The organism is Lysobacter sp. HA18 (assembly GCF_054057595.1).
The window spans coordinates 2280129-2336265 of sequence record NZ_JBSRZL010000001.1 but is presented as its reverse complement, the minus strand read 5'-3'; the positions used below and the strand labels follow the sequence as shown (position 1 = coordinate 2336265).

Here is a 56137-nt window from a genome sequence, read left to right as displayed (position 1 = left end):
GAACCGCGTTTGTCGTAGCCGCGACATCGCGCGGCGCACGCCACAACAACGGATGTCGCGTCACGAAAAGTCCGATCAATGCCGTCGCCGCGCCGCCGGCGATGTCCATCGCGACATGCTGCCCCGTGGTCACCACCGAAGGCAGCAGCGCGACGATCGCGAGCCACGTCGCTGGCGCAAAGCGCGGGTATTGCAGCGAGAAACCTGCCGCGATCACCAGCGGCAACGTCACGTGGCCCGACGGAAAACAGTTGCCCGGCGCGTCGACCGCGAGCAGCAATCGCCATGCGCCCACGGTCGCGGGGTCGAGCCCGTCAGGCAGCGGCATCCGCGGCAATCGCGTCGGAACCGCAAGCCACAGCACCACGTTGAGCGCGAGAGCGACGACGTAGGCACGCATCGTCGCCGCGAACAGGTATCGACCGCGAATCGCGAGCGCCATGGCCGGCGCGAGCAGCAGGAGCAGCCAGTACGGCCAGATCGTCCAGGCGTGCAGGCCGAGCGTCGCGTCCAGCGCGGACGCAGTGACGACATGCGCATCGGCCGGCTGCCGATTGTTGATCGCGAGATAGAGCGCGCTGTTCAACGCCACGGCGACCGCGACGATGCCGGCGCCGCGCCTGAACGGGATGAATGGAGGACCTTCGGCGAGTGCGTGCACCGGCCCAGTCTGCCAGCAGCGTCGCGCGCATACTGGCCGCGACTTCAACCGGCCTCGACCATGAGCCAGCCGTTGCCCGAGATCGCCATCGCCGCACGGCGCGCGTCGCCCGAGCTCGACTGGCGCGTGCGCATCGCTGGCATGGGCACGTACCTGCCGCGGCGACGCGTCGAGAGCGCAGAGATCGAAGCGCGCGTCGGACTGCCCGCGGGATGGGCGCACGAGAACAGCGGCGTGGCAGCACGCCACTGGTCTGCGCCGGATGAGCGCGCGAGCTGGATGGGTGCACAGGCCGCGTTGCGTGCATGCGCGGCGGCGGGTGTCGCACCCGAGTCGCTCGACCTGATCCTCGGCGCATCCGGTTCGGTGGAACGCGCGATTCCCGACGGCGGACCGTTGCTTCAAAATGCGGTGGGGCTCGGACGTTCGGGCATCCCGAGTTTTTCCGTACACGCGACCTGCCTGAGTTTCCTCGCCGCGTTCGAAGTCGCTGCCGAACGCATTCACAGTGGACGCATCGATCGCGCGTTGATCGTCAGCAGCGAAATCGCCTCCGTCGCGCTGGATTTTTCCGCGCCCGAAGCCTGCACGCTGTTCGGCGACGGCGCGGCCGCCTGCGTACTTGAACGCAGCGGCGCGGACGACACCGGCCGCGTGCATCGCGTGCAATGGATCACGCATGGCGCGGACAACGAACTGACGACCGTGCGCGGCTGCGGCACGCATCGCCACCCGAATGCACCCGATGCGGATCCGCTCGACGCGCTGTTCCAGATGCAGGGCAGGGCGACGCTGCGTCGTGCCGCGCGCCTCGCGCCGGAACTGCTGGAGCGTCTCGAACTGGATCGCGATGCACGACGCGAACTGCGATGGGTCGTGCCGCACCAGACCAGCCGCGCGGGCATGGATTACGTCGCAATGATGGGTTTCGGCGACGCGGCGGTCATCGACATCCTCGAAGGGACAGGCAACTGCATCGCAGCATCGATTCCGATGGCGCTCGCACGAGGCATCGGGGACGGCCGCATCCAGCGCGGCGAACGCGGCATGTTGATCGGCACCGGCGCTGGGCTGTCCGCCGCCGGAATCGTGCTGACGTATTGATGAGCGCGATGCGGGCGCAGCGTGTTGTCGTGACCGGCGCGACGGGATTTCTCGGTGGCGCTGTGGCGCGGCGGTTGCGCGCGACGCGACCGGATGTCGAGGTACTCGCGCTTGGACGCGACACTGCGCGCGGCGCGGCGCTCACTGCAGATGGTATTGATTTCTTGAGCGTCGATCTGTGCGATGCGACGACTCTGCGTGGCGCGATCGAAGGCGCCGACGCCGTCGTGCACGCCGCCGCGCTGTCGAGTCCCTGGGGGCCGCGCGCCGCGTTTGTCGCGGCGAACATCGATGTGACTGCAAACGTGGCGCACGCATGTGTCGATGCCGGGGTGCGCCGGCTCGTCCACATCTCGACGCCGGGGATCTATCACGACGGTCGCCCGCATCTCGGCATTCGAGAGGACGACCCGCTGCCGGCACGCGCCGTCAACGATTACGCGTCGACGAAGCGAATCGCCGAGCAGCGCGTGCGGGATCTGACCGAAGGCAGCGGCGTCTCAGCGCTGATCCTGCGGCCGCGCGCGATCTTCGGCCCGGGCGACACCTCGCTTCTGCCGCGTATCGCCGAGGCGTTGCGTCGCCATCGACTGCCGCGCATCGGCGACGGCAAGTGCACTGTCGATCTCACATACATCGACAACGCCGTCGACGCCACGTTGCTCGCCCTCGACGCGCGCGCCACGGAGCACGGTCGCGCCTACAACATCAGCAACGGCGAACCCGTGCGCATCTGGGATGTGATCGATCGGCTGGCTGTTGCACTCGGCGAACCTCTGCCGACACGACGCATTGCTGCCGCGCCGCTACGCGTGTTCGCTGGCGTGCTCGAAACCATCCATCGAATCGCCATGCCGCAACGCGAGCCCGCCTTGCTGCGCTACGGCGTCGATCTTCTGAGTGTCGACATGACGCTCGACATCTCCCGCGCCCGCAGCGAACTCGGCTACGCCCCGCGCATCGGCATCGATGACGCACTTGCGCGCACCTTCGATGCACTTGCTGCGGAGCGCCGCGCGTGAGCGGCGCCACACGCGTCTCGCTCGGCGTATCCGGCCACAGCCACGTCGATTCCCGGCTGGCCGCATTGCCTGAGTGTAGCGACGGTCGCCATGCCTTCCCGGCAGGCTGGGCACTGATCGAACATCCCGTCCACGGCCCGGTGCTGTTCGACTGCGGCTACGGCGAGCCCGCGCGCACGGCGATGCAACGCGGCCTGCGGCGTGTGTATCGCAACGTGCTCGGTGTGTGCTGCCCGGCTGAAGGCGACGCCGTGGCGTTATTGCGTCAGCGCGGGATCGCCCCCGACGACGTGCGCTACGTCGTCATCAGCCATTTCCATCCCGACCACGTCGGCGGCCTGCGCGCGTTTCCATCAGCGCGCTTCGTCGCGCATGCGGATGCGTGGCAGACGATGCAGCGCGGTGCGCTCGCACGGCTCCACGCGCAGGTATGGCGCGAACTGTTGCCGGACGATTTCGAGTCGCGACTGCAGCTCATCCGCGCTAACGCGCTCCTCCCGCTCGATGGCGATCTCGCTGCTCTAGGCGCCGGCGTCGATCTGTTCGACGACGGCACCATCGTGCTCGTCGACCTACCCGGACACGCACGCGGCCAGATCGGCCTGGCGACGCATCACGACGACACGCGTGTCCTGCTCGTTGCCGACGCGTTCTGGCAGCAGGCGCAGCTCGACACGTCGACGCCGCTATCGTGGCTCGCACGTCGCCTGGCGACGGATCATTCCGCCGACTACGCCGCCACGCTTTCGCGCCTGCGCCGCTTTCGCGACGAACAACCGGACGCGTGGATCATCGCGTCGCACTGCGCTCGCACGCTGCAGCAGTGGTCGGATCGTCACCCCGACGCACTGATGCGCGCGCCGGAGTGACGTCGTCGCTTACGCCGGAACCGCTTCGTCCTGCGTCACCACACGCCCGCGCAGCGAATTGCTGAACGCCTCGGTGATCACGACGTCGACGAACTGCCCGACCAGCCGCGCCGGCGCGGCAAAGTTCACCGAGCGCATGTTCTCCGTCTTGCCGGTCAATTCGTTCGGGTCTTTGCGCGACGGCCCTTCGACGAGGATGCGCTGCACGCTGCCGACCATCGACTCCGAAATACGCTTGGAATTCGCAGTGATCGTCGCCTGCAGACGCGACAGCCGCGCGTGCTTGACCTCGCTCGACACGTCGTCCTCGAGGTTCGCCGCGGGCGTGCCCGGGCGACGCGAATAGATGAAAGAGAACGACTGATCGAAGCCGACGTCCTCGATCAGCTTCATCGTCTTCTCGAAATCGGCATCCGTCTCGCCCGGGAAGCCGACGATGAAATCCGACGAGATGGAGATGTCCGGCCGCACCGCGCGCAGCTTGCGGATCTTCTGCTTGAACTCCAACGACGTGTAACCGCGCTTCATCGCTGCGAGGATGCGGTCCGAGCCCGACTGCACGGGCAGGTGCAGGTAGTTCGCGAGCTGCGGCACGTCGCGATACGCCTCGATGAGCGAGTCGGAGAACTCGAGCGGGTGCGACGTGGTGAAACGGATGCGGTCGACGCCGTCGATCTCGGCCATCGTGCGGATCAGCAGCCCGAGATCGGCGATCTGCCCATCCCCGTACGGCCCGCGATACGCATTGACGTTCTGCCCGAGCAGGTTGACCTCACGCACGCCTTGCGAGGCGAGCTTCGCGACCTCGACCAGCACGTCCTCGAACGGGCGGCTGACTTCCTCGCCGCGGGTGTAGGGCACCACGCAGAACGAGCAGTACTTCGAGCAGCCCTCCATGATCGAGACGAACGCGCTCGGCCCGTCCGCGCGCGGCTCGGGCAGGCGGTCGAACTTCTCGATCTCCGGGAAGCTGATGTCGACCTGCGGCTTGCCGGACTCGCGGCGCGCCTCGATCAGCTGGGGCAGGCGATGCAGGGTCTGCGGGCCGAACACCAGGTCGACGTATGGCGCGCGTTTGACGATCGCCTCGCCCTCCTGGCTGGCCACGCAGCCGCCGACGCCGATCAGCACGGGCTTGCCGCCCTGCTTGAGCGCCCGCCAACGGCCGAGCTGGCTGAAGACCTTTTCCTGCGCCTTCTCGCGGATCGAGCAGGTGTTGACCAGAATGACGTCGGCTTCGGCCGGGTCCGTCGTAAGTTCGAGTCCTTCGGACGCCGCGAGAACGTCGGCCATCTTCGCCGAATCGTACTCGTTCATCTGGCAACCGTGGGTTTCGATGAAGAGCTTGCCGCGCGGGGCGGCGGCAGGAAGCGTCGCGGGGTCGGCGACGGGGAGCGTCAGGTCAGTCATGGGATTCCGGGAAGGGCGGCGGTTATTCCGGGCCGGCCGGTCCAGTTTACCGCGGCGCAACACGCCAGGTGACCGCATCCGCAGATCAACAATTCGAGTCCGATCAAGGGCTTGTGAAAGTTCTGCGAACGGGGAATGATGACCCCATGAAGAAGCTCACTGCACTTCTGTTCATTGCCGGCCTCGCTGGCGCCGCTCCCGCGATGGCCGGTACGGTCTATCGCTGCGACGCCAACGGCATCCGCAGCTACTCCAGCAAGCGGCTTTCGGGCGCGCAATGCGAGGTCGTGAGCCGTTACACGAACCGCCGCGCCGCGCGTTCCTATGCGCCTGCGCAGGGTGCGGTGACGCCGGTCAATCTCGTCGCCGGTTCGCCCGCGTCGGGCTCGCTGCCCGCGGTGTCGACGCCTGCCACGTTGACGGTGCCGGTCTCGAGCGCTCCGGCGCCAGCCGCTCCGCCGTCGCGCCTGGTGCAGGGCCAGATCTATTCGTACATGCAGGACGGCGTACGTCATTACTCCAGCCGTCGCCCGGTCGGTGTCGCCAATGCCGGCGCGGTCCGCACGATCAGCTACAGCTATATGGAGACGTGCTTCGCGTGCGCCGCGGCTCCGGGCGTCAACTTCTCCACGCTGCGCCTGAAGCCGGACGCCTACCGCGACGAGATCGCCTCGGCAGCCCAGCAGTACGGCGTCGAGGAGTCGGTCGTCCGCGCGATCATCCATGCGGAGTCGGCGTTCAACCCGAACGCGCTGTCCCGCGTCGGTGCCCAAGGCCTGATGCAGCTGATGCCGGCTACCGCCCGCCGCTTCGGCGTCGGCAACGCCTTCGACCCGGGCCAGAACATCCGTGGCGGCGTGCAGTACCTCGCGTTCCTGCTCAAGCGCTTCAACGGCGACGTCCGCCTTGCCGCAGCCGGCTACAACGCGGGCGAGGGCGCGGTCGACAAGTACGGCGGCGTGCCGCCCTACAGCGAGACCCAGCGCTACGTGCAGCGCGTGGCCCTGCTGGCCGATCGCTACCGCAGCTCGCCGATCCTGCGCTGAGTCGCTGGTCGGACTAAATCGAAAGGCCAGCCGGGCGACCGGTTGGCCTTTCCGCGTTCTGGGCACCGCGATTTGCGCCCGCCGTCATCGTCGGAGCGCGTCTAGCCGATTGTCGGCCCGTTCACCGTTCCGTTACACTTCCGCGTCTTTATCAGTCGTCGCGCGTTTCCCTCGCGCACGACCCACGTCGAATCAGTTTTCGGAGTGCCGGATGGCCAACGAAGGGGTCAACGAGCCCATGCACGAGCCGGTCAACCTCGGCCGCCGCCGGTTCCTTACCGCGACGACCGCAGTCGTCGGCGCGGTGGGTGCGGGCTTTGCCGCAGTGCCGTTCATCAAGTCGTGGAATCCGAGCGCGCGGGCGAAGCTCGCCGGTGCGCCGATCACGGCCGACATCAGCGGCCTGCCGCTGGGCCAGCGCATGATCGTCGAATGGCGCGGCCAGCCGATCTGGATCGTCCGTCGCTCGGAGGACATCCTCAAGGCGCTGCCGACGCTCGACAACCGCCTGCGCGACCCGAAGTCTGAAGACGTCGACCAGCAGCCGAAGTACGTGCTGAAGGGCGACGTGCACTACCGCTCGATCAAGCCGGAGATCTCCGTGCTCGTCGGCCTCTGCACGCATCTAGGTTGCTCGCCCGAGATGAAGGCCGAGATCCGCCCCGAGCCGTTCGATCCGGAATGGAAGGGCGGCTACTTCTGCCCCTGCCACAAGTCGCGTTTCGACATGTCGGGCCGCGTGTTCCAGGGCGTTCCGGCGCCGAAGAACCTCGCCGTGCCGCCGCACTATTTCGCGAACGACAACAGCATCGTGATCGGCGTCGATCCGAAGGGAGCCGCCTGACATGGCGACGAAGAACGACACCAAGCAGGCGCCTAACGACCCGGCGACCGGCATGATCAACGGCCTCGTCAACTGGTTCCACGATCGCGCCCCGGGCGCGAGCGAGGCGTACAAGAAGCACATGTCGGAGTACTTCGCTCCGAAGAACTTCAACGTCTGGTACTACTTCGGTTCGCTGGCGCTGCTGGTGCTGGTCAACCAGATCGTCACCGGCATCTTCCTGACGATGCACTTCAAGACCGACGCCGCGCAGGCGTTCGCGTCGGTCGAGTACATCATGCGGGACGTCGAGTGGGGCTGGCTGATCCGGTACATGCACAGCACCGGCGCCTCGCTGTTCTTCATCGTCGTCTACCTGCACATGTTCCGCGGCCTCATGTATGGCTCGTACAAGAAGCCGCGCGAGTTGGTCTGGGTGCTCGGCATGGTGATCTACCTCGTGCTCATGGCCGAAGCCTTCATGGGCTACGTGCTGCCGTGGGGCCAGATGTCGTTCTGGGGCGCGAAGGTCATCATTTCGCTGTTCGGCGCGATCCCGGTCATCGGCAACGGCCTGACCGAATGGATCATGGGCGACTACCTGCCGTCCGACGCCACGCTCAACCGCTTCTTCGCGCTGCACGTCATCGCGCTTCCGCTGGTGCTTCTCCTGCTCGTCGCGCTGCACCTGGGCGCGCTGCATGAAGTCGGCTCCAACAATCCGGACGGCGTGGAGATCAAGTACGGCCCGAAGGGCAATCGCTGGTCTCCGACGGCGCCCACCGACGGCATCCCGTTCCACCCGTACTACACGGTCAAGGACATGGTCGGCGTCGGGTTCTTCCTGATGATCGCCGCGTTCATCATCTTCTTCGAGCCGACCGTGGGCGGGCTGTTCCTCGAGCACGACAACTTCACCGAGGCGAACCGCCTGGTAACGCCGAGCCACATCAAGCCGACGTGGTACTTCACGCCGTACTACGCGATGCTCCGCGTGGTGCCGAACAAGCTGGCCGGTGTGATGGTGATGTTCGGCGCGATCGTGATGCTGTTCCTCGTGCCGTGGCTCGACAAGAGCCGCGTCAAGTCGATCCGCTATCGCGGCGTGCTCGCCCGGGTCATGCTCGGCCTGTTCGCCTTCAGCTTCCTGTGGCTGGGCAAGATCGGTTCTGGCCCCGGCACGGACATCAACGAGACCTACGTGGGCCGCGTGCTGACGTTCTTCTACTTCATGTTCTTCATCACGATGCCGATCTGGACCCGCATCGACAAGACGAAGCCGGTGCCGGATCGGGTGACGACGCATGACTAAGACGTCCCTTCGCCCGTCCGCCTCCTTCCTGTCTGCTGGATCCAAGAAGATGCGAGTTCTGCGATCGCTTGCGACGCTCGTGCTCGGCCTCGCGGTGTCGATGCCGCTGTTCGCCGAAGAAGAGGGCAACCTCCAGTCGGCCGGCACCGATATCACCGACCAGGCCTCGCTGCAGCGTGGCGCCCAGCTGTTCATGAACTACTGCTCGGGCTGCCACTCGCTGAAGTACCTGCGCTACTCGCGCATGGCCGAAGACCTCGGCTTGACCGAGGCCGAGGTGCAGCAGAACCTCAACTTCACTGGCGCCAAGTTCGGCGAGCAGATCGACGTCGCGATGCCGCCCGAGTCGAAGGACTGGTTCGGCAAGCAGCCGCCGGATCTTTCGCTGATTGCGCGCGTGCGCGGCTCGAACTGGGTCTACACGTATCTCAAGTCCTTCTATCTGGACGAGTCGCGCCCGGTCGGCTGGAACAACACGGTCTTCCCGAACGTGTCGATGCCGAACCCGCTGTGGCAGCTGCAGGGCCTGCAGCATGCGAACCTCGGCAAGCCTGACGCGACGGGTGAGCGCCCGGTGCTCGGCCTGAAGGTGACCGAGCCGGGTACGCTCGACGCCCAGGGTTTCGACCGCGCAGCGCGCGACATCACAACTTTTCTCGAGTACGCCGGCGAACCCGCGGCCATCAAGCGCCAGTCTCTTGGCGTCTGGGTGGTGCTGTTCCTGGCATTGCTGACGTTCCTCGCCTGGCTCCTGAAGAAGGAATACTGGCGCGACGTCGAGCACTGATCGCGGCCGCGGTGTCGGGGACAAGGACACTGCATCGCCGTGACTCGGGACCGTTGGCGACCGCCCGCACGGGGTGGGCGGCGCCGTACGGCCGGCGGTTTCCGGTCGATCGAGGTCGACGATGGCGGCGAGTCCACGTATGCGTAATACCCTGACCCTGTTTTCCTCCACCGACTGCGTCCTCTGCCATCGCGTGCGCCTTGTGCTCGCGGCCAAGGGCGTGACGTACGACCTGATCCCGGTCGATCCGCAGAATCCTCCCGAGGATCTGGTCGACCTCAATCCGTACCAGTCCGTTCCGACGCTGGTCGAGCGCGATCTGGTGCTCTACGCGGCGAGCGTCGTCAGCGAATACCTCGACGAGCGCTATCCGCACCCGCCGCTGATGCCGGTCGATCCGTTGTCGCGTGCGCGACTGCGTCTCGCGATGCTGCGTCTCGAGCACGACTGGGTGCCGCAGGTGCAGGCCATCCAGCTCGGCAACAAGGCCCAGCAGGAAGCCGGCCGCAAGCGTCTGAAGGAACTGCTCACCGCCTCGGTGCCGCTGTTCAAGGCGAGCAAGTTCTTCCTCAACCCCGAGATGAGCCTCGCCGACTGCGCGATGGCGCCGATCATCTGGCGCCTGCCGGCGCTGGGCGTGCCGCTGCCGAAGGATGGCAAGGTCATCGAGGATTACGGCAACCGCATATTCCGCAACCCCGGTTTCACCCGGAGCCTGACGGAACAGGAGCGCAAGCTCCGCGACATGCCGGCCTGACGCCACCTATCGCTGCGAACGAAGCCCGCCAACCGGCGGGCTTCGTCGTTGTGGCGGGCACTGCGTCACGGCCAAGCGCCTCACGCCGTCGCTTACACTTCCCCGATGAGCGACGAATTCGAGATGACGAGCCATCGTCCGTACCTGCTGCGTGCGCTGTACGAGTGGATTGGCGACAACGGCCTGACCCCGCATCTGCTGGTCGACGCGACGCGTCCCGATGTGCACGTTCCGAAACATGCGATCAACGACGGACGCATCGTGCTCAACGTCGCGCAGCGTGCTGTCGCGGGTCTCGAGATGACCAACGACCTCATCCGTTTCAGCGCGCGCTTCGGCGGCGTCAGCCATTCGGTGTCGGTGCCGGTCGGTGCGGTGCTTGCGATCTATGCGCGCGAGAACGGGCAGGGCATGGCGCTCCCGCCGGAATCGGATGAAAACGGCGCGACCGGCCTTCCCGCCGGCGCGCTCGGCGAGGGCGGTCCAACGCTGGAACTCGTGCCCGATAGCGGCGATGAAAACCCGAGCGATCAGGGTGACGACGGCGACCACGAACCGCCGACGCCGCCACGTCGCGGGCATCTGCGAATCGTCAAGTAAGTCGATCGATCAGTTCGTCGGCGTACGCGGCGGGAACGCGAGCGGTTCCGGCGTTGGCGGCCCGGCGAAGCTGACCAGGCGATCGCCGCGCAGCACGAGCCGCCCCTGGTGGCGGTCGGCGCCGTCGAGCGAATAGTCGAAACGGAACGTGCGTTCCCATCCGAGCTTTCCGCTCTCAAGGCGACGCGGACGGATGCCGATGACATGCACGGAATCGTCGAGCCATTGCACGCGCGCAGCGCGGCAGGCATCGCGACCGAGGTCGCGCGCACGCTCGGCTGCGGCGCGCCCGGCGTTCCAGAACGCGAACGCAGCGGCCGTGAAGAGCATCATCACGATCATTGAAGGCATTTTGTTACTGTGGCGGCGGCAGCGGATCTGAGCAAGAGCCGCCAAGGATCGAGGGGGCGATCACGGCATGAAACTCGTATTTCCGGGTGGCGAACACCCGCAGGTCATCCTGCAACCAGGCGTCAACAGCGTGGGTTCTGCGCCCGACGCCAACATCGTGATCGACCGCCCCGGCGTGCAGCCGCGGCACTGCCAGCTGCATGTCACCGCCAACGGCGTGATGCTCGACGTGCCGGTCGATGCCCCGGTTACCGTCAATGGTTCGCCGGTGCGCGGGCTGATCGCGCTGCGCGATGGCGACCGCGTGTCGTTCGACCGTTTCGAAGCGCGCCTCACTGGCATGGAAAACGTCGCTGCGGCGCGTCCGGGCGCGAGCGCGCCATCCGCCAACGACGACCTGTTTGCGACGACGGTGCGCGCCGCGCTCCCGAAGTTCGTGCTGCGCGGCATGTCCGGCCATCTGTTCGGTCGCAGCTTCGCATTGGCGGCGACGAACACCGTCGGCCGCGCCCCGGAATCGACCCTGCGTTTCGATGAGAACGGGATCTCGCGCGCCCATGCGCGCCTGGTGCCGACCGACGACAGCGTGCAGATCGAGGACCTCGGGTCCACGAACGGCACGTTCCTCAACGGCAAGCGCATCCTCAGCGGCGAAGCGAAGGTCGGTGACGAGATCGGTTTCGACACGCTGCGCTTCCGCGTGCTGTCGACGGTGCCGTCGGAGAACGAAACGCACGAGGACGAGCCGTCGGCTCGCATGGACCCGCGGCTGATGTGGGGTCTCGCGATCGGTATGGCGCTGCTTGCCGCGGCGGTCGTCGTCGCGCTTTAACCGCGTTCCGCTCCGGCCGGCTTGCGGCCGAGCTTGAGCGACAGATCGATCGCGCGGACATGCTTGGTCAGTCCGCCGATCGAAATGCAGTCGACGCCGTCCTCGGCGATCGCGCGCAGGCCGGCAAGGTCGACGCCGCCTGAAACTTCCAGCGGAATTCGGCCGTTCGCGATGCGCACCGCTTCGCGACGCATCTCCGCATCGAAGTCGTCGATGAGGATGCGGTCGCAACCTGTCTCGAGTGCTTCGCGCAGCTGATCCAGCGTTTCCACTTCGACGATCACTGGCAGCGACGGCGCGTGGTCGCGTGCATTGCGCACCGCGCCAGCGATCGAACCCGCGGCGCGGATGTGGTTTTCCTTGAGCATCACCACGTCGTACAGGCCCATGCGGTGATTGGTGCCGCCGCCGACGCGAACCGCGTATTTCTGCGCGAGCCGCAGCCCCGGAATCGTCTTGCGCGTATCGAGGATCTTCGCGCGCGTGCCGGCGACTGCATCAACATGCGCGGCGGTCACGGTCGCGGTCGCCGACAGCGTCTGCATGAAGTTCAGCGACGCGCGCTCCGCCGTGACCAGCGCACGGGCGCGTCCCTGCAACGTTGCGAGCAATGTGCCTGCACGCACCCGATCGCCTTCCGCGACGTGCCACGCGATGACGACGTCCGGGTCGATCGCACGATGGCAGGCATCGAACCACGGACGCCCGCACACGACCGCCACTTCCTTGCACAGCAGGTAGGCGGTATCAGCGACGTCGGGCAACAGAGCAGAGGTGACGTCGCCACTGCCGACGTCTTCCTCCAAGGCGCGGCGGACATCGACCTCGATCGCCGCAGCCAGCGGCGCTTCCACGCCGATCATGCGGTGGTGATGCCGCAGGTCGTGAGGTCGAGCGATTCTTCGGCGAGCAGCACTGGGATGCCGTCATCGATGCGATAGGCGAGGCGGCCGTCCGCGGTGACGAGCGCGGCGTCGACCGACGCAGCCTGCGGGCTGCCGTCGCCACGCTTCACGCCGCCACCGGCGATCGCCGCGTTGAGGTCGTGCAGCACGCGGGCATCGGCCGGGCGCAGCGGCTGTCGGGTGGTCGGGCAGGCCAGAAGGTCGAGCAACTTGCGGTCCATGGCAGGGAATCGCGGGTGGGCCGTTTAGAATACGTCTTTGCCTGGAAGGGGACGTATGGCCGCCGTGCAACCGCCCGCCGCCGTGGTCGGCATCGTGATGGGGTCGCGTTCGGACTGGGAAACGATGCAGCACGCGGCCGCGAAGCTCGAGGAGCTGGGCGTGCCGCACGAAGTGCGCGTCGTCTCCGCCCACCGCACGCCCGACGTGCTGTTCGATTACGCCGCGACGGCACGCGACCGCGGCCTGCGCGCGATCATCGCCGGCGCCGGCGGTGCGGCGCATCTGCCGGGCATGCTGGCGTCGAAGACGGCCGTGCCGGTGCTCGGCGTGCCCGTGCAGTCGAAAGCGTTGAACGGCATGGATTCGCTGCTGTCGATCGTGCAGATGCCAGCGGGTATTCCCGTTGCGACGTTCGCGATCGGCAACGCGGGCGCGTCGAATGCCGCTTTGTTCGCGGCAGCGATGCTTGCGTCCGACATGCCGGACGTCGCTGCAAAGCTCGACGCATTCCGTGCGAAGCAGACGGCCGACGTCATGCAGAACGACGACCCGCGCAAATGACGACCGTCGGCATCCTCGGCGGCGGCCAGCTCGCGCGCATGCTCGCGCTTGCTGGCGCGCCGCTCGGCCTGCGTTTCCTGGTGATGGACAACGTCGCCGACGCCTGTGCCGGGCAGTTCGCGCCGATGGTGGTCGGTGACTATCGCGACGAAGCTGCGCTCGCGGAATTCGCATCGCGCGTCGATGTCGCGACGTTCGACTTCGAGAACGTGCCGGCCGAATCAGCGCGTTGGCTGACGAATCGCGTGGACGTGTTTCCGAATCCGCGCGCGCTGTCTATCGCGCAGGACCGGCTCGCCGAAAAGACCTTGTTCAGCGAACTCGGCATTCCGGTGCCACCGTTCGCCCCCGTCGATACGCTGGACGAACTTCGCGCTGCGATCGCCGATATCGGTACGCCGTGCATCCTTAAAACGCGTCGTCTCGGTTACGACGGCAAGGGACAGTTCCGTATCCGCAGCGCGGACGATGTCGACGCCGCGTGGACCGCGCTTGGCGCGCAGGCTTCGAAAGTCGGGCTGATCCTCGAAGGCTTCGTGCATTTCGAGCGCGAGCTGTCTGTGGTCGCCGTGCGTGGTCGCGATGGCGAGTTTCGCGCGTGGCCACTCACGGAGAACTGGCACGTCGACGGCGTGCTGTCGGCAAGCCTTGCGCCTGCAACCGCGGATGACGCAACACAGGCACTCGCCTGCGATCACGCGCGTCGCCTCGCCGAAGCGCTCGATTACGTTGGCGTGTTCGCGCTCGAACTGTTCGCTCAGGGTGGCGTGCTGCTCGCCAACGAACTCGCGCCGCGCGTGCACAACTCGGGGCACTGGACGATCGAGGGCAGCGAGACGTCGCAGTTCCAGAATCATCTGCGTGCGGTGCTGGGTCTGCCGCTCGGCGACACGCGCATGGTCGGCGTCGCCTGCATGCTTAACTGGGTCGGCGAGATGCCGGACGCGGCGCCGGTTCTCGAAGAAGCCGGCGGTCACTGGCACGACTACGGCAAGGAGCCGCGCGAAGGCCGCAAGGTTGGACATGCGACCTTGCGTGCGGATTCGTCTAGCGAGCTTGCCGAAGCGCTTGCACGCGTCGGCAAGAGGTTGCAGCGCGACGCGCAGGTTGCGCCGGTGATCGCGCGGCTTTCGAACGGCTGAGCGGGTCGCTCAGCCGGGGCTCGCGACCGTTTCCGGCATCGCGACAACACGCTTCATGCGCTGCATGAGCCCGATGCCCTGCACCACGTAGAACGTCAGCACGGTCGCCGCGATCGCGAGCGTCAGCGGGCTGGACGTTTGCGGCGTCGTGAAACCACCCGACGCGAAACGCCACGCCATGCGTCCGACCAGCAGGCCGGACAGCGCGGCGCCGATCCACGGATTGGGCGTGTAGCCCGGTTGGCCGCCCTGCATGTCGATCCGCATCAGGCGCAGCGCAACGACGCCAAGCACGCCACCGAAGGCCGCGCCCACCGCGATGCCCCAGTCTTCTGCCGGCCGAAACACGGCGAGCAGGGCGAGCGCTGCGAGGAATATCGAAAGCAGGACGACGCGTGCAATCGTGCGCTTCGGTCGCCAAGGCTGACGTCCGAAATGGCTGCGGATGCGGCGATAGATGCTGAAGCCGACGATGGCGGCGATGAGGTACGGCACGTACCCCGGCATGGCGGGTGTCGCGGTCATTGGAATCTCCCCCTGGAGACGACAAGCCTAGCGCAGACCGCAGAAATGCGAACGGCCGGGTCGCCCCGGCCGTTCTTTGGATCCGCTATGCGCGAATCACTTCATGTTCGACGCCACGAAGTCCCAGTTGACGAGGTTCCAGAACGCCTCGACGAACTTCGGACGCGCGTTGCGGTAGTCGATGTAGTACGCGTGTTCCCACACGTCGCAGGTCAGCAGCGGCGTGTCTTCACCGGTGATCGGCGTGTTCGCGTTCGACGTGCTCACCAGCGCGAGCGAACCATCCGGACGCTGCACCAGCCAGCCCCAGCCCGAACCGAACGTGCCGACGCAGGTCTTGGCGAATTCTTCCTTGAACGTCGCGAAGTCGCCGAACGCGAGGTTGATCGCATCGGCCAGCTTGCCGGTCGGCTCGCCGCCGCCGTTGGGCTTCATGCAGTTCCAGAAGAACGTGTGGTTCCACACCTGCGCGACGTTGTTGAACAACGCGCCCTGCGCACGGCGAATGATGTCGACCAGCGGCATGTCCGCGAACTCGGTGCCTTCGATCATCTTGTTGGCGTTGTCGACATACGCCTTGTGGTGCTTGCCGTAATGGAAGTCGAGCGTTTCGGCCGACATGTGCGGCTCGAGCGCGGCGCGGTCGTAGGGCAGGGGAGGCAGTTCAATGGCCATTCGGCAACTCCTTGTGGGGACGGGAGGCGTACAATTTCCCATTCTATCCCCACGATGCCGTCGCGATCCGTCGCGGCGGTGCAATGCACAGGAGAAAGCCCATGAACATCATGGAGCGCATCCAGGCCGAGATCGACCGCCATCCCGTCGTCCTTTTCATGAAGGGCACGCCGCAATTTCCGATGTGCGGCTTTTCGAGCCAGACGGTGCAGGCGCTGCGCAACGCCGGCGCGACGGGACTGCACACGATCAACGTGCTCGAAGACCCGGAAGTGCGCGCGAACCTGCCGCGTCTTTCCAACTGGCCGACGTTCCCGCAGCTCTTCATCAATGGCGAGCTGATCGGCGGCTGTGACATCACGCTGGAGCTTCTGGAATCCGGCGAGCTCGCGCGCATCGTCAGCGAGACGCAGGCTTCGTGAGCGAGTCGGCGTCCCGCGCGCTCGAAGGGCGCGTCGTCCTCGTCACCGGTGCGCACGGCGGCTTCGGCAGCGCGGTCGCCGTCGCGTGCGCGCAAGCGGGTGCGACGGTGGTGCTGCTCGGTCACAAGGTGCCGCGTCTCAACCGGCTTTATGACCGGATTGCTGCAATGGGCATCGAGCCGGCGATCTATCCGCTGGATCTCGAGGGTGCATCGCCCGACGACTACGCACAGCTGGCGGACTCGCTCGAGTCGGGCGTCGGCCGCCTCGATGGCATCGTCCACTGCGCCGCCGAGTTCCGTGGCCTGACGCCGATCATCCACGCGGATCCCGCTGATTTCGCGCGGTCGCTGCATGTCGGGCTGACCGCGCCGTGGTGGCTGACGCAGGCCCTGCTGCCGCTGCTGGCGAAGTCGGACGATGCGTCCGTCGTGTTCACCCTCGACTCCCCGGAACGCGTCGGCGCGGCGTACTGGGGCGGCTATGGTGTGTCGCAGTTCGGGTTGCAGGGCGTCGTGCAGATCCTCCATGCGGAGCTGGCGAACAGCACCGTGCGGGTCTCGGGCCTGATGCCGGGGCCGATGCGCACGACGTTGCGCGCGCGGGCATGGGTGGAGGAAACGGACCGCCAGGCGGTCGACCCGTCGGCGTATGCGCCGGCGGCAGTCGACCTGTTGTCGGCCGCCGGTATAGCGCGTCGCGGAACAGTCTGGGCGCCCACCGCCGCTGAACTCGCGACCGTATGACGATCGCGTCCGCCGCGCTGCTGCTGTTCCTCATCCTCGATCCGCTCGGGAACATTCCGGTGTTCCTGAGTCTTCTGCGTCCGCTCGCGCCGCACCGGCAGCGCGCGGTGCTCGCCCGCGAGCTGGTCATCGCGCTCGGCGTGCTGTTCGCCTTCCTCTGGGGTGGAAAGTACGGCCTCGAGCTGATGCACCTGCGGCAGGAGTCGGTATCGATCGCAGGCGGCATCGTGCTGTTCCTGATCGGCATTCGCATGATCTTCCCGCCGCCGGAAGGCCTGATGGGCGAGATCCCGGACGGCGAGCCCTTCATCGTGCCGATGGCCATCCCTCTGATCGCTGGCCCGTCCGGCATGGCGGCGGTGATGCTGATGGGCAGCAACGAGCCCGGCCGCCTCAAGGACTGGAGCATCGCGTTGCTGATCGCCTGGGCGGGGACTGCCGCCATCCTGGCTTGCGCCACCGTCCTCTACCGCTTCCTCGGCAAGCGGGTGCTGACCGCGATCGAGCGGCTGATGGGCATGCTGCTCGTCGCGATCTCCGTCCAGATGTTCCTTGACGGACTGTCGGCCTACCTGCGCTGAAGCCTTCAGCCGCCTGTCAGCGGGCGCGACCGGCGTCCCGTCACGTGCCTGTCACGAAAGCCTTCTAGCGTGTTAATCTGATGTTAACCACGATCCGGACGGGGAGTCCGGGGCGTGCCACTCCCGTCTGCCGTGTCCATCGAGGTTTCACGTATGACCCATGCCAGCCGCCTGCGGCTGTCCAAGCTCACGCTTGGCCTGTTCACCGCCCTTGCCGCCGCTAACGCCTTCGCGCAGAGCACGTCCGCCGGTATCGGCGGTGTCGTCACCGATGCTGGCGGCCGCCCCGTCGGTGGTGCCGACGTCACGATCGTGCACGTTGAATCGGGCACGGTGAGCCACGCGACCACGGACGCGAACGGCCGCTACAACGCGCGCGGCCTGCGCGTCGGTGGCCCGTACACGATCACGATCAACAACTCCGGAAACACGGCACACCAGGAAGGCGTTTATCTCGGCCTCGACCAGGTTGCCGATGTGGACCTGCACCTGACGCAGAACGACGTGCAGCTCGGCTCCGTCGTCGTCAAGGGCAAGGCCACGTCGCAGTACTTCGGTGCCGACATGAAGGGCATCAGCACCAATCTGTCGCGTCGTGACCTCGATCGCCTGCCGGCTCCGGATCGCTCGATCCAGAACGTCGTGCGTGCCGATCCCCGCATCGTCGTCACCGACCGCGACCGTGGCGCGTTCTCGGCCGCTGGGCAGAACTTCCGCTACAACAGCATCACGATCGACACCATCCAGGCGGGCGACCCGTTCGGCCTGAACGACAACGGCCTGCCGACCAAGGGCACGCCGATCTCGCAGGACGCGATCGAGAGCTACAACATCTCGACCGCCAACTTCGACGTCGCAACGCGTCGCGGCGTCGGCGCGTGGGTCAATGCCGTCACCAAGAGCGGCACGAACGACTTCCACGGTTCGGTCTACTACGTCTACCAGAACGCCGACAACATGATTGGTGAGAACCAGTCCGGCGCGAAGTGGACCGGTTTCACCAAGGACACGACCATCGGCGCCACCCTCGGCGGCCCGATCGTCAAGGACACGCTGTTCTTCTTCGCGAGCTACGAAGAGAGCAACAAGACGAGCCCGGGCGCACCGTTCGGTCCGTCGGACTCCAATGCCACGCTGAAGGTTCCGGGCATCACGCAGGCGCAGGTCGACCAGATCATCGCGGCGGCTAAGGCCAAGGGCCTGACGCCGGGCGACCTGACCGCGTCGAACGTCGACACCGACAGCAAGCGCGCGCTCGTCAAGTTCGACTGGAACATCAACGAGCAGCACCGCGCCAGCCTGCGTCTGAGCCAGACGAAGGAAATCGAGCCGATCATTACGGCCGCGACCACGACGGGTGCGAACCCGACGCTGCCTCTGTCGAGCAACTGGTACGTGCTGGACAAGAAGAACACCAGCTACGCGCTCAGCCTGTACGACGACTGGACTAGCAACTTCTCGACGGAAGCCTCGGTCGGCTACAACGAGTTCACGCAGAACCGCGAGCCGCTCGTGGGCGGTGCCCAGCCGGAAGTTACCGTTCGCGTCGGTGACGCGGACACCGGTCCGGCAGTCCGTTTCGGCACCGAGTTCTCCTCGCAGGCCAACGTGCTCGCGGTCAAGACCTGGAACGGCTACTTCGCCGGTACCTGGTACGCCGGTGATCACGTGATCAAGGGCGGCGTCGACTATCAGCGCGACGACTTCTACAACCTGTTCCTGCAGGCCGCGAACGGTTCGTACGCGTTCAATTCGATTGCGAAGTTCCAGAGCGGCGTCTACCGCCGTTACCAGCTCAACACGCCGGCGCCGGGCTACACGCTCGATAACGTTGCCGCGCGGTTCGTGATGACGCAGTACGGCCTCTTCCTGCAGGACACGTGGCAGGCAAACGACAAGCTGTCGGTGCAGTACGGCCTGCGTTACGACATCCCGCAGGTCAGCCCGCTGCCGACGTACAACCCGTGCTTCGCGGCACAGCCGGGTGCGCAGGGCCCGCAGGGCTCGCCCGCGGTGTGCGGCCTGCGTCCCGCGGCCGGCGTCAACGGCCAGGGTTCGAGCGGTGGCTACGGTTATTCCAACCAGGGCACGATCGACGGTAACTCGGTGCTCCAGCCGCGAGCGTCGTTCAATTACCAGATCGACGACAACACGCAGCTGCGTGGCGGCGCTGGTGTGTTCGTTTCGAATACGCCGGCCGTTTGGGTAGCTAATCCGTACTCGAACAACGGCGTTGCCGTCGCGAGCTATGACGTCAACCGTGCAGTGCTGCTGCCGGGCGACCCGGCTTTCAGCCCGGATGCCGGCAACCAGCCGATCCCGGGTGGCCGTACGCTGCCGGGCCTTGGTACGTCGCAGATGAGCCTCTCGATCGTCGATCCGAGCTTCCAGATCCCGACGGTTGCGAAGTACACGCTTGGTATCGACCACACGTTCCCGTGGTTCGGTGGCACGGTCGCGACGACCGAGTGGCAGCACCTCGACACGATCAAGGGCATCCTGTACCAGAACATCAACCTGGGCGCGTCGAACGGCGTTCTCCCGGACGGTCGTCTGAACTACTCGCGATCGACGACCCTTGCCCCCGGCGGCGCCAACACGAACCGCGTCAATGCGAACCCGTCGTTCGGTCAGGCCATGATCCTGCTGACCAACACGGATAAGGGCAGCTCGGACAGCGTGACGTTCTCGCTGCGCAAGCCGATGGCGAACGATTGGGCAGCCTCGATCGCGTACACCTGGACGCAGGCGAAGGACGTCAACCCGGGCGCCTCCAGCGTCGCGAACAGCAGCTTCCAGAACCGCGACTGGATCAACCCGAACGACGACTACCTCGGCACGTCGAACTACGAGATCCCGAACCGCGTCCTCGCGCAGGCCACGTGGCAGCACCGCTTCTTCGGTGCGTACAACACCAGCTTCACGGCGTTGTACGACGGTCACAACGGCGCACCGTACAGCTGGATCTTCGGCAACGACGTCAACGGTGACTCGTACTTCCACGATCTCGCGTACGTGCCGTCGGGTCCGGCGGACATCAACTGGGCTCCGACGACCAACAACACGACCACGCCGGCGAATGCGGCGGCGAGCGCCCAGCTGATCAACTCGTTCTGGGCTTATATCGCTGCGCATCCGGAACTCGCCCGCTTCCAGGGTGAGATTTTCCAGCGCAACGAGGCGCGCGCTCCGTGGGTGAACCAGCTCGACCTGTCGTTCTCGCAGGAAATCCCGGGCTTCATGAAGGGCCATAAGGGCGAAGTCCGCCTCGACGTGTTCAATTTCCTCAACATGCTCAACAACAAGTGGGGCGTGGAATACCGTGCCAACTTCCCGCTTGAGCGCGTGCTGGCGGATTCGGCCGGCGTCGGTCCTAACGGCAAGTACGTCTACGACATCTCGAAGTACAAGGATGCCAACGGCAACTACGCGCCGCAGGCCCTTGCTCCGAACGAGAGCTTCACCCCGTCGCAGCGTTGGTCGGTCCTGCTGACCCTGCGTTACAAGTTCTAAGCGACTCCAGCGTCACCGAAAACGGCCGGGCTCGCCCGGCCGTTTTCTTTTGTGGAAACGGCGCGTGCGCTAGAGTCCGCGCACTAATCAGACGAAAAGAACGCAAGCGGAATGAACGCAGTGACCGAAGCACCGAGTACCGTCATCCTCCCGACCGTCGACGCGCGCATCTATCCGCGCAACGGTCTCGACATCCTGTCCCGCACCGAGGTGGCGCGCCTGCGCGATGCCTCCAGCGGTGGCATGCACGAACTGCTGCGTCGTTGCGCGCTGGCCGTGCTCACCAGTGGCAGCACCAGCGATGACCCGCGCGCCGCGCGCGAGCTGTATCCGGATTTCGACATCCACGTGCAGCAGCAGGATCGTGGCGTCCGCATCGACCTGATCAAGGCGCCGGCAATGGCGTTCGTCGAAGGCGAACTCATCCAGGGTGTTGCCGAGTTGCTCGCAGCGGTCGTGCGCGATCTCGCGTACACCGCGATCGAACTCGGCAACGACTGCAACCGCGATCTCGAAAGCAGTGACGGCATCACCGACGCGGTGTTCGGCCTGCTGCGCAATGCACGCGTGCTGCACCCGGGCGACCCGAATCTCGTCGTCTGCTGGGGTGGCCACTCGATCAATCGCGACGAGTACCTCTATACCAAGCAGGTCGGCTACGAGCTCGGCCTGCATGGCATCGACATCTGCACCGGCTGCGGCCCGGGTGCGATGAAAGGCCCGATGAAGGGCGCGACGATCGCGCACGCCAAGCAGCGTCGTCGTCGTATGCGTTACATCGGCATTACCGAGCCGGGCATCATCGCCGCCGAGTCGCCGAATCCGATCGTGAACCACCTCGTGATCATGCCGGACATCGAGAAGCGTCTCGAAGCGTTCGTCCGCATGGCGCACGGCATCATCGTGTTCCCGGGCGGCGTGGGGACGGCGGAGGAGATTCTGTACATCCTCGGCATCCTGCTTCGCGAGGAAAACCAGGGCCTGCCGTTCCCGTTGATCCTGACGGGTCCGACCGCGTCCGCGCCGTACTTCGAGCAGATCGATCAGTTCCTGCGCCTCACGCTGGGCGAGGCGGCGACGTCGCGTTACGAAATCATCGTCGGCGACCCCGCGGAAGTCGGTAAGCGCATGAGCCGCGCGATGCGCAAGGTGCGCGAGCATCGCATCGCGCATCGCGATTCGTTCTTCTTCAACTGGTCGGTCGACATCCCACTCGCGTTCCAGCAACCGTTCGTGCCGACGCACGAAGCGATGGCCGCGCTCGACCTGCACCACGGCCGCAAGCCGCACGAACTCGCTGCCGACCTGCGCCGCGCGTTCTCGGGCATCGTGGCCGGCAACGTCAAGGAAGACGGCATCCGTCGCGTCGAGGAATTCGGCCCGTTCGAGATCCACGGCGACGTCGACATCATGCAGGCGCTCGATGAGCTGCTACGTGGCTTCGTGCAGCAGCACCGCATGAAGATCGCGGGTGACTATCGGCCGTGCTATCGCGTCGTCACCTGATCAACGCGTTGGCGGGGCGAGGGCGGGGCAGGCGGACGGTCGCGACGTAGTGCTCGCCGACCGTCTGCGTCTCGATGCGTCCGGTTCCGTTCGTGAGCGCATCGACGCGCGCCTGCGCGGCGCGCACACCGACGCCGTGCCCCGGCGTCGATCGCTCCTTGCCGAGCACGAGCGGGCTGCGCACACGGATCACGATCCACTCGGGATCCGATTCGAGCGCGATGTCGATCGTCCCGCCGCGTTCAACGCGCTCGACGCTGTGGTGAATCGCGTTCTCCACGAGCGGTTGCAGCGACAACGCGGGCACCTTTACGCGCGGCAGGTCGGGAGGTAGCGACCAGTTGACTCGCAGGCGGTCGCCAAAGCGCAGCGATTCGATGTCGAGGTATGCGCGGGTGACCTCGATCTCGTCGCGCAGCTCGACGACCTGCGGTTTTGCCAATGCCATGCGTATCAGCTCGGAGAGCCCGAGCAGCACCGACTCTGCACGGTCCGGCTGCTGATGCACCAGCGCAACGGCCGTGTTGAGTGCATTGAATAGGAAGTGCGGGTGTACGCGCGCCTTGAGTGACTCCAACTCCGCCTGCTGCGCGCGAACCGCAGCAAGCCTTGCTGTCCAATGGGCGTCATAAACCGACAAGCCGAGAAAGCCGACGATCACGACGATCAAGGTCACGCGCAGGACCAGGGATCCCCACGTCATGCCGGGCCCGAGCCAGTTTTCACCGAGCGACATTCGTGCGACGAGCAGGACGACCAAGCTGTTCCAAACAATGAGCGCGAGAAGCGCCCATGCGATCTGTCGGTGCGTGCGGCCTGCGAGGGGGCGACGCAGCAAATAGACTCCGCCGAGGGAAAGTAGCAGTACCCATTGCGTTGCGAACGACGCGATCGCAAACGCAGTCCATCGTGGGGTGCCACCGCTCCAGGCAAGGGCCAACACGGCGGCGAGCGCCTCCCCGACGAGCGTGACGCGGATCAAGGTTTCCGCGCGCCAAAGGAACGTAAGTGTCGCGGGTGTCGCAAGCTTGCGCGTCATAGTGATGGGCATCTCTTGGGGCAAGCCGGCATTTCTGGGCCGTCTGGGCAGGCACACCGCCCGTCCGTCGGTCGTCGCTGGATACCTTGCTGGACCGTATTTAACCTGCCATCAGAGTAATTGGGGGAAACCAATGCCGGATTCGCGAAATGCGCGTCGACCACATCCGATCCGGTCGGCGCGGGGCTTCACGCTAGTGGAGCTGGTCGTGACGCTCGTAATTCTTGCAGTTGTGTTGAGCATTGGCATCCCGAGCTTCAAGCGACTGATTGCGTCGAACCGGCTTTCGGCCGCAGCGAACGATGTGGTCGCGGTCATGCAAACGGCGCGAGCCGAAGCGATACGGCAAAACCGGCGCGTCATGTTGTGCCCGAGCACGACGGGACGGAATTGTTCGGGCGCGAACTGGAGTCACTTCATCGCGTTCAGCGTCGGCCCGACGGTAAGCACGGCTACTCCGTCTTCCGTTGCGCCGGCCGCCGCGACTGACGTACTGCGTGACGTCGACCTCGGGACTGGGCGCCTCGCAGTGAAAGGCAGCAGCAATGTAACGGCGAGCGATCGCATCTGGTTTTCCTCGGACGGCTATGCACGAATGGGCGCTTCTTCCACCCGCGCGGGCGCTATTTCCGTGTGTTCGACTGATGCCCCTGCGGCAGAAAACACACGTGATGTCGTCGTCGATACCAGCCGGATCGCAGTCGTGCGTCGTGATGGCACCGCGGCGTGTACGCAGCTGACGGACTAGGGACTCATATGGATAACCGCCACACGAAACAACGCGGGAGCAGCCTCCTGGAAGTGCTGATCGCCGTATTGATCCTCGCGATAGGAATGCTCGGCATGGCGGCGTTGCAGGTCGTCACGCTGAGCAACACCGGTAGCGCTTCTCAACGGTCTACGGCAGTTATCCAGTCGTACGCGATGTTTGACCTTATGAGGGCAAATTTGGGTGCGGCCCGATCGGGTCAATACGACACGGGCTGGCTTTGCCAGGCGCCTGCGACGGGTACGCGCATCAGTAACGACGTGAATGCCTGGATCGGGCAGCTTCAGAGCGCGATGGGGGACACGGCCTGCGGGCGCATCACCTGTGGGACCAACACCTGCACCGTCGGGGTTCGGTGGGATGACAGTCGCGGGTCGGGCGGCGACACGCAGCAGAAGATCGAAACCACGAGCAGGCTCTGACATGGCTAGTTTTCGAAATCCTCGTTCCGCACTCACGCATCAGGCGGGCTTCTCGCTAATCGAGCTCATGATCGCGCTCGTGCTTGGTTTGCTGGTGGTTGCGGGAGCCAGTGCCGTCTTTCTATCCAACAAGCGGACGTTCGGAACGAGCGAAACGCTCAATCGCATCCAGGAAAGCCAGCGCGCTTCGTTCGAGCTCATGTCGCGCGACCTCCGGGAGGCGGGCGGCAATCCGTGTTCGATGTCATCCAAGCCGGTGAACATGCTCAACGCGGGCGGCAACACGTGGTGGAGCAGCTACGGCGACGGCATCCGGGGCTATGGCGGCAGCGACGCTGCGGCAGGCACGACGACGGGCGCGGCCACCGGTAACCGCGTCGCGGGTACGGATGCTGTGGACCTGGCGCTGGCGAACGAAGGCGGCGACGTACGAGTGGTGCTGCAGGACACGCCCGGCGCGAACATTCAGGTGTCGTCGACCGCGGGCATTACCGATGGCGAGATCCTGATGATCTGCAATATGGATTACCGCATGATCTTTCAGGTCACCAACCTGACGTCAGCCGCCGGCGGCTTCAGCATCCAGCACAACGGCGGTGGCGGCGGCACGACGGGCAATTGCAGCCAGGTGTTCCAGATTTTCAACAACGTGTCCTCATGCAACCCGGGTGCGTCCGGGTCGGGGTATTGCTTCGCGGTCCCGGATCCGACCCATGTCAATCCGAACTGCAATGACTTCAGCAACTCGCCCGCACGCGTGGCCCACGTGACCATGTCACGTTGGTACATCGGTCGAAATGCGCGCGGCAGCACGTCGCTGTACCGCGCCGTCGTCGTTAACAACAGCGGCACCAACACCCCGAGTGCCGTCAACCCGACGGAAATTGCGGAGGGCGCGACAGCGATGGCGGTCACCTACCTGCGACAAGGGCAGGCGAGCTTCGAAACCCCTGCGGCAATAACGACGGCAAATGCCTGGGGCCAAGTCATAGCGGCGCGCGTCAGCGTGTCGTTCGGCGGTGTCGACGGAGCCCTGACGGGCAACTATCTGCGCGGCACCAACGCCAACGGCTCGGCCGGCGCCGTAATCAACCAGACGATGACGAGCGTGGTGACGCTCCGCAACCGCGCGGGGCTGATCTGATGAGCCGTTCGATGCCTTCGAGGTTCGGGAACGGCGAGCGCGGCATTGCGCTGGTCGTGGTTCTCCTGCTTTTGCTCATCGTCACGTTGATCGGGTTGGCGGCGATGCGCGGCACCCTTCTCCAGGAACAGATGGCCGCCAACACGGCGTCACGTGGCAATGCGTTTCAGCTCGCCGAAGCCGTGCTGCGGGAAGGTGAATCGATCGCCGCGGGCGCCCCAACGATGCCGGCGGCGGGTGGTGCGTGTGTCAATGGGCGCTGCCCGAATCCGGGCCTGTCGAGCGACGGGTATTGGCAGGATTCCGCCAATTACAAATCGTCCGCGCTCGCCACCGCTGGCGTGACCGCGGGCTACGTGATCGAGGATATGGGCACCGGCTCGGATATCTCGTCGAGCTGCACGACTGCGATCGACGCATCGAGCGGCGGATGCTCCACGAACATCAAACGTTACCGCGTTACATCGCGCGTCCACATGGACACCGGGACCGAAGTCGTCCTGCAAACGAACTATCAGGTGGAGTGACCACATGGCCACGACTGATCTCAATCGATCGACTCTGCGACGCGGAATTCTCGCCGGCGCGATTGCCGCGCTGACGCTCGCCGTGGCCTCCGCCGGGGCAACGAGTTTCCCATCGTATCCGCTCGTGTCGGGCTCGCCACTTGCGCCGAACATCCTGTTCATCCTGGACGACTCGGGATCGATGGGCTTTCTGCGCATGCCGGTCGACGACGACGGCGAGATGCCGGATTCGCTGGCGACCAAGGCAAGCGTCAACAATACGGTGTATTACGACCCTAACACCCCCTACCAGCCCTGGATGACGGCGACTGGTGCTCGAATGACAGGGGGCACGTCGTTCAACGCTGTATTCGGCGATTTCGACCTGGCCGCCGGGAACACGATCGACCTTGCGGATAGCGGCAGCTGCCGGACATATTCGCAGAACGGTTCGAATGTACAGGTCTGCGGCGGTCCGACGCAGGCGACCTACTATGTATTGAAGGCCGGGCAGACGCCCAGCACTACAGACAACACGCGGTACTACCGCTATCAGATTCTCAACGTCAGCGGCACGGTGCGCGTGGTTCGCAGTGAATGGCTGACATCGGGCACCACCGACGCCACGATGGGATGCCCGGATCCGGGCGGCCGCAACAGAGCCGCTTGGCGTGCCTGTACATTCGCCACGCCGACAGGGCGTAGCGAAGCCGCCGAAATCACGAACTTCGCGACTTGGTTCTCGTACTCGCGCTCGCGCATGAAAATGGCGAAAGCTGGCGCGACCGAGGCGTTTTCGACGTTGGGCTCCAACGTCCGCGTTGGCTTCCGCACGATCTGGAACCGGAGCAACCTGGATATTCCAGTGCAGGACGGCAACTCCGGTCTGTTCGAGGACGCGACAACCCCGACGACGACGACGGCGCGATCCACCTGGTTCTCGCGGGTGCGCGATGCGACATCGCGTAACGGCACACCGCTCCAGGGCGCGCTTCAGAAGGCCGGCGATTACTACACGCAGACGGGCGCATCAGGGCCCTACGGGCCCGAGTCCGGCACCGCGCAATTCCAGTGCAGGCAGAACTTCAGCATTCTGACCACCGACGGCTACTGGAACGACGGGTCGAATTACACGGCAGTCGGCGAGCAGGACAGCAACAACGGCGTGGCCATCTTCAACCCGATCGATAGCACGAATACAGTCCGTTACACGGCGGGCATCCCGTATAGAGCGGCGGCCAGCGATACGCTGGGCGATATCGCAATGAAGTACTGGAAAAGCGATCTACGTACCGACCTTGCGAACAAAGTGGTTCCGGTTAGTACGGATCCCGCGTTCTGGCAACACATGGTGACGTTCGGTATTTCGATCGGCAACAAGGGCGGTCTCGACCAGGGTTCCGTCGCCGAGATCATTCGTGACGGGTCGCCGCGAATCAATGGCGTCAACGTTGCATGGCCGGTCGCCGCCAGCGGCAAGACCAGCGAAAACATCGACGATCTCCTGCACGCCGCGGTCAACGGCCATGGCGAATTCATCGCAGCGACGAACTCGAAGGATTTCGCGGATGCCCTCGGTGACGTGCTGAGCAAGATCCAGGAACGACTCGCGTCGGGTTCCAATGTCGCTACGAACAGCACGTCGTTCCAGTCCGACACGCGCATGTACCAGGCGAAATTCACCGCTGGCAAGTGGACCGGCGACCTCGAGGCGTACGATGTAACCGCGAGCGGCGGTATCGCGGCCAATGCCGCGTGGAAGACGGCCTCGCGCATCAACGCCAGCCTGACCGATGGTGACAGTAGTAATGACTTCACCGCGCGGACCGTATTGACGTGGGACACGTCGCGCAGTCGCGGTGCAAACTTCCCGACGACCGCGCAGACGTTGTTGCTCGCTCGTGGAACGGGCACGGACGCCGTTTCCGGTGCCACAAATGCCGACTACATCAAGGGCAGCCGAGCGGGGGAGATGTCCAATAACGGCACGCTCCGCAACCGCGCCTTCCTTCTGGGCGATATCGTCGATTCATCGCCGTTCTATCTGAAGGACAACGAGACGATCTTCGTGGGCGCTAACGACGGCATGCTCCATGCCATCAATGCGCTGACGGGCGACGTGCGCTATTCGTACGTCCCGGCCGGCATCGATTTCGCCAAGCTGGCGACTTTCAGCGATCCAGCGTACGCGCATACGTATTTCGTGGATGGCCCAATCGCGGTGAGCGCCCAGAATGCCGTTGGCGACAACTATCTGGTCGGAACGCTCGGCCGTGGCGGCAAGGGTGTGTTCGCGCTCGACGTGAGCAACAACACAAGCCCTTCAGTGATGTGGGACAACACCGCGAACGTCGATGACGACATGGGGTACGTGTTGGGTCTACCACTGATCGCCAAGTCCAATACCGGCGGTACCGTTGCCGTGGTGTCGAACGGCATCGATTCCGTCAACGGCTCGGCAACGCTTTACATCTACAACGTTACGAGTGGCAGCGTTCTGAAGAAGTTCGTGGTCGATACCGGCAGCAATGGGCTCTCGGCGCCCCGCGCCGCCGATGTGGATGGCGACGGAGACATCGACTACATCTACGCCGGCGATCTGAAGGGCAAGCTGTGGAAGTTCGACGTCTCGGGCGCCGCGGCCGCATCTTGGAACGTGGCACTCAACGGGCAGCCGATGTTCCAAACGGCGTCGAATCAGCCTATTACCGGCGGTCTGGCGATCGCTCGCGAGCCTGGTACGCGTCGGATCTTCATCACGTTCGGCACAGGTAAGTTGATCTCGCAAGGGGATCTGACGACGACCTCGACGCAGTCCCTGTACGCCCTGATTGACGATGGATCGATCATCCAGCGCAGTGACTTGACGCAGCGGACGATCGCAGCGACAGGGCAGGTGAATTCAAAGAACGTGCGTGCGTTCGAGACGTATGCGGCGCTGCCGTCAGGCTCGAAGGGTTGGTACATCAATCTGGGTACTCCGACAGCGGGCGAACGAGTAGTGAGCGGCCCGCGTATCAAGGGTCGCGCGGCCTTCTACTCGAGCATCATCCCGGCCTCCGGCGGCGCCAGTTGCGACCCGGGTGGCACGGGCTATCTGAACGTGCTCGATCTGTTTACGGGTACGAGCCCGCAGGCCGACGGTGGCGGGTCGAGCTCGTTCTTCGACCTTAACGGCAACGGCTCCGGCAATGACGACACGCTTACCGTCAACGGGCAGCAGTACCCGATCGGTTCGGTCGACCTCGGCGTGGGCATGCCGACGGAGTCCGCACAGATCGATAACTTCGTTGTGCTCGGTGGATCGACAGGCGGTCACTCCGGGGTTGGCGTCTCGGGCATATCGGGTCAGGCGAAGCGCGTTGGCTGGCGCGAAATATTCAACCGGGACTAATGACCGTGCACAACAAAAGAGAGAACGGCTTCACCCTCATCGAGTTAATGATTGTCGTGGCGATCATTGCCGTGCTGGCAGCCATCGCATATCCGGCGTACACGCAACACGTTTTGAAGGCACGCCGGGTTCAGGCGGCGGGATGCTTGCAGAACATGGCGCAGTTCATGGAGCGATTCCGCACGACTCACAATTTCTCGTACTCGGGCGCCACCGTGGTTGCCGACCAGTTTCAGTGCCAGACCGACCTATCGGCGTTCTACACGATTCTGCCCGTGACCGGCTCAGTGACCGCGACAGCGTATTCGCTTCAGGCCGCCCCGACCGGCGCTCAGCTGAAGGACACCAAATGCGCGACGCTTGGCCTGGACCAGACCGGCCAGAAGACTATTTCTGGCACGGCGAGCGTCGAGCAATGCTGGTGAAGTCTGGCCGCCGCTGTTGACCCCGAGCGACAACTGATTAAAATGCGGGTCCCCGCCCGAATAGCTCAGCCGGTTAGAGCACTTGACTGTTAATCAGGGGGTCGTTGGTTCGAGTCCAACTTCGGGCGCCAGATGAATGACTGAAGGGCTTGCAGCGATGCAGGCCCTTCTTTTTTTAGTCGAACGGGCAGGGCGTTTCTCCAAACCGTTCCGTTCGGGTCCGCCCCGAATTGTTGACGACCACGCTTGCCAGCAATTGATGGTTGCGCGAGGTGCACACCCTGAGTGTGCTGTTGGTGCCCGCAGCCCAGCCGTCCGGCAGGTAGCGCACCAGCCGCCTGCCGTCGGTTGCGGAGACGGCGAGCGCGGTGCCCAAGCCATCCACACGTTCGAGAACGGGTGACGTCGGTTGCCCGGAACCGTTGTCCACGAACACGATCCATCCGTCCTCCCAACGGCGGTCCGTGCGGCAGTTTCGACCGTCGGCGCTCGGACATACGGATACCGGCCGGTTCCGGCGGATCGCTTCGATCCGTGCGGTCGCAAGACTGGTTGTCAGCTGGCTGAGAGCGTTAGCGCACCGCGCGCTGTCGATGACTCGACCGAACGCCGGTCCGCCTACCGAGAACAGGATCGCCGCGATCGCGGTTCCGGCGAGAAATTCCACCAGGGTGAAGCCATTTTGTGACTGCATAGCCGCCTCCGTGCGATCCGGAGATCGTGAGCGGAGTCCATAGCCGAGTCTGTCGGGCTCACTTCCGAGGCGGTGTCGGAAAACTCCTCGAGTCGCAGCTCGTGCGTCGCCAGATTGCTACGCTGATAAATGCCCTTGGCCGACGAGCTCTCGACACGTCATGCGTAGACTCGCCGAGCGCCTATTCATTCAGTCGTGAGAGCCTCTTTGGACCGCTTCCAACTCGTCTCCCCCTATTCCCCCGCCGGTGACCAGCCGCCGGCGATCGAGCGTCTGGCGAACGGTTTCGACGCCGGCATCGCGGCGCAGACGCTGCTGGGCGTGACGGGCTCGGGCAAGACGTACACGATCGCGAACGTCGTGCAGCGCATCCAGAAGCCGACGATCGTGATGGCGCCCAACAAGACGCTCGCGGCGCAGCTTTACGGCGAGTTCAAGGCGTTTTTCCCGCACAACGCGGTCGAGTATTTCGTCAGCTATTACGACTACTACCAGCCGGAAGCCTACGTACCGTCGTCCGACACCTTCATTGAGAAGGACAGTTCGGTGAACGAGCACATCGAGCAGATGCGCCTGTCGGCCACGAAGGCGCTGCTCGAGCGTCGCGACACGCTCATCGTCTGCACCGTGTCCGCGATCTACGGCCTCGGCGACCCGGGCGAATACCACCGGATGGTGCTGCACATGGTGCGCGGCGAGCGCATCGATCAGCGCGAGCTAATCCGCAAGCTTACCGAGATGCAGTACTCACGCAACGACACCGAGCTGCGCCGCGGTACGTATCGCGTGCGTGGCGAAGTGATCGACGTGCATCCGGCCGAGAGCGAGAACGAAGCGCTGCGCGTCGAGTTGTTCGACGGCGAGATCGAGCAGCTGTCCGCGTTCGATCCGCTGACCGGCGAGGTCTTCCGCAAGCTGCCGCGCTACACGATCTATCCGAAGTCGCATTACGTGACGACGCGAAAGACCGTGCTCGAGGCCGTCGACACGATCAAGGACGAGCTGCGCGAGCGGCTTGAGCAGCTGTATGCGCAGAACAAGCTGGTCGAGGCGCAGCGCCTGCAGCAGCGCACGCAGTTCGACCTGGAAATGCTGGCCGAGGTCGGCTTCTGCAACGGCATCGAGAACTACTCGCGGCACATGACCGGCACTTTGCCCGGCGAGCCGCCGCCGTGCCTGTTCGACTACGTGCCGGCCGACGCGTTGATGGTGGTCGACGAATCGCACGTGACCGTTCCGCAGGTTGGCGCGATGTACAAGGGCGACCGCTCGCGCAAGGAAACGCTGGTCGAGTTCGGTTTCCGCCTGCCGTCGGCGCTCGACAACCGGCCGCTGAAGTTCGAGGAATGGGAAGGCCGCGCGCCGCGCGCGATCTATGTCTCGGCGACGCCCAGCAAGTACGAGTTGGAGAAGTCGGCGGGCGAGATCGTGGAACTCGTCGTCCGCCCGACCGGCCTGATCGATCCGGAAGTCGAGGTGCGGCCGGTCGCCACGCAGGTCGATGACGTGCTCGGCGAGATCAACAAGCGCGTCGCGATGGGCGACCGCGTGCTGATCACCACGCTCACAAAGCGGATGGCGGAGAACCTCACCGAGTACCTGACCGAGCACGGTATCAAGGTCCGCTACCTCCACTCGGACATCGACACGGTCGAGCGCGTCGAGATCATCCGCGACCTGCGCCTCGGCAAGTTCGACGTCGTGGTCGGCATCAACCTGCTTCGTGAAGGCCTGGACATGCCGGAGGTGTCGCTGGTCGCCATCCTTGACGCCGATAAGGAGGGCTTTCTGCGATCGGCCGGCTCGCTGATCCAGACCATCGGTCGTGCGGCGCGAAACGTGCGCGGCAAGGCGATCCTGTATGCCGACGTCGTCACGCGGTCGATGAAGATCGCGATCGACGAGACCGACCGCCGCCGGCAGAAGCAGGTCGAATACAACGCGGAGCACCGGATCACGCCGCAGTCGGTGGTGCGGCCGGTGAAGGACATCCTCGAAGGCGCGCGTCGCGACGTCGACGACGGGAAGGGCAAGGGAAAGAAGGCGCGCCGCGTCGCGGAGCCCGAAACCGATTACGCCGCCCTCAGCCCGGCGCAGCTATCGTCACGCATCAAGGCGCTGGAGCAGCAGATGTACCAGCACGCCCGCGACCTCGAGTTCGAGGCCGCCGCAAACGTCCGCGACCAGCTTCGCAAGCTGAAGGAGGCCGGGTTCGCGAGCTGACGTGAACCCGCTAAGATCGGCGTATCAAGGGGATGGGGATGGGGATGCGGCCGATCTGGCTGGGTTTTGTGGTGGGAGCAGGACTTCTGGCTGCCGCCGGCGCGTGGACTTACCTACGCGATACCACGGCGAAAGAAGAGGTGTCGACGCATGCATCTCCATTCGTCGTGGACGCGTCGCGCAGCTCGGGTGAGCTCAGCACGTCGTTCAAGTACGACCGGGCGGAGATCGAGAGAGCGATCGAGTCGGGCGTAGTACGCATCAGGCTGCCGGACGGCACCAGTTATCGTGCATCCGTGACCGGAACGAGGCCGGAAGTCGCAGGCGGGACGACGGTCGTTGGGCGAGTCGACACCAAGTTTGGGCCGCAATCGATGGTCCTTACGATCGGCCGGGACGCCATGTTCGGCGTGATTCCGATGCCCAACGGTCATCAGCTATATGCCACGACGACCCGTGGGGTCGTTAGTGTCGGCGTGGCGGGCGGGCTCATTCCGCCGACCGTGAAAGGCAGTCTCGCCGCCAATCCGGACTATCTGCGCCCGACGCTGCCAGCAGCCGCATCGGCCGGGGGCGGAAGCGCGAGAACGACGGTTGCACCGGCGCCGGCGCCCGCACCCGCACCGGCGATCGCAGTGCTGGCGGCATCCACGTCGCCGGGGGCGGCGCAGGAAATCGCCGTGTTGTTGGTATACAGCGACGATCTTGTTGCGCTTAGAGGCAGTGAGTCCGCAGCGCAGACAGAGGTTGTGAACCTATTGGCCATTGCGAATCAGGTGCATGCGGACAGCGGCACAGGGATCACGTTAAAGCTCGCAGGCGTGCGGCAGGCTCGCGTCGACGCGTCACGCAGTAATTCTCAGATCCTATCCGATGTCACCAGCAACACGCTCAGCGGCATCGATGTCCGGGCTATCCGCGACGAGACCGCAGCAGATCTGGTCGCCTTGATTAGACCGTACTACGACACCAACGGAAGCTGCGGCAATGCTTGGCTGAACGGCTGGAACCTTTCGCCTGGATTGATGTCGCCGGATTTCGGATTCTCCGTGAGCAACGTTTCACCCTGCGGACCGTACGTCCTTGCGCATGAAGTCGGCCACAACCTGGGCTCTGCGCACGACAAGTTCACCCAAACGGACTCGAGCGGAGCTATCGAGTTCGGTGCATATGTGTATTCGTTCGGCTATCGACGTCCCGGAGCGGATGGATTTGCGACGGTCATGGCATATGCGTTCGAGTTGCCCTGGGTCGGGTATTTCTCCAACCCGATGCTGCTGAAGTGCCACGGAATGCCATGTGGGGCCGCAGACGACAGCGATAACGTATCCAGCCTGAAACTGACGGGCCCCGTGGTGGCGGCCTTCCGGGGAGCTCCTGGCAGCTTGTCCGTTATCCCGACCACGGTATTCGAACCCGACGCGAACACCGGCTACGCGATTGTCCGCGTGAGGCTATCCGGCGATGCGCCGAGCGGAGGCATCAGCTTCGATGTCGCTGTCGATCCGGCAACCGCTGACACTTCGGACTTTGGGTTGCCGTACCCGACCCACTACTCAATCCCTGCCGGACAGCGAGAGGTATCCGTGTTCGTGCCCATCAACGCTGATACCAGCGTTGAGCCGGACGAGACGTTCGTCGTACGACTGACCAATGTGATCGGTGCGCCCGTCGAAAACGGGTCGGCCGTCGTCACGATACGGAATGATGACCCTCGGCCCGTGCTTTCGGGAAGGATCCTGTTTCCGTCGGACGGCTCAGCATCCGCCCCTACCGAACCGTTTTGGCTCCAAGTCGGGGTCGCAGATGGCGCCGATCTCCCATCCGTGCAGGTTGCGCCCCCGGAGTTCGCGTATCGCATTGCCGTCGCACCAGGCGCCAATGTGCGACTGACGGCCAACGTGCCGCCACCGTTCGTTCACTCGCCGACCGCCATCTACAACGTCACCCGATCGCTGAAGCGCGATTTGAAGGCGATTCGCGGCGTCCAGGTCTCCGGACGTCTGATCGCGCCCCTTGGAAAAGTACTGCCGCCTGAAGGCGTACCACTCACAATCTCGGCCAACTTGAATGGCCATGGGCAATCACTGTCGTATGCGAACCCTGGCCCGCCGGATTACACGTACTCGGTGTGGATACAGCCGGGCGCGTGGTTCTACCTCAAAGTCGAAGGATCGGCGGACTATGCTCCCTTCCAGACCGTCGATACGTATCTCACGAGCGACTGGCAGTTGGACGTCGCTCTGGCTGCGGAGCCGACTATGAGCGTCTGGTCGCCACCTCTCATCAGCGAAGGTCCGAGCGGCACTCATTCGGTGGGCGGGGTGGTCGTGGAATTGTCTGCGCCTGCGGGCAATGGAGGCGCACATGTCCACTACGAGACCCGCGATGGATCTGCGACCTCAGGAGTTGACTACACCGCTGCTGCGGGCGACATCGACTTTGCAGCGGGCGAGCGTATCCAATTCGTTAACGTGGACGTTGCCGGCGACGACGTGGTCGAAGGCGACGAGACTTTTCGGATCGAGTTCAGTGGTGCGTCGGGTGCCCGCCTCATTCAGCCACGGCAGACCTTGATCATCCACGAGCAACCAGCCACCAAAAGCACGCCATTGCCGCCAACGGCCAGCAATTGAGCTTGCCGGCCGCCAGATTGGCGGCTAGACTGTGCGCCCTTCGCCGAGGCAGCCGCTTCGGCATCGGGCGGTTAGCTCAGCGGTAGAGCACTACCTTGACATGGTAGGGGTCACAGGTTCGAACCCTGTACCGCCCACCACATATGTGGTCAAACGGCGTGATCTTCGGATCGCGCCGTTTGCTTTTGTGGCGACTGTGATCCGCCTTTCGGCACATGTCACCTCCGGCCGCGGCGGTCAGGATCTGACGTTTACTAGGAGATCGTCATGAAGGCCACGTTCGTTGTTGTGCTCGCGCTTGCCGTCGCTGGCGGTGTCCACGCTCAGGAAAGCGCTGCGCCTGCCGCTGGTGTTTCCACTGCGCCGGCTGCCGCGACCGCGATGCCGAACGAATCGTCGGCGGTGCCTGCTGCTGGAGTGGCAGCGGCAGCGCCTGCGCTCGCGCTGAAGAAGATATGCACGCGCGAGCGCTCGATGGGCACCAACATGACCAAGCGAGTGTGCCGTGACGCTGAGGCCGTGCGGGACGCCGGTAACGCGACCCGCGACGCCGTGCAGCGGTCCCAACAAGTCGGAATCAACGCGCCCGCCCGACAGGGCTTGTAAGCGCTTCGAGGCTGTATCGCGTCGCGAGTCTTCGGGCACGGGTTTGAACCGCTCGCGGCGCGCTCTTCCCGCTCTAGAAGAATCGTCTAAATAACAAGGCAAGCGACTGTGCGCCCGTTGCGAGCCTTCCGCCTCGACGTGTTCATCCGGCACGCGGCCGCGATCAATACAGCGGTTAGCACGGCGAGCAGCGCCCCAACGCATCGCGAAGGCGACATAGGCGGGTCATCGTGGTCATCGAAGGTCGTCCGGCCGGTCGCGGCATTTTTGAAGGCTGCGATGACACCCGTGTGAAACCGCGCTGAAACTTCGATGACAGCGCATGTCGGCCGCTGCATCCGCGAGGCGTTAAGCTGCGTTCCTGCTCATGCCGACGGCGCCTGCCCACGGCGGAAGGAGTCCGATGTCCGTCCTGTCCGACCCGTTCGGTCGCACATTTCCGTATCTCAGGCTGTCGCTCACCGAGGCCTGCAACTTCCGGTGCGGCTACTGCCTGCCGGACGGTTACGTCGCGGACGGTCGCCCGGTATTCCTTGCGCGCGATGAAGTGCGTCGCCTGGTCGAGGCATTCGCGAGCGTCGGTATGCGCAAGGTGCGCCTCACCGGCGGCGAGCCCACGCTTCGCAAGGATCTCGACGACATCATCGGCGACATCGCATCGGTTCCCGGCGTGTCGAAGATCGCGCTCACCACCAACGGAACGCGCCTGCCCACGCATGTGCGCGCATGGCGTGAGGCCGGGCTGACCTCGCTCAACGTAAGCGTCGACAGCCTCGATCGCGACGCGTTCCACTCGATCACCGGGCACGATCGGCTTCCGGAAATACTCGAAGGCATCGACGACGCACTGACGCTCGGATTCGATGCGATCAAGCTCAACGCGGTGCTGCTGCGCGGCGTGAACGATGAGTCGCTGCCATCCTGGCTCGACTACCTGCGCGATCGACGCGCGACCGTGCGCTTCATCGAGCTGATGCGCACCAACGACAACGTCGCGCACTTTGAGCGCCATCATGTGCGCGCCGAATCGATCGAACGCGAATTGTTGGAAAGTGGTTGGGTGCGGATGATGCGTGCGTCCGATGCCGGCCCCGCGAACGAATACGTGCATCCGGATTACGCGGGGCGAATCGGTCTGATCACGCCGTATGCGCGTGATTTCTGCAGCGGCTGCAACCGTCTGCGCGTCACCGCGCGTGGTGACCTCCGGCTCTGCCTTTTCGGCGAATTCGGCGTGCCGCTTCGTCCGCTGCTGCAGCGCGACGATGACCGCGACGCGCTCGTCGACCTGATCGCCAACCAGTTGCGATTGAAGGCCGCCGGCCACGGCCTGCACGACGGAAACAGCGGCATCACGCCGCATCTCGCGTCGATCGGAGGCTGAGTGTCAGGCGAGTCCTTCCACATGGCCGACGTGCGCGGCAAGCGACCGACGCGTCGCCGTGCCGTCGCCGTCGGTGAACTGCATGCTGGCGCAGAGGCGTATGCCGCGATCGTCGAACGTCGTCTGCCGAAGGGCGATGCGATGGTGATGGCGGAGATTGCCGGCCTGCAGGGCGCAAAGCAGGCGTCGAACCTGATGCCGTTGTGCCATCCGTTGTTGCTGGAACTCGTGCGCGTGCGTTGCGTGCCCGTGCCGGAACGACATGTGATCCGCGTCTATTGCGAAGTCGCCACGGAAGCGCGTACCGGCGTCGAGATGGAGGCGTTGGCGGGCGCGAGCGCCGCATTGCTGACGCTGTACGACCTGACCAAGCCCGTCGAACCCGCGCTGTCGATCGAAGCGGTGCGCCTGCTGTTCAAAGAAGGTGGGAAGAAGGGCTTGTGGCGGCATCCGGCCGGGATGACCGACGAGGAAGCTGTTCACTACAGGCCGCGCGATGTCGCCCGACTCGATGGTGTCGCGTGCGCGGTGATCACGCTGAGCGATCGCGTGAGCGCGGGCAAAGCGGACGACGTGTCAGGACCCGAGCTCATCAATGCGCTGGGCAAACTGGGCGCCGACGTTCGCGCCGAAGTGCAGCCCGACGGCATCGAGCCACTGCGGTCGCGACTGGTCGCGCTCGCCGACGAAGGCGTGCGTCTCTGCCTGTGCACGGGCGGCACTGGCCTCGGTCCTCGCGATGCGACACCGGAAGCACTGCTGCAGGCGGGCGGTATAGAGGTTGAAGGTCTCGCCGAAATGTTCCGCAGCGAAAGCAGGCACTTCACGCCGCTGGCGTGGTTGAGCCGTGCGCGTGCGGTCCGCATCGGCGCGATGCTGGTGATCGCACTGCCGGGCAGTCCGGGTGCGGCGCGACAGGGTTTCGAGATTCTCGCACCGGTTCTCGCGCATGCACTCGCCATGATCGACGGGGCAGGGCACGCGTGATCGATTACGACGACGCGTTGCGGCTCCTTCTCAGCGTCGCGAAAACTCTGCCGTCGGAGCCTGTCGACGCGCGCGATGCAATCGGTCGCGTGCTGGCATCGCCGCTGGTAAGCGCGGAGTCGCTTCCTCCGTTCGACAACTCGGCGATGGACGGCTTCGCGCTGCGGGCCGGCGTGACGCCGATTGCGGCGGGTACCGAATTCGACGTCGTTGGGGGTCGCGCGGCGGGCGATGGCGTGGCGCAAGCAACGTCCGGCGCGTGGGAAATCATGACCGGCGCGCGCGTGCCTGACGGGCTGGACGCGATCGTTCCCGTGGAGCAGGTCGAAATTCTCGATAGCGACGAAAACGGACAACCGCGCCGTATCCGCGTGCTCGCAACCGTTGCGCCCACGCAGCACCTGCGTCGTGCAGGTGAGGACGTGACCAGCGGCGCCATGTTCGCGTCGGCCGGCACCGTTGTCGATCCCGCACTGCACATGCTCTGCGCGGCGACGGGCATCGCAACGCTCGACGTCGCGCGACGTCCGCGCGTCGCGCTGATCAACACCGGTCGCGAGCTCGTCGACGATGCGCGGCGCGCGCTCGAGCCGGGTCAGATCCACAACTCGAACGGACCATTCCTCGCCGCGCGACTGGCAGCGGCCGGTGCCGAGGTCGTTGCGATGCATACGGTCGGCGACGACATCGATGAGTTCCTCGGTACTCTCCAGTCGCTGCCGGCGCACGATGTAGTTGTCAGCACGGGTGCCGTCTCGATGGGGCGGTTCGACTTCGTGCCTGACGCTCTGTCGCGTATCGGCGCAACGACTTTGTTCCACAAAGTCCGCATCCGGCCGGGCAAGCCGATTCTTGCGGCGACGGTGCCGTCGGGCGCGATGTTCTTCGGTCTGCCGGGCAACCCGGCCTCCACCGCTGTCGGCCTGCGGTTTTTCGTCGAGCCGGTACTGCGCGCGATGCTGGGCATGCCTGACGAAACGCCTGTCTATCTGCCGCTGCGCGCCGCCTATGCGAAACGCGCGCCGCTGCGCATGCACTTGAAAGCGCGCGTCGTGCTGGACGGTGACGCACGTGCCTGCGCGGAGCTGCTCGGCGGTCAGGAATCCTTCCGCATCCGACCGATGCTCGATGCGAACGCGTGGGCGATCGTTGATGCGGATGTGGAAGCGCTCGAAGCCGGCGCGCGCGTGCGCGTTGCAAGTCGCGGCCATCTCGAACCGCTGTCGGTGATGGCATGAGGATGATCGAGATCGCACTATTCGGCGCGCTGCGCGAGGTCGACCCGAGCGCGCATGTGTCGGTCGAGAGCGCAGCGCGCACCGTTCGTGAATTGCGGGTTGACGTCGAAGCTCTGGCTGCGGCGTGGCCGTCGCAGGCGCGTGCGTTGCTGTCGCGTTCGGCATTCGCGAGCACGACCACTATCCTTCGCGACGCAGATGCGCTTCCGGACGACGGTCGTCTGGCGCTGCTGCCGCCGGTGAGTGGGGGCTGACGTGGAACGCACGCATCTCGGCATCGTCGACGCGGCAACGCGCCCACTCGACATCGCCGCCGCGTTCGATTTCGTCGCCGACCCCGGCTTCGGCGGCTACAGCGCGTTCGTTGGCCGCATCCGCGACATGAACCACGGCCGGCGCGTACTCGGCGTCAGCTACGACATGTTCGACGCGCTTGCGATGCAGCGGTTCCGCGAAATCGCGGACGAGGCACTCGCGTCGTTCGGGCCGGGCGTTCGTGTCTGGATCGAGCACGCGAAAGGGCGCCTCGATGTCGGTGGCGTCGCTGTCGTTATCGCCGTCGGCACGCCGCATCGCGACGAAGCATTCCGTGCATGCCGGCAGGTGATCGAAGCGGTGAAGCACACCGTGCCGATCTGGAAGCAGGAGCATTACGAGGACGGCAGCAGCGAATGGAGCGAGGGCTGCTCGCTGTGCCACGCGCCGTGAGCGAGCCGTTTACCGGCATCGTTCTCGCGGGCGGGCGGTCGTCACGGATGGGTCGGGACAAGGCGATGCTGGTGCTCGACGGGCGCACGCTGCTGGATCGTGCGATCGGCGTTTTGCGCTACGCCGGAGCGACCCAGGTGCTGGTCAGCGGCGACCGCCCGGACTATCACGGCATTACCGATATCACGCCAGGCGCGGGACCTGTCGGCGGAATCGCGAGCGTGCTTCCCCATGTCGGTGACGGTCCGATGGTCGTGATTCCGGTCGACCTTCCGCGTCTGGACGTCGATGCGATCCAATTAGTCGTCGGCGCATTGGCCGACGCGCGCGCGGTCTTCTTCGAAGGTCACCCGCTACCGTGTGCAGTGCACGTCGATGAACGACTGCGAGTCGTCGTCCGGCAGCTGATGATCGAATACCCCGACGGACCGTCGATGCGCGCGCTGCACTCCGCCGTCGGAGCGATTGCATTGGCGACGCCGACTCGGGACGTCCTGCGCAACCTCAACACACCCGCCGAGTTCGACGAGGCGTCGCGATGAAGGTGCAGTTCGACACCGCCGACGTCCGCATTCGCCTGACCCGCGCCGAATTCGCATCGCTGCAGGGCGGAGCGCGCCTCGAAGCACGTATCGACTGGCCGCAAGCTCCGTGGTCGGTAACCGTCAGCGCCGCGGATACGATCGAAGTGCGCGGGCAGGGAGCCGCGGTCGACATCACCCTGCCGAAAACCGACGTCGACGACCTCGCCACACGACTCCCAGCCCGCGACGGCCTGAAGTACACGATCGACCACCCAAACGGCCCCCTCGAACTCCGCATCGAGGTCGACCTCCACGACGGCCGCGCCCGCCGGCGTTGACGCGCGCCGCGAAGTCGCCAACCATTGGGGCCTGCGCGACGACGCCGTCGCGCCCGACCCGAGGTGGCCAGCGGCAACGCCGGCCGAGCGTGCGACATGAGCACTACCATCGCCCAGCGCTGATTCCTCTGCACCGGCCCCGCCGGTGCCGCATCGCCATAGCCGCTCCGCCGGCCGTATTTCCGGACCCCCAATGATCGCCATCACGCTGCCCGACGGCTCACGCCGCGAGTTCGACCATCCCGTTTCCGTTGCCGATGTCGCCGCGTCGATCGGCCCGGGCCTGGCCAAGTCCACCGTCGCGGGCGAGGTGGACGGGCGCCTCGTCGATGCGTCCGACGTCATCGACCACGACGCGAAGCTGCGCATCATCACGCCGAAGGATGCCGAGGGCGTCGAGATCATCCGCCACTCGTGCGCGCACCTCGTCGGGCATGCGGTGAAGCAGCTCTATCCGACCGCGAAGATGGTGATCGGCCCGGTCATCGAGGACGGCTTCTACTACGACATCTGGTACGAACGCCCGTTCACGCCCGACGACCTCGTCGCCATCGAAAAGCGCATGGGCGAGCTGATCGACACCGAGTACGACGTCATCAAGCGCGTCACGCCGCGCGAGGAAGTCATTGCGGTGTTCAAGGATCGTGGCGAGGACTACAAACTGCGCCTGGTCGACGACATGCCCGACGAGAAGGCGATGGGCCTGTACCACCACGAGGAATACGTCGACATGTGCCGCGGTCCGCACGTGCCGAACACGCGTTTCCTCAAGGCGTTCAAGCTGACGCGTATTTCCGGCGCGTACTGGCGCGGGGATTCGAAGAACGAGCAGCTGCAGCGCATCTACGGCACGGCGTGGGCCGATACGAAGCAACTCAAGGCCTACATCCAGCGCGTCGAGGAAGCCGAGAAGCGCGACCATCGCAAGATCGGCAAGCAGCAGGATCTCTTCCATCTGCAGGAAGAGGGGCCGGGCCTGATCTTCTGGCATCCGAAGGGCTGGTCGATCTGGCAGGTCGTCGAGCAGTACATGCGTCGCGTGTATCGCCAGTCGGGCTACCAGGAAGTGCGTTGCCCGCAGATCCTCGACGTATCGCTGTGGCAGAAGTCCGGCCACTGGGACAACTACAAGGACAACATGTTCTTCACCGAGTCCGAGAAGCGGACGTACGCGCTGAAGCCCATGAATTGCCCGGGCCACGTGCAGGTGTTCAATCAGGGCCTGCACAGCTATCGCGACCTGCCGATCCGCTACGGCGAGTTCGGTGCGTGCCATCGCAACGAGCCGTCGGGCGCGTTGCACGGCATCCTGCGCGTGCGCGGCTTCACGCAGGACGACGGCCACGTCTTCTGCACCGAAGACCAGATCGAAGCCGAAGTGCGCGCGTTCCATGCGCAGGCGCTGAAGGTCTACGCCGACTTCGGATTTACCGACATCCAGATCAAGATCGCGCTGCGTCCCGACAACCGCCTCGGCGACGACGCGACCTGGGACAAGGCCGAGAACGCACTGCGCGAAGCGCTGCGTGCGGCGGGTGTCGAATGGCAGGAGCTGCCGGGCGAGGGCGCGTTCTACGGGCCGAAGATCGAATACCACCTGCGCGATGCGATCGGTCGCACGTGGCAGCTCGGCACCATGCAGGTCGATTTCATGATGCCGGGACGCCTCGGCGCGGAGTATGTCGACGAAGCCTCGCAGCGCCGCCATCCGGTGATGCTGCACCGGGCCATCGTCGGCTCGATGGAGCGCTTCATCGGGATACTGATCGAGCACCACGCCGGCATCTTCCCGAGCTGGCTGGCGCCGATCCAGGCGGTGGTCATGAACATCACCGATGCCCAGGGCGACTACGTCGACGAAGTCCGTAAAACCCTTATGGATCAAGGCTTCCGGGTCCATTCCGATTTGCGGAACGAGAAGATCGGCTATAAGATCCGCGAGCACACGCTGCAGCGCGTGCCGTACCTGCTGGTGGTCGGAGACCGCGAGAAGGAGAACGGCATGGTCGCGGTGCGGACCCGCGGAGGGGACGACCTGGGCTCGATGACCATCGACCAGTTCGCCGCGAGACTGCGCAGCGAGGCCCTCTGAGGGCCCGCCTGCAGGAATGACCGGCCGTCCGGACGGCCGGTTCCACATCTGGAGACCGCAACATCAGTACGCTCGAAAAGCCGAATCGTAAAAACAGCGAGATCCGCGTCCCGCGCGTCCGAGTCATCGGAAGCGACGGCGAGATGATCGGCGTGCTCACGCGCGACGAAGCCCTCACGATGGCCCAGGACGAAGGCCTCGATCTCGTTGAAATCCAGCCCAACGCGGACCCGCCGGTCTGCAAGATCATGGATTTCGGCAAGTTCCGCTTCGAGCAGCAGAAGAAGGCCAACGAGGCCAAGAAGAAGTCGAAGCAGGTCGAGATCAAGGAAATGAAGTTCCGCCCCGTGACCGACGAGGGCGACTACCAGATCAAGCTGCGCAACATGCGCCGCTTCCTGGAAGAAGGCGACAAGATCAAGGTCAACATCCGCTTCCGTGGCCGCGAAATGAGCCACCAGGAACTGGGCCGCGAGATGGCCAACCGGATCGAGAAGGACCTGGGCGAGGACATCGTCATCGAGTCCCGGCCGCGCCTCGAAGGCCGCCAGATGGTCATGATGATCGCGCCGAAGAAGAAGCAGCCGTAACGGCCGCTTCAGTTTGCAGGACGGCCCGCTTCGGCGGGCCGTTCGCGTTTTGGGACGCCGGAGTTGGCCCGTTCCAATAGGGTCGTGGTCTCCAGCCGACGACTTAGCCCAACCCACTGATTTGCACGGGATTAACGGGTCGTGCACAATACGCGGCCCGGTCATTCCGGGGATTCAGGACCCGTCACGACCGGCTCGGCCGGATCGTCGACCAACACGCCGGTATGGGCAGGACGGAAAGCGTGGCGCAAGCCACCGCCCAGCCAGTCAGAAACTCCGAACGGACATCGATATGCCCAAGATCAAGACCAATCGGGCGGCGGCCAAGCGCTTCCGGAAGACCGCTTCCGGCAAGTACAAGTGCGGCCACGCCAACAAGAGCCACATCCTCACCAAGAAGGCGACCAAGCGGAAGCGCAACCTGCGGCAGACGAACCATGTTCGTGCCGAGGACGCGGGCCGTCTGGACCGCATGCTTCCGTATCTTTGAGGAGGGCTGAACAATGGCACGAGTTAAGCGTGGTGTGATGGCGCGTCGCCGTCACAAGAAGGTCCTCGCCCAGGCGAAGGGTTATTACAACGCGCGTCGCAAGGTTTTCCGCGTCGCCAAGCAGGCGGTTACGAAGGCGCTGCAGTACGCGTACATCGGCCGCAAGCAGAAGAAGCGTCATTTCCGCACGCTGTGGATCGCCCGTATCAACGCCGCCGCGCGTCTGAATGGCATGAGCTACAGCCGCTTCATCAACGGTCTGCTGAAGGCCGGTATCACGCTCGATCGCAAGGTGCTGGCCGACATCGCCGTGCACGACGCGGCAGCGTTTACCACGCTGACCGAGAAGGCGAAGAGCGCGCTCGCGGCGTAAGAAGCAATCAGCGAAGCCCGCGCTCATGCGTGGGCTTTCGCGAGAAGCCTCACGCATGGGGAAGGGCGCAAGTCCTTCCCCATGTTCGTTTCCGCAGTCTGGAATTCGTGGTGTCTCGTTCGACGGCACGCAGTGCACCGAACGTAATGCTCAACGGCCCGGTGGCGTGCCGCTAATCGCCTCGCCCAGCCCGCGCTGCGGGATCGATGCAACGAAGAGAGTGGTCGTCCATGAGTGACATCTCGTCGCTGACGCAACAGGCGCTCGCCGACATCGCCGCCGCCGATTCGCCGGACGCGATCGAAGCGCTGCGCGTCGCGCTGCTCGGCAAGTCCGGCAGCATCACCGGCCAGCTCAAGCAGCTCGGCACGCTGCCGCCGGACGCGCGCAAGGCCGCCGGCGAAGCGATCAACGCGGCGCGCGACACGGTGACGGCCGCGCTCGCGGAACGTCGCGCGGGTCTCGAATCCGCAGCGCTCGATACGCGCCTCGCGTCCGAATCGATCGACGTAACGCTGCCCGGCATCGACGTCGCGCGCGGCGGCCTGCATCCCGTTAGCCGCACGCTCGAACGCATCGCGGAAATCTTCGGGCGTCTCGGTTACCAGCTGTCCGACGGCCCCGAGATCGAGGACGACTGGCATAACTTCGAAGCGCTGAATTTCCCGCCGCACCATCCGGCGCGCGCCATGCACGACACGTTCTATTTCGGCGACGGTCGACTGCTGCGCACGCATACGTCCGGCGTGCAGGTTCGCTTCATGCAGGAACACCAGCCGCCGTTGCGCATGATCGCGGCCGGCAAGGTTTATCGCAGCGACAGCGACCAGACGCATACGCCGATGTTCCACCAGGTCGAAGGCCTGCTGGTCGACGACCGCGCGAGTTTCGCCGATCTCAAGGGCACGCTCGTCGAATTCGTCCGCGCGTTCTTCGAGGACGACCTCGAGATGCGCTTCCGCCCGAGCTATTTCCCGTTCACCGAGCCGTCGGCGGAAGTCGACATCGCGTGGAAGCAGGCCGACGGCAGCACGCGTTGGCTGGAAGTGCTCGGCTGCGGCATGGTGCATCCGAACGTGCTTCGCAACGTCGGCATCGATCCCGAGAAGTACACGGGCTTCGCGTTCGGCCTCGGCGTGGAGCGCTTCGCGATGCTGCGTTACGGCGTCGACGACCTGCGCAGTTTCTTCGAGAACGACGTGCGCTTCCTGCGCCAGTTCGCCTAAGCCGTTCTTTCGAATTCCGGTGACACCGGCCGCGTGCCGGTTCGACGAGCGAGATCCCGATGAAGTTCTCTGAAAACTGGCTTCGACAGCATGCGCCGACGCAGGCCTCGCGCGAAGAACTCGCCGCGACGCTGACCGCGATCGGCCTGGAAGTCGAAGAGGTCACGCCGCTGGGTGCATCGCTCGACGGCGTGGTCGTCGCGCGGATCGTCAGCGCCGAGCGCCATCCCGAGGCCGACCGTCTGCAGGTCTGCAGCGTCGACACGGGGGAGGGCGAGCTGGTGCAGATCGTCTGCGGTGCGCCGAACGCGCGCGCCGGGCTGTGCGCGCCGCTTGCGATGGTCGGCGCGACGTTGCCGGGCGGCATCGCGATCAAAGCGGCGAAGCTGCGCGGCGTCGAGTCGTTCGGCATGTTGTGTTCGGCGAAGGAACTCGGCATCGACGCCGACGCATCGGGCCTGCTCGAACTCCCCGACGACGCACCGGTCGGCACTAAGGTTGCCGATTTCCTCGCGCTTCCCGACGCCAGCATCGAGATCAAGCTGACGCCGAACCGCGCCGATTGCTTCAGCGTTCGCGGCATCGCGTTCGATGTCGCCGCAGCGACGGGCGCGCAGGTTGCGCCCCTCGACATCGCGCCCGTTGCGGCGGAAACGGCGTCGACGCTCGCGGTCGAGCTGCACGCTGGCGCCGATGTGCCGCGCTACTGCGGCCGCGTGATCGAAGGCGTGGACGCGACGCGCTCGACGCCCGTGTGGATGGCCGAGCGCCTGCGTCGCAGCGGCATTCGCCCGGTGTCGTTCCTTGTCGACGTCACGCAGTACGTGATGATCGAACTCGGCCAGCCGATGCATGCGTTCGACCGCGGCACGCTGCGGGGACCGATCGGCGTGCGCACCGCGCGCGACGGCGAAGCGCTGAAGCTGCTCGATGGCCGCGACGTCACGCTCGATCCGCAGTTCCTCGTCATTACCGACGCCGATCGCGCGGTCGCGCTGGCCGGCATCATGGGCGGCCATGACACGCGCGTGACGGACGCGACGCGCGACGTGTTCCTCGAGGCCGCGCACTTCGCGCCGAGCGCGATCATCGGGCGCGGCCGCAAGCTTGGCCTTCATACCGACGCGTCGCATCGCTTCGAGCGCGGCGTCGATCCGGAACTGCCGCGGCAGGCGATCGAATACGCGACGCGGCTGATCCTCGACATCGCGGGCGGACAGCCCGGGCCGGTGATCGAAGCAGCGCTCGACGAACATCTGCGGCGTCCGACCGCGATCCTGCTGCGTCGCGAACGGCTAGCGCGAGTGCTCGGCGTGCGCGTGGACGACGCCGAAGTCGAACGCATCCTGCGTGCGCTAGGGCTGGCGGTCGATACGGACGCCAACGGCTGGCGCGTCATCCCGCCGAGCCGCCGCTTCGACCTCGCGATCGAGGAAGACCTGATTGAGGAAGTCGCGCGCATCCACGGCTACGACGCCGTGCCCGCGACCCTTCCGGGCGGCGTCGTACCGCTCGCACCGGCGACCGAGACCCGCGTCGACGCAGCGCACCTGCGGCGCGCGCTGGCGGGCCGCGATTTCCTCGAAGCGATCAACTACGCGTTCGTCGACGCTGCATGGCTCGACGCCTGGTCGATGCAGGCCGGCGCCGTGCCGCTCGCGAATCCGCTGAGTGGCGAGCTGGCGATCATGCGTACGTCGCTGCTGCCGGGCCTCGTCGCGGCGCTGGCGCGCAACGCCGCGCGTCAGCAGCCGCGCGTGCGCCTGTTCGAACTTGGCAACGTGTTCCAGGCCGCTGGCGATGGCGAGGCGCCGCTGCACACGCAGCGCGTCGCTGCCGTGGCATGCGGCGATGCGCAGGGCGAGCAGTGGAGCGAGAAGTCACGCGCGGTCGGTTTCCACGACCTCAAGGGCGATCTTGAAAACCTCGCCGCGCTGTCCGGCGCGCAGCTCACGTTCGTGCGTTCGTCGCAGCCGTGGGCGCATCCCGGTCGATCGGCCGACATCGTGCTCGCCGGCCGCGTCGTCGGCTGGATCGGACAGCTGCATCCGCGCCTGCAGCAGGCGCTCGGTCTGGACGTCGACGTCGTCGCGTTCGAAGTCGATCTGGACGCGGTGCAGCGTCGCGCGGTGCCGAAGGCCGACGCGTTGTCGCGCTATCCGTCCGTCCGCCGCGACCTCGCGTTGGTCGTCGCCGAAACCACGCCGTGGGCCGCGCTCGAGACGTCGGTTCGCGCTGCTGCCGGCCCGTCCCTGCGTGATCTCGTGCTGTTCGACGTGTACCGCGGGAAGGGTGTCGAAACGGGATGCAAGAGTGTCGCCATGGGCTTGATCCTGCAGGAGAAAAGTCGCACTCTGACCGACCGCGATGTGGATGCCGTGGTGAGCGACGTGGTCGCTTCGCTGCAGCGTGAGCACGGCGCGACGATCCGCAGCTGATCCCGAGGAAACGTAGCGATGACGCTGACCAAGGCCGAGATGGCCGAGCGACTGTTCGACGAGGTCGGCCTCAACAAGCGCGAGGCGAAGGAGTTCGTCGATTCGTTCTTCGACGTGCTGCGCGAGGCGCTGGAAACCGGTCGCCAGGTCAAGCTGTCGGGCTTCGGCAACTTCGACCTGCGCCGCAAGAACCAGCGCCCCGGGCGTAACCCGAAGACAGGCGAGGAGATTCCGATTTCCGCGCGCACGGTGGTGACGTTCCGTCCGGGCCAGAAGCTGAAGGAACGCGTCGAGGCCTATTCCGGAGCGACGGACCATGCTTGATCCGGGGAGTAACCGGGAACTGCCGCCGATCCCGGCCAAGCGCTATTTCACGATTGGCGAAGTCAGCGAGTTGTGCGACGTCAAGCCGCACGTGCTGCGCTACTGGGAAACGGAATTTCCGACGCTCAACCCGGTCAAGCGTCGCGGCAATCGTCGCTACTACCAGCGCCACGAAGTGCTGATGGTGCGGCAGATCCGCGGCCTGCTATACGAGCAGGGCTACACGATCGGCGGTGCGCGTCTGCGCCTTGAAGGTGACAACCAGAAGCAGGAATCGGCGCTGAGTTCGCAGATCATCCGCCAAGTGCGGATGGAACTTGAAGAAGTGCTGCAGCTGCTCAAGCGCTGAGTACGGCCGCTCGATTCGGCGCGGCATCGCCCGTCGTCGGAAGCGGATCGAATCGCGCCGCGCTATACTGCGCGCCCGCTTCGGCGGGAAGCTTTCCGGGGTATAGCGCAGCCTGGTAGCGCACCAGTCTGGGGGACTGGTGGTCGTCGGTTCGAATCCGGCTACCCCGACCAATTCGATGCATCGCGACGCCCGGCCACGTGCCGGGCGTCGTCGTTTCCGGCGCGTGCCGTCCGTCATGACCACCTTCGGGCCGCGTCACGTCCGTCGACAGGTCGCAGACTTGCTGGAACTTCCGTCGCGATGGCCGAGTCACAGCCGGCGACTTCAATCCAGGGATTCGGAAACCGTCATGCGCATCGCAATGTCATCGTTAGTCCTCGTCGCAGCGTCGTTCGCGTTCGACGCATCCGCCCAACAGCTTGCGCCGGCCGCTGTCGACGGACGCCTTCTCGACACCGCGGTGGTGCACGCGCCCGGCCCGGGCATGTGGAAGGTTCGCCGCGGCGACAACACGCTGTGGATCCTCGGCACCGTGTCGGCGCTGCCGGCGCGGATGGTGTGGAACTCGGTGCCGATGCGGAGGGTCGTCGCGTCCGCCGATGAAGTGATCGCAGAGCCCAGCGTCATGGTTGATGCGGACATCGGCTTCTTCGGCAAGCTCGCACTGCTGCCATCGCTGGTCGGCGTGCGTTCGCTGCCGGACGACAAGACGTTGCACGACGTGGTGCCGGCTGCCCAATACGCGCGGTGGACCGTGCTGAAGCAGCAACACCTCGGCCGCGACGATTCGATCGAGCGCTGGCGTCCGATCTTTGCTGCGGACGAGCTTTACGACAAAGCCATCGAGAAGCAGGGGCTGACCGGGCGCGACGTCGTGCGTACAGCAGTCGCGGATGCCGTAAAGGCGCGCGGCCTGAAGCCGGTAGCGCCCGTCGCGAAAGTGAAGCTCGAGAATCCGAAGAAGGTGCTGAAGGAATTCAAGGCCGCGGACTTCGCTGACGTGGAGTGCTTCACGAAAACGCTCGATCGCGTCGAGCACGACCTGCCGGCGTTGTCGGCACGCGCCGAAGCGTGGGCGCGCGGCGACGTGCAGGCATTGGGCACACTGCGAAATCCCGACCTCGACGACGTCTGCGAACGCGCGATGCTCGGCGGACAGTTCGCGGCGAAGTACGGCATGGACAAGCTCGAAGCGCAGGCGCGCACAAAGTGGATCGCGGAAGCCGAGGCGAGCCTTGCGCGTAACCGGACGACGTTCGCGACGTTGCCGATCAACGACGTCATGCAGCCGGGCGGGCTCGTGGCTGCGCTCGCGGCGAAGGGTTACGTCGTCGAAGCGCCGGACGCGCCGGCGTTGGTGGAAACGGCGGCGCCCGCCGCGTCGCGCTGAATCAGACCGCCGCTGCGCGCGGCGGCGAACGCAGCGCGGGCCAGCGACGCAGCACCGCGTCGCGAATGCCGGCGACGTCGAGGCCGGCTTCGGCGAGCAACTGTTCGCGGCTCGCGTGGTGCTGGAATTCATCGGGCAGGCCGAGGTGCACGACGGGCATCGCGATGCCTTCGGACGCCAGCAACTCCGCAACACCGGAACCCGCGCCGCCTGCGACGACGTTGTCCTCGAGCGTGACGAAACCTTCGTGCGTGCGCGCGAGTTCGAGGATGAGGTCGCGGTCGAGCGGCTTCACGAAGCGCATGTTCGCGACCGTCAAGCCGAGTTCCGCACCGACCACTTCCGCGGCAGGAACGATCGCGCCGAATGCGAGCAGCGCGATGTTCGATCCACGACGGCGCAGTTCACCGCGACCGATCGGTAACGTATCCAGCGTGGGTTCGATGGCGACCCCCGGGCCGGTGCCGCGCGGATAACGCACCGCCGCGGGCCCGTCGTAGTAATGGCCGGTCGACAGCATCTTGCGGCACTCGTTCTCGTCCGCCGGCGCCATCACGACCATGTTCGGCACGCAGCGCAGGTACGAGAGATCGAGGTTGCCGGCGTGCGTTGCACCATCCGGGCCGACTACGCCGCCGCGGTCGATCGCGAACAGCACGTCGAGGTTCTGGATCGCGACGTCGTGCACGAGCTGGTCGTAGCCGCGCTGCAGGAAGGTCGAATAGATCGCGACAACGGGTTTCGCACCTTCGCAAGCCATGCCGGCGGCGAGCGTCACCGCGTGCTGCTCGGCGATGGCGACGTCGAAATAGCGCTCCGGATATTCCTTGCTGAAACGCACGAGGCCGGAGCCTTCGCGCATCGCAGGCGTAATGCCCATGACGCGCGGATCGGCAGCGGCGACATCGCACAGCCACTCGCCGAACACGTCGGTATAGGTCGGCTTCTTCGCGCCTGTCTTAGCGACTAGGCCCTTCGCCGGGTCAAATGGCGACACGGCGTGGTAGCCGATCTGGTCGCCCTCCGCGAGTTCGTAACCTTTGCCCTTGGTCGTGATGATGTGCAACAGCTGCGGACCCTTCAGGCCCTTCAGCGTCTTCATCGTGGCGACCAGCGCGTCCATGTCGTGGCCATCGATGGGGCCGGTGTAGTGGAAGCCGAGTTCCTCGAACAGCGTGGACGGCACGAACATGCCTTTCCAGTGTTCTTCCCAGCGACGCACGAAGCGCGCGGGGCCTTTGTTCTTGTCGCCGAGCAGCTTCTTGCCGCCTTCGCGGATGGCGTTGAGCGCCCGGCTGCCGCTCAGGCGCCCGAGCATCTTGGTCAGCGCGCCGACGTTCTCGCTGATCGACATCTGGTTGTCGTTGAGGATCACCAGAAGGTTGGGCTCCGGCTCCATGCCGCCGGCGTGCATCAGCGCTTCGAACGCCATGCCGGCGGTCATCGCGCCGTCGCCGATCACCGCGACCACCTTGCGGTCGTCACCCATGCGCTGCAGTGCGATCGCCATGCCGAGCGCGGCCGAGATCGACGTCGACGAATGTCCGACGCCGAACGTGTCGTATTCGGATTCCTCGCGCTTCGGGAACGGCGCGACGCCGTCCTTCTGCTTGACCGTCGCGATCGTGTCGCGGCGTCCGGTCAGGATCTTGTGCGGATAGGTCTGGTGGCCGACGTCCCACACCAGGCGATCGGTCGGCGTGTCGAACAGCCAGTGCAGCGCGACGGTGAGTTCGATGACGCCGAGGCCCGCACCGAAATGGCCGCCCACCAGCGCGACCTGCTCGATGAGGTATGCGCGCAACTCGTCCGCGATGTCCTGCAGCTCGGCCTCGTCGAACTGCCGGAGGTCGGCCGGCGTCGCGATGCGGGAAAGGCGCGGGTGGCGCTGCGGATCGATCATGGAAGCGGCCGGAAAAGCGAACTGCGCATTGTCCCGCCGCAGCCCGGCCAGCGGCAAGGCATGGCGCCTGCCGCTGGTGTGCGCGCCGTCAGATCAGCGACCGCGCAGGCGCCCGAACAGGCCGCCACGTGCCCCGGCATCGGGCTCGGGTTCGGGCTCGCGGAAGGGTTCGGCGAAGCCGGTGGCGAGCGAGGCGTTCACGAAGTCGGCGACATCCGACTCCGGCACGCTGCTCGCGTCGGCGACTTCCTTGATCGTCGCCGGGCCTTTCATCATCGCGGTGGCGATGCGGAAGTGCTTCGGGAATTCGCGCTCGGTCTGCGGCCACTTGGTCAGGCTGAAGCGGTCGGCCGGGTCGTAGCCCGGCGCGATGCGGCCTTCGCCGGCGAGCAACGCGCCGTACCAGATCAGGCGCGCGATCGGCTGCGGCGCGCCAAGCGCGGTCGTCTGCGCGTTCCAGATGTCGGGCGACACGGTTTCGAAGTCGGCGAGCGTGGCGTTGCGCGTGAAGAGCGGCGTGACCGGCTTCAGCGCCGACGGGCCGAAGTATTGGCGCTGGTCGGTGTCGAGCAGGACGGCGGTGCTGCCGTCCCCGAAGCGCACGCGGCCGCGCAGGCGACCGGAGGCCAGCCATTCGGCGAGCGACTGCGGCTCGGCGCTGCGGGTCGCGATGGGCGGGGCCGGAGCGGGTGTCGGTGCGGGCGTCGGAACAGCGACAGGCGCAGGCGCGACCGGCTCGATGCTCGGCGCGGGCGGAACGACCTTCGCGACGGCCACGCTCGGTGGCTCATGCGCGGGCGCTGCAGGTTCGGTGATCGCGACCGGGTTCGCGGGCAGTTCCGTCGCGGCGACCGGCGCGGGGCGCTCTTCCGGCAACTGATCGAACGGCTGCGGCGACGGCGTCATGCCCGACGGCTTGACCGCGATGTGCTCCGGCTCGGCAGCTGCGGGTGTCGGCGCGGGCGGGGCGGCAGGCGTCGGCGCGGCAGCAGCCGGCGCAACGGCAATCGCGTCCACACCGTTCGCGACGCGGATGTCGCGCAGAAGCTCCGTCAGCGATTCCGCATCGACCGGACGCGGGAGGCGATACGGCGCCTGCGTGCGCGGCGAGGCGGTGAGCCCGACGACCTGCTTGCCGGCGTTGTGCAGCCGCAGCCAGCTCATCGGGCCGTACATGCTGTCCATGTCGACGACGACGTAGTCGGCGTGCGTGTCCGGCACCAGCTGCCAGCCGCCGCCGGAGGCCGGCAGCGCCTGTTCGAAGGCGCGGCGCAGCTCGCTCTCGGTGGAAGCGTCCATGCCGGTAAAGCCGAGTGTCAATGCCGCCATACGTCTCTGCCTAGTATTTGGGTCGAGTGTTGCGAATGGGTCCGGCGCCGTCAACGCGCACAACGTGCATGCGTCGACATGCGACGCACCGCGTCGTCGAATCGTGAACGGGGACGCAGTCCTCAGACTGCGATGCGTCGCTCGCGGCGCGGCAACTGCGCCTTCAGGAATTCCATCTGGTCCGCGAGGATGTGCCGGTTCGAGAGGATCAGGTGTTCGATCCAGCTCGGCCGGTAGGGTACGGCAAGCAGCGGCATCGACGCCTGCTGCGGCGTGCGGTTGCGCTTGCGCGAGTTGCAGGGGAAGCATGCGGCGACGACGTTCTCCCACGTGTCCGCGCCCGCCCTTGGACAGCGGCATGACGTGATCGCGCGTGAGCTTGCTGCGCGGGAACGGATCGCCGCAGTAGAGGCAGAGATGCGCGTCACGCGCGAACAGCGCCGGGTTGGTGAGCGCTGGCGTCGGGTTCAGCGCGTGCGCACGTGCGCGGCCGCGCGTGGCGACGATGGGATGCAGTTCGATGATGCTGCGCTCGCCGGTGTCGCGCGCATGGCCGCCGCGGACGCGCAGGCAGGGTTCGCCCAGCGTCCAGGCCACCGCGCCGCGTGCGTAGAGACAGGTCGCCTCGTGCCAGTGCAGCCAGTCGAGGACATGGCCATGCGCGTCGAGGGAGAGCAAACGGACGCCGTCCAGCGGGAATCCGCCGGGAGGCGGGGACAGCGGTTCCGCGGACCAGATCGGATCGTGGTCGACGAGTCGCAACCTAGCAGGATGGTGCGCCATGGCCCGAGCTTATAACGAGCCGGTGACGAAAGGGCGTCACCGGCTCGCGTTGCGTCGACGCGGCCGCTGGCCGGTTCAGCGTCCGGCGTCGAAAGCGTCCGGGTCCAGCGCCATCAGCGAGGTCGCGCCGCTCTCGATCGCTGCCGCATGGGTGAGCGTGCGCGGCAGGATGCGGTCGAAATAGAACCGCGCGGCCGCACGCTTGCCGTCGGCGAACGACGGCGTGACCGATGCACCGTCCAGCGCCGCGACGCTGCGCGCCCACCAGTAGGCGAGCACGACGTAGCCCGAGAACATCAGGTAGTCGTACGACGCGGCGCCGAGCTCGTCCGCGTTCTCGCCGCTGCGCTGCGCGATGGCGACGCTGAGCGCCTGCCACTGCGTCGCGAGGTCGGTGAGCGCGGTGCAATAGCCGCCGATCGCGGCGTGACCCGCATGTTCCGTCGCGAACGAACGGATGCGGCCGAGCATCGCCTTGAGGCCGGCGCCCTTGAGCTGCATCACCTTGCGGCCGAGCAGGTCGAGCGCCTGAATGCCGGTCGTGCCTTCGTACAGCGTCGTGATGCGCGCATCGCGTGCGAGCTGCTCCATGCCGTGTTCGTGGATGTAGCCGTGGCCGCCGAAGCACTGCATCGCGTCGTACGTGACCTCGATGCTCCATTCGGTCAGGCAGGCTTTGACGATCGGCGTCAGGAAACCGACGAGTGCATCGGCTTCCGCGCGTTCCTCATCCGACGTGCCATGCAGCGCGATGTCGAACTGCAATGCGGCGTCGTACGACATCGCGCGGGCGCCTTCCACCAGCGCCTTGCACGTCAGCAGCATGCGGCGTACGTCGGGGTGCACGATGATCGGGTCAGCTGGCTTGTCCGGGAATTTCGCACCCGTCGCGGCGCGCATCTGCAGGCGTTCCTTCGAGTAGATGAGCGCGTTCTGGAACGCGCGATCGGAAAGCCCAAGGCCCTGCAGGCCGACGGCGAGGCGTGCGGTGTTCATCATCACGAACATCGCCATCAGGCCCTTGTGCGGTTCGCCGACCAGATAGCCCTCCGCGCCGTCGAAATTCATCACGCACGTCGCCGAGCCGTGGATGCCCATCTTGTGTTCGAGGCTGCCGCAGCGAAGCGTGTTGCGTTCGCCGATCGAGCCATCCTTCGAAACACGGAACTTCGGCACGACGAACAGCGAGATGCCGCGGCTTCCCGCCGGGGCGTCCGGCAATTTCGCCAGCACGAGATGGACGATGTTGTCCGTCATGTCGTGCTCGCCGGCGGTAATGAAGATCTTGGTGCCGGAAATCGAATAAGTGTCGTCGCCGCGCGGTTCGGCGCGTGTGCGTAGCAGGCCGAGATCGCTGCCGCAATGCGGTTCGGTCAGGCACATCGTGCCGGTCCAGCGGCCTTCGACCAGCGGCTTGAGGAAGACTTCGCGCTGCCAG

Annotated in this window: 54 protein-coding genes, 3 tRNA genes and 1 pseudogene (2 of these 58 only partly in view); 45 read left to right on the top strand and 13 right to left on the bottom strand. The window is 65.5% G+C overall.

What is annotated here, in order from left to right; translation table 11 throughout:
- Positions 1-592 carry the 5' portion of a phosphatase PAP2 family protein gene (locus ACVWWW_RS11520; RefSeq protein ID WP_155914354.1) on the bottom strand. It extends 26 nt beyond the left edge of the window, so the window shows 592 of its 618 coding nt (coding positions 1-592); it begins with the start codon at positions 590-592; the stop codon falls past the left edge of the window.
- Between the two features lie 129 nt (positions 593-721).
- Here ACVWWW_RS11520 and ACVWWW_RS11515 point away from each other — a divergent pair, with 129 nt between their 5' ends.
- The 3 genes from ACVWWW_RS11515 to ACVWWW_RS11505 are packed head-to-tail and all read left to right on the top strand — an operon-like array spanning position 722 to position 3656.
- Positions 722-1765 carry a 3-oxoacyl-ACP synthase gene (locus ACVWWW_RS11515; protein ID WP_051235275.1) on the top strand — a complete coding sequence of 348 codons (1044 nt, stop codon included), beginning with the start codon at positions 722-724 and terminating at the stop codon, positions 1763-1765.
- A complete protein-coding gene (locus tag ACVWWW_RS11510) occupies positions 1765-2787 on the top strand; it encodes an NAD-dependent epimerase/dehydratase family protein (protein WP_051235277.1) in 1023 nt (340 codons plus the stop codon). Before ACVWWW_RS11515 ends, ACVWWW_RS11510 begins: the two co-directional genes overlap by 1 nt.
- The gene (locus ACVWWW_RS11505; protein WP_051235279.1) at positions 2784-3656 is read left to right on the top strand and encodes an MBL fold metallo-hydrolase; all 873 of its coding nucleotides are present in this window, start codon (positions 2784-2786) and stop codon (positions 3654-3656) included. Before ACVWWW_RS11510 ends, ACVWWW_RS11505 begins: the two co-directional genes overlap by 4 nt.
- A 9-nt stretch (positions 3657-3665) precedes the next feature.
- Here ACVWWW_RS11505 and miaB read toward each other — a convergent pair whose 3' ends face one another.
- Positions 3666-5066, bottom strand: a complete 1401-nt coding sequence (miaB, locus tag ACVWWW_RS11500) for a tRNA (N6-isopentenyl adenosine(37)-C2)-methylthiotransferase MiaB (RefSeq protein WP_027083428.1) — start codon at positions 5064-5066, stop codon at positions 3666-3668.
- 146 nt (positions 5067-5212) lie between these two features.
- Between miaB and ACVWWW_RS11495 the strand changes: the two genes are divergently transcribed.
- From ACVWWW_RS11495 to ACVWWW_RS11470, 6 genes are all read left to right on the top strand, one after another.
- Positions 5213-6112 carry a lytic transglycosylase domain-containing protein gene (locus tag ACVWWW_RS11495; protein WP_027083429.1) on the top strand — a complete coding sequence of 300 codons (900 nt, stop codon included), beginning with the start codon at positions 5213-5215 and terminating at the stop codon, positions 6110-6112.
- A gap of 211 nt (positions 6113-6323) precedes the next feature.
- Positions 6324-6956: a ubiquinol-cytochrome c reductase iron-sulfur subunit gene (petA, locus tag ACVWWW_RS11490; protein ID WP_027083430.1), complete on the top strand. Its 633-nt coding sequence runs from the start codon at positions 6324-6326 to the stop codon at positions 6954-6956.
- Between the two features lie 52 nt (positions 6957-7008).
- Complete coding sequence (locus ACVWWW_RS11485) at positions 7009-8247, top strand: cytochrome b (protein WP_027083431.1); 1239 nt, start codon at positions 7009-7011, stop codon at positions 8245-8247.
- Between the two features lie 100 nt (positions 8248-8347).
- A complete protein-coding gene (locus ACVWWW_RS11480; protein WP_456954730.1) occupies positions 8348-9034 on the top strand; it encodes a cytochrome c1 in 687 nt (228 codons plus the stop codon).
- Between the two features lie 121 nt (positions 9035-9155).
- Complete coding sequence (locus ACVWWW_RS11475) at positions 9156-9791, top strand: glutathione S-transferase N-terminal domain-containing protein (protein ID WP_027083433.1); 636 nt, start codon at positions 9156-9158, stop codon at positions 9789-9791.
- A 105-nt stretch (positions 9792-9896) separates the two neighbouring features.
- On the top strand, positions 9897-10391 hold the full coding sequence (locus tag ACVWWW_RS11470; protein ID WP_027083434.1) for a ClpXP protease specificity-enhancing factor: 495 nt from the start codon (positions 9897-9899) through the stop codon (positions 10389-10391).
- Between the two features lie 9 nt (positions 10392-10400).
- On the opposite strand, the gene ACVWWW_RS11465 is transcribed toward ACVWWW_RS11470, so the two are convergent.
- Positions 10401-10742, bottom strand: a complete 342-nt coding sequence (locus tag ACVWWW_RS11465) for a DUF3301 domain-containing protein (protein WP_036142092.1) — start codon at positions 10740-10742, stop codon at positions 10401-10403.
- A 67-nt stretch (positions 10743-10809) separates the two neighbouring features.
- On the opposite strand from ACVWWW_RS11465, the gene ACVWWW_RS11460 reads away from it, so the two are divergent.
- On the top strand, positions 10810-11574 hold the full coding sequence (locus tag ACVWWW_RS11460) for an FHA domain-containing protein (protein WP_027083435.1): 765 nt from the start codon (positions 10810-10812) through the stop codon (positions 11572-11574).
- On the opposite strand, the gene nadC is transcribed toward ACVWWW_RS11460, so the two are convergent.
- Together nadC and ACVWWW_RS11450 are read right to left on the bottom strand one after the other, a co-directional pair.
- Positions 11571-12428, bottom strand: coding sequence for a carboxylating nicotinate-nucleotide diphosphorylase (gene nadC / locus ACVWWW_RS11455; protein WP_456998700.1), 858 nt, complete (start codon positions 12426-12428; stop codon positions 11571-11573). The genes ACVWWW_RS11460 and nadC overlap by 4 nt on opposite strands.
- A 5-nt stretch (positions 12429-12433) precedes the next feature.
- Positions 12434-12700 carry a Trm112 family protein gene (locus ACVWWW_RS11450; RefSeq protein WP_027083437.1) on the bottom strand — a complete coding sequence of 89 codons (267 nt, stop codon included), beginning with the start codon at positions 12698-12700 and terminating at the stop codon, positions 12434-12436.
- A gap of 55 nt (positions 12701-12755) precedes the next feature.
- Here ACVWWW_RS11450 and purE point away from each other — a divergent pair, with 55 nt between their 5' ends.
- Positions 12756-13262, top strand: a complete 507-nt coding sequence (gene purE / locus ACVWWW_RS11445; RefSeq protein ID WP_027083438.1) for a 5-(carboxyamino)imidazole ribonucleotide mutase — start codon at positions 12756-12758, stop codon at positions 13260-13262.
- On the top strand, positions 13259-14404 hold the full coding sequence (locus ACVWWW_RS11440) for a 5-(carboxyamino)imidazole ribonucleotide synthase (RefSeq protein WP_027083439.1): 1146 nt from the start codon (positions 13259-13261) through the stop codon (positions 14402-14404). The genes purE and ACVWWW_RS11440 overlap by 4 nt, the downstream gene beginning before the upstream one ends.
- Positions 14405-14413: 9 nt before the next feature.
- Here the strand turns inward: ACVWWW_RS11440 and ACVWWW_RS11435 are convergent, their stop codons facing one another.
- Positions 14414-14929, bottom strand: a complete 516-nt coding sequence (locus tag ACVWWW_RS11435) for a DUF1453 domain-containing protein (protein WP_027083440.1) — start codon at positions 14927-14929, stop codon at positions 14414-14416.
- 96 nt (positions 14930-15025) lie between these two features.
- Positions 15026-15604: a Fe-Mn family superoxide dismutase gene (locus tag ACVWWW_RS11430; RefSeq protein WP_027083441.1), complete on the bottom strand. Its 579-nt coding sequence runs from the start codon at positions 15602-15604 to the stop codon at positions 15026-15028.
- A gap of 101 nt (positions 15605-15705) precedes the next feature.
- On the opposite strand from ACVWWW_RS11430, the gene grxD reads away from it, so the two are divergent.
- From grxD to ppnN, 5 genes are all read left to right on the top strand, one after another.
- Positions 15706-16026 (top strand): Grx4 family monothiol glutaredoxin, encoded by a 321-nt coding sequence (grxD, locus tag ACVWWW_RS11425; protein WP_027083442.1) that lies wholly within the window; start codon positions 15706-15708, stop codon positions 16024-16026.
- Positions 16023-16772, top strand: coding sequence for an SDR family NAD(P)-dependent oxidoreductase (locus tag ACVWWW_RS11420; protein WP_027083443.1), 750 nt, complete (start codon positions 16023-16025; stop codon positions 16770-16772). The genes grxD and ACVWWW_RS11420 overlap by 4 nt, the downstream gene beginning before the upstream one ends.
- The gene (locus ACVWWW_RS11415) at positions 16769-17353 is read left to right on the top strand and encodes a YhgN family NAAT transporter (RefSeq protein ID WP_027083444.1); all 585 of its coding nucleotides are present in this window, start codon (positions 16769-16771) and stop codon (positions 17351-17353) included. The genes ACVWWW_RS11420 and ACVWWW_RS11415 overlap by 4 nt, the downstream gene beginning before the upstream one ends.
- 153 nt (positions 17354-17506) lie before the next feature.
- Entirely contained in the window at positions 17507-20866 is a 3360-nt protein-coding gene (locus ACVWWW_RS11410; protein ID WP_027083445.1) for a TonB-dependent receptor, read from the top strand.
- A gap of 111 nt (positions 20867-20977) precedes the next feature.
- Positions 20978-22372, top strand: coding sequence for a nucleotide 5'-monophosphate nucleosidase PpnN (ppnN, locus tag ACVWWW_RS11405; RefSeq protein WP_051235281.1), 1395 nt, complete (start codon positions 20978-20980; stop codon positions 22370-22372).
- On the opposite strand, the gene ACVWWW_RS11400 is transcribed toward ppnN, so the two are convergent.
- A complete protein-coding gene (locus tag ACVWWW_RS11400) occupies positions 22365-23411 on the bottom strand; it encodes a histidine kinase (RefSeq protein ID WP_051235283.1) in 1047 nt (348 codons plus the stop codon). The genes ppnN and ACVWWW_RS11400 overlap by 8 nt on opposite strands.
- A 4-nt stretch (positions 23412-23415) precedes the next feature.
- Between ACVWWW_RS11400 and ACVWWW_RS11395 the strand changes: the two genes are divergently transcribed.
- The 7 genes from ACVWWW_RS11395 to ACVWWW_RS11365 all read left to right on the top strand — a co-directional run bounded on the left by ACVWWW_RS11395 (position 23416) and on the right by ACVWWW_RS11365 (position 30202).
- Positions 23416-24159, top strand: coding sequence for a GspH/FimT family pseudopilin (locus tag ACVWWW_RS11395; RefSeq protein ID WP_081672159.1), 744 nt, complete (start codon positions 23416-23418; stop codon positions 24157-24159).
- Between the two features lie 8 nt (positions 24160-24167).
- Positions 24168-24602 carry a type IV pilus modification protein PilV gene (pilV, locus tag ACVWWW_RS11390; protein ID WP_036142094.1) on the top strand — a complete coding sequence of 145 codons (435 nt, stop codon included), beginning with the start codon at positions 24168-24170 and terminating at the stop codon, positions 24600-24602.
- Positions 24541-25746, top strand: coding sequence for a prepilin-type N-terminal cleavage/methylation domain-containing protein (locus ACVWWW_RS11385; protein ID WP_081672161.1), 1206 nt, complete (start codon positions 24541-24543; stop codon positions 25744-25746). Before pilV ends, ACVWWW_RS11385 begins: the two co-directional genes overlap by 62 nt.
- Positions 25746-26273 (top strand): PilX N-terminal domain-containing pilus assembly protein, encoded by a 528-nt coding sequence (locus ACVWWW_RS11380; protein WP_036142095.1) that lies wholly within the window; start codon positions 25746-25748, stop codon positions 26271-26273. The genes ACVWWW_RS11385 and ACVWWW_RS11380 overlap by 1 nt, the downstream gene beginning before the upstream one ends.
- 4 nt (positions 26274-26277) lie before the next feature.
- Complete coding sequence (locus ACVWWW_RS11375) at positions 26278-29646, top strand: PilC/PilY family type IV pilus protein (RefSeq protein WP_051235285.1); 3369 nt, start codon at positions 26278-26280, stop codon at positions 29644-29646.
- A complete protein-coding gene (locus tag ACVWWW_RS11370) occupies positions 29646-30071 on the top strand; it encodes a type IV pilin protein (RefSeq protein WP_027083450.1) in 426 nt (141 codons plus the stop codon). The genes ACVWWW_RS11375 and ACVWWW_RS11370 overlap by 1 nt, the downstream gene beginning before the upstream one ends.
- Positions 30072-30125: 54 nt before the next feature.
- A tRNA-Asn gene (locus ACVWWW_RS11365) sits at positions 30126-30202 on the top strand.
- A gap of 44 nt (positions 30203-30246) precedes the next feature.
- Here the strand turns inward: ACVWWW_RS11365 and ACVWWW_RS11360 are convergent.
- Positions 30247-30765, bottom strand: a complete 519-nt coding sequence (locus ACVWWW_RS11360; protein ID WP_027083451.1) for a GspH/FimT family pseudopilin — start codon at positions 30763-30765, stop codon at positions 30247-30249.
- A gap of 207 nt (positions 30766-30972) precedes the next feature.
- Here ACVWWW_RS11360 and uvrB point away from each other — a divergent pair, with 207 nt between their 5' ends.
- The 21 genes from uvrB to ACVWWW_RS11255 all read left to right on the top strand — a co-directional run bounded on the left by uvrB (position 30973) and on the right by ACVWWW_RS11255 (position 50684).
- On the top strand, positions 30973-32988 hold the full coding sequence (uvrB, locus tag ACVWWW_RS11355; protein ID WP_036142097.1) for an excinuclease ABC subunit UvrB: 2016 nt from the start codon (positions 30973-30975) through the stop codon (positions 32986-32988).
- Between the two features lie 44 nt (positions 32989-33032).
- Positions 33033-35624, top strand: coding sequence for a Calx-beta domain-containing protein (locus tag ACVWWW_RS11350; protein ID WP_196804381.1), 2592 nt, complete (start codon positions 33033-33035; stop codon positions 35622-35624).
- 65 nt (positions 35625-35689) lie between these two features.
- Positions 35690-35764 (top strand) — tRNA-Val (locus tag ACVWWW_RS11345).
- 127 nt (positions 35765-35891) lie between these two features.
- Positions 35892-36230: a hypothetical protein gene (locus ACVWWW_RS11340; RefSeq protein WP_027083454.1), complete on the top strand. Its 339-nt coding sequence runs from the start codon at positions 35892-35894 to the stop codon at positions 36228-36230.
- 403 nt (positions 36231-36633) lie between these two features.
- On the top strand, positions 36634-37614 hold the full coding sequence (gene moaA / locus ACVWWW_RS11335) for a GTP 3',8-cyclase MoaA (RefSeq protein ID WP_027083455.1): 981 nt from the start codon (positions 36634-36636) through the stop codon (positions 37612-37614).
- Positions 37615-37635: 21 nt separating this feature from the next.
- A complete protein-coding gene (moaCB, locus tag ACVWWW_RS11330) occupies positions 37636-38601 on the top strand; it encodes a bifunctional molybdenum cofactor biosynthesis protein MoaC/MoaB (RefSeq protein ID WP_051235287.1) in 966 nt (321 codons plus the stop codon).
- A complete protein-coding gene (locus ACVWWW_RS11325; RefSeq protein ID WP_027083457.1) occupies positions 38598-39839 on the top strand; it encodes a molybdopterin molybdotransferase MoeA in 1242 nt (413 codons plus the stop codon). The genes moaCB and ACVWWW_RS11325 overlap by 4 nt, the downstream gene beginning before the upstream one ends.
- Positions 39836-40093, top strand: a complete 258-nt coding sequence (locus tag ACVWWW_RS11320; protein ID WP_027083458.1) for a MoaD/ThiS family protein — start codon at positions 39836-39838, stop codon at positions 40091-40093. Before ACVWWW_RS11325 ends, ACVWWW_RS11320 begins: the two co-directional genes overlap by 4 nt.
- 1 nt (position 40094) lies before the next feature.
- The gene (locus ACVWWW_RS11315; protein ID WP_051235290.1) at positions 40095-40547 is read left to right on the top strand and encodes a molybdopterin synthase catalytic subunit; all 453 of its coding nucleotides are present in this window, start codon (positions 40095-40097) and stop codon (positions 40545-40547) included.
- Positions 40544-41089, top strand: coding sequence for an NTP transferase domain-containing protein (mobA, locus tag ACVWWW_RS11310; protein ID WP_036142847.1), 546 nt, complete (start codon positions 40544-40546; stop codon positions 41087-41089). The genes ACVWWW_RS11315 and mobA overlap by 4 nt, the downstream gene beginning before the upstream one ends.
- Positions 41086-41409, top strand: a complete 324-nt coding sequence (locus ACVWWW_RS11305) for a DUF7009 family protein (RefSeq protein WP_027083460.1) — start codon at positions 41086-41088, stop codon at positions 41407-41409. Before mobA ends, ACVWWW_RS11305 begins: the two co-directional genes overlap by 4 nt.
- Positions 41410-41602: 193 nt before the next feature.
- Positions 41603-43501, top strand: coding sequence for a threonine--tRNA ligase (gene thrS, locus ACVWWW_RS11300; protein ID WP_027083461.1), 1899 nt, complete (start codon positions 41603-41605; stop codon positions 43499-43501).
- Positions 43502-43563: 62 nt separating this feature from the next.
- Positions 43564-44091, top strand: coding sequence for a translation initiation factor IF-3 (gene infC / locus ACVWWW_RS11295; RefSeq protein WP_081672163.1), 528 nt, complete (start codon positions 43564-43566; stop codon positions 44089-44091).
- Positions 44092-44383: 292 nt separating this feature from the next.
- Positions 44384-44581: a 50S ribosomal protein L35 gene (rpmI, locus tag ACVWWW_RS11290; protein ID WP_027083463.1), complete on the top strand. Its 198-nt coding sequence runs from the start codon at positions 44384-44386 to the stop codon at positions 44579-44581.
- Positions 44582-44594: 13 nt separating this feature from the next.
- Positions 44595-44954 carry a 50S ribosomal protein L20 gene (rplT, locus tag ACVWWW_RS11285; protein WP_027083464.1) on the top strand — a complete coding sequence of 120 codons (360 nt, stop codon included), beginning with the start codon at positions 44595-44597 and terminating at the stop codon, positions 44952-44954.
- A 230-nt stretch (positions 44955-45184) separates the two neighbouring features.
- Positions 45185-46180 (top strand): phenylalanine--tRNA ligase subunit alpha, encoded by a 996-nt coding sequence (pheS, locus tag ACVWWW_RS11280; protein ID WP_027083465.1) that lies wholly within the window; start codon positions 45185-45187, stop codon positions 46178-46180.
- A gap of 59 nt (positions 46181-46239) precedes the next feature.
- Complete coding sequence (pheT, locus tag ACVWWW_RS11275) at positions 46240-48618, top strand: phenylalanine--tRNA ligase subunit beta (RefSeq protein ID WP_027083466.1); 2379 nt, start codon at positions 46240-46242, stop codon at positions 48616-48618.
- A gap of 18 nt (positions 48619-48636) precedes the next feature.
- Positions 48637-48942 carry an integration host factor subunit alpha gene (locus tag ACVWWW_RS11270; RefSeq protein ID WP_027083467.1) on the top strand — a complete coding sequence of 102 codons (306 nt, stop codon included), beginning with the start codon at positions 48637-48639 and terminating at the stop codon, positions 48940-48942.
- Positions 48935-49291: a MerR family transcriptional regulator gene (locus ACVWWW_RS11265; protein WP_027083468.1), complete on the top strand. Its 357-nt coding sequence runs from the start codon at positions 48935-48937 to the stop codon at positions 49289-49291. The genes ACVWWW_RS11270 and ACVWWW_RS11265 overlap by 8 nt, the downstream gene beginning before the upstream one ends.
- A gap of 96 nt (positions 49292-49387) precedes the next feature.
- Positions 49388-49464, top strand: a tRNA-Pro gene (locus ACVWWW_RS11260).
- Between the two features lie 179 nt (positions 49465-49643).
- Positions 49644-50684 carry a TraB/GumN family protein gene (locus ACVWWW_RS11255; RefSeq protein WP_036142101.1) on the top strand — a complete coding sequence of 347 codons (1041 nt, stop codon included), beginning with the start codon at positions 49644-49646 and terminating at the stop codon, positions 50682-50684.
- Between the two features lies 1 nt (position 50685).
- Here ACVWWW_RS11255 and dxs read toward each other — a convergent pair whose 3' ends face one another.
- The 4 genes and pseudogenes from dxs to ACVWWW_RS11235 form a co-directional block, all read right to left on the bottom strand.
- Positions 50686-52587 (bottom strand): 1-deoxy-D-xylulose-5-phosphate synthase, encoded by a 1902-nt coding sequence (gene dxs, locus ACVWWW_RS11250; RefSeq protein ID WP_027083469.1) that lies wholly within the window; start codon positions 52585-52587, stop codon positions 50686-50688.
- Between the two features lie 93 nt (positions 52588-52680).
- The gene (locus ACVWWW_RS11245) at positions 52681-53886 is read right to left on the bottom strand and encodes a hypothetical protein (protein WP_155914359.1); all 1206 of its coding nucleotides are present in this window, start codon (positions 53884-53886) and stop codon (positions 52681-52683) included.
- Between the two features lie 152 nt (positions 53887-54038).
- Positions 54039-54699: pseudogene (locus ACVWWW_RS11240) on the bottom strand (HNH endonuclease).
- Positions 54700-54774: 75 nt separating this feature from the next.
- Positions 54775-56137, bottom strand: partial view of an acyl-CoA dehydrogenase C-terminal domain-containing protein gene (locus tag ACVWWW_RS11235; RefSeq protein WP_027083472.1) — the 3' portion only. Its footprint extends 434 nt past the window's final position; the window shows 1363 of its 1797 coding nt (coding positions 435-1797); its start codon lies beyond the right edge, outside the window; it ends in the stop codon at positions 54775-54777.

Excerpts from the sequence above, each read along its gene's own strand:
- ACVWWW_RS11515 (WP_051235275.1), top strand. The coding sequence starts at position 722 with ATGAGCCAGCCGTTGCCCGAGATCGCCATCGCCGCACGGCGCGCGTCG.
- ACVWWW_RS11510 (WP_051235277.1), top strand. The coding sequence starts at position 1,765 with ATGAGCGCGATGCGGGCGCAGCGTGTTGTCGTGACCGGCGCGACGGGA.
- miaB (WP_027083428.1), bottom strand. The coding sequence starts at position 5,066 with ATGACTGACCTGACGCTCCCCGTCGCCGACCCCGCGACGCTTCCTGCC.
- ACVWWW_RS11495 (WP_027083429.1), top strand. The coding sequence starts at position 5,213 with ATGAAGAAGCTCACTGCACTTCTGTTCATTGCCGGCCTCGCTGGCGCC.
- petA (WP_027083430.1), top strand. The coding sequence starts at position 6,324 with ATGGCCAACGAAGGGGTCAACGAGCCCATGCACGAGCCGGTCAACCTC.
- ACVWWW_RS11485 (WP_027083431.1), top strand. The coding sequence starts at position 7,009 with ATGATCAACGGCCTCGTCAACTGGTTCCACGATCGCGCCCCGGGCGCG.
- ACVWWW_RS11480 (WP_456954730.1), top strand. The coding sequence starts at position 8,348 with ATGCCGCTGTTCGCCGAAGAAGAGGGCAACCTCCAGTCGGCCGGCACC.
- ACVWWW_RS11475 (WP_027083433.1), top strand. The coding sequence starts at position 9,156 with ATGGCGGCGAGTCCACGTATGCGTAATACCCTGACCCTGTTTTCCTCC.
- ACVWWW_RS11470 (WP_027083434.1), top strand. The coding sequence starts at position 9,897 with ATGAGCGACGAATTCGAGATGACGAGCCATCGTCCGTACCTGCTGCGT.
- ACVWWW_RS11465 (WP_036142092.1), bottom strand. The coding sequence starts at position 10,742 with ATGCCTTCAATGATCGTGATGATGCTCTTCACGGCCGCTGCGTTCGCG.
- ACVWWW_RS11460 (WP_027083435.1), top strand. The coding sequence starts at position 10,810 with ATGAAACTCGTATTTCCGGGTGGCGAACACCCGCAGGTCATCCTGCAA.
- ACVWWW_RS11450 (WP_027083437.1), bottom strand. The coding sequence starts at position 12,700 with ATGGACCGCAAGTTGCTCGACCTTCTGGCCTGCCCGACCACCCGACAG.
- purE (WP_027083438.1), top strand. The coding sequence starts at position 12,756 with ATGGCCGCCGTGCAACCGCCCGCCGCCGTGGTCGGCATCGTGATGGGG.
- ACVWWW_RS11440 (WP_027083439.1), top strand. The coding sequence starts at position 13,259 with ATGACGACCGTCGGCATCCTCGGCGGCGGCCAGCTCGCGCGCATGCTC.
- ACVWWW_RS11435 (WP_027083440.1), bottom strand. The coding sequence starts at position 14,929 with ATGACCGCGACACCCGCCATGCCGGGGTACGTGCCGTACCTCATCGCC.
- ACVWWW_RS11430 (WP_027083441.1), bottom strand. The coding sequence starts at position 15,604 with ATGGCCATTGAACTGCCTCCCCTGCCCTACGACCGCGCCGCGCTCGAG.
- grxD (WP_027083442.1), top strand. The coding sequence starts at position 15,706 with ATGAACATCATGGAGCGCATCCAGGCCGAGATCGACCGCCATCCCGTC.
- ACVWWW_RS11415 (WP_027083444.1), top strand. The coding sequence starts at position 16,769 with ATGACGATCGCGTCCGCCGCGCTGCTGCTGTTCCTCATCCTCGATCCG.
- ACVWWW_RS11410 (WP_027083445.1), top strand. The coding sequence starts at position 17,507 with ATGACCCATGCCAGCCGCCTGCGGCTGTCCAAGCTCACGCTTGGCCTG.
- ppnN (WP_051235281.1), top strand. The coding sequence starts at position 20,978 with ATGAACGCAGTGACCGAAGCACCGAGTACCGTCATCCTCCCGACCGTC.
- ACVWWW_RS11400 (WP_051235283.1), bottom strand. The coding sequence starts at position 23,411 with ATGACGCGCAAGCTTGCGACACCCGCGACACTTACGTTCCTTTGGCGC.
- ACVWWW_RS11395 (WP_081672159.1), top strand. The coding sequence starts at position 23,416 with ATGGGCATCTCTTGGGGCAAGCCGGCATTTCTGGGCCGTCTGGGCAGG.
- pilV (WP_036142094.1), top strand. The coding sequence starts at position 24,168 with ATGGATAACCGCCACACGAAACAACGCGGGAGCAGCCTCCTGGAAGTG.
- ACVWWW_RS11385 (WP_081672161.1), top strand. The coding sequence starts at position 24,541 with ATGACAGTCGCGGGTCGGGCGGCGACACGCAGCAGAAGATCGAAACCA.
- ACVWWW_RS11380 (WP_036142095.1), top strand. The coding sequence starts at position 25,746 with ATGAGCCGTTCGATGCCTTCGAGGTTCGGGAACGGCGAGCGCGGCATT.
- ACVWWW_RS11375 (WP_051235285.1), top strand. The coding sequence starts at position 26,278 with ATGGCCACGACTGATCTCAATCGATCGACTCTGCGACGCGGAATTCTC.
- ACVWWW_RS11370 (WP_027083450.1), top strand. The coding sequence starts at position 29,646 with ATGACCGTGCACAACAAAAGAGAGAACGGCTTCACCCTCATCGAGTTA.
- ACVWWW_RS11360 (WP_027083451.1), bottom strand. The coding sequence starts at position 30,765 with ATGCAGTCACAAAATGGCTTCACCCTGGTGGAATTTCTCGCCGGAACC.
- ACVWWW_RS11350 (WP_196804381.1), top strand. The coding sequence starts at position 33,033 with ATGCGGCCGATCTGGCTGGGTTTTGTGGTGGGAGCAGGACTTCTGGCT.
- ACVWWW_RS11340 (WP_027083454.1), top strand. The coding sequence starts at position 35,892 with ATGAAGGCCACGTTCGTTGTTGTGCTCGCGCTTGCCGTCGCTGGCGGT.
- moaA (WP_027083455.1), top strand. The coding sequence starts at position 36,634 with ATGTCCGTCCTGTCCGACCCGTTCGGTCGCACATTTCCGTATCTCAGG.
- moaCB (WP_051235287.1), top strand. The coding sequence starts at position 37,636 with ATGGCCGACGTGCGCGGCAAGCGACCGACGCGTCGCCGTGCCGTCGCC.
- ACVWWW_RS11320 (WP_027083458.1), top strand. The coding sequence starts at position 39,836 with ATGAGGATGATCGAGATCGCACTATTCGGCGCGCTGCGCGAGGTCGAC.
- ACVWWW_RS11305 (WP_027083460.1), top strand. The coding sequence starts at position 41,086 with ATGAAGGTGCAGTTCGACACCGCCGACGTCCGCATTCGCCTGACCCGC.
- thrS (WP_027083461.1), top strand. The coding sequence starts at position 41,603 with ATGATCGCCATCACGCTGCCCGACGGCTCACGCCGCGAGTTCGACCAT.
- rpmI (WP_027083463.1), top strand. The coding sequence starts at position 44,384 with ATGCCCAAGATCAAGACCAATCGGGCGGCGGCCAAGCGCTTCCGGAAG.
- rplT (WP_027083464.1), top strand. The coding sequence starts at position 44,595 with ATGGCACGAGTTAAGCGTGGTGTGATGGCGCGTCGCCGTCACAAGAAG.
- pheS (WP_027083465.1), top strand. The coding sequence starts at position 45,185 with ATGAGTGACATCTCGTCGCTGACGCAACAGGCGCTCGCCGACATCGCC.
- pheT (WP_027083466.1), top strand. The coding sequence starts at position 46,240 with ATGAAGTTCTCTGAAAACTGGCTTCGACAGCATGCGCCGACGCAGGCC.
- ACVWWW_RS11270 (WP_027083467.1), top strand. The coding sequence starts at position 48,637 with ATGACGCTGACCAAGGCCGAGATGGCCGAGCGACTGTTCGACGAGGTC.
- ACVWWW_RS11265 (WP_027083468.1), top strand. The coding sequence starts at position 48,935 with ATGCTTGATCCGGGGAGTAACCGGGAACTGCCGCCGATCCCGGCCAAG.
- ACVWWW_RS11255 (WP_036142101.1), top strand. The coding sequence starts at position 49,644 with ATGCGCATCGCAATGTCATCGTTAGTCCTCGTCGCAGCGTCGTTCGCG.
- dxs (WP_027083469.1), bottom strand. The coding sequence starts at position 52,587 with ATGATCGATCCGCAGCGCCACCCGCGCCTTTCCCGCATCGCGACGCCG.
- ACVWWW_RS11245 (WP_155914359.1), bottom strand. The coding sequence starts at position 53,886 with ATGGACGCTTCCACCGAGAGCGAGCTGCGCCGCGCCTTCGAACAGGCG.